At 33.3% G+C, this 57,671-nt stretch carries 55 protein-coding genes (2 of these 55 cut by a window edge); 42 read left to right on the forward strand and 13 right to left on the reverse strand.

The window, feature by feature from the left end; genetic code table 11:
- The 5 genes from RC62_RS18205 to RC62_RS18225 form a co-directional block, all read left to right on the forward strand.
- A protein-coding gene (locus RC62_RS18205; RefSeq protein WP_055097651.1) for an aldose epimerase family protein crosses the window boundary here: on the forward strand, positions 1–385 show its 3' portion. Its footprint begins 671 nt before the window's first position; 385 of the gene's 1,056 nt are visible here — the last part of the coding sequence; its start codon lies beyond the left edge, outside the window; the stop codon is at positions 383–385.
- Positions 386–421: 36 nt separating this feature from the next.
- Entirely contained in the window at positions 422–1,582 is a 1,161-nt protein-coding gene (gene galK / locus RC62_RS18210; RefSeq protein WP_055097652.1) for a galactokinase, read from the forward strand.
- Positions 1,583–1,596: 14 nt separating this feature from the next.
- Positions 1,597–2,652 (forward strand): UDP-glucose--hexose-1-phosphate uridylyltransferase, encoded by a 1,056-nt coding sequence (locus RC62_RS18215; RefSeq protein ID WP_055097654.1) that lies wholly within the window; start codon positions 1,597–1,599, stop codon positions 2,650–2,652.
- A 224-nt stretch (positions 2,653–2,876) separates the two neighbouring features.
- Entirely contained in the window at positions 2,877–4,562 is a 1,686-nt protein-coding gene (locus tag RC62_RS18220) for a sodium/sugar symporter (RefSeq protein WP_055097656.1), read from the forward strand.
- A 194-nt stretch (positions 4,563–4,756) separates the two neighbouring features.
- Entirely contained in the window at positions 4,757–5,137 is a 381-nt protein-coding gene (locus RC62_RS18225; RefSeq protein WP_055097658.1) for a helix-turn-helix domain-containing protein, read from the forward strand.
- 409 nt (positions 5,138–5,546) lie between these two features.
- On the opposite strand, the gene RC62_RS18230 is transcribed toward RC62_RS18225, so the two are convergent.
- On the reverse strand, positions 5,547–6,806 hold the full coding sequence (locus tag RC62_RS18230; protein ID WP_055097660.1) for an NAD(P)/FAD-dependent oxidoreductase: 1,260 nt from the start codon (positions 6,804–6,806) through the stop codon (positions 5,547–5,549).
- Between the two features lie 101 nt (positions 6,807–6,907).
- Here RC62_RS18230 and hutH point away from each other — a divergent pair, with 101 nt between their 5' ends.
- The 36 genes from hutH to dusB all read left to right on the forward strand — a co-directional run bounded on the left by hutH (position 6,908) and on the right by dusB (position 42,331).
- Positions 6,908–8,428 (forward strand): histidine ammonia-lyase, encoded by a 1,521-nt coding sequence (gene hutH, locus RC62_RS18235; RefSeq protein WP_055097661.1) that lies wholly within the window; start codon positions 6,908–6,910, stop codon positions 8,426–8,428.
- Between the two features lie 37 nt (positions 8,429–8,465).
- Positions 8,466–9,713, forward strand: coding sequence for a WG repeat-containing protein (locus RC62_RS18240; protein WP_055097663.1), 1,248 nt, complete (start codon positions 8,466–8,468; stop codon positions 9,711–9,713).
- A gap of 35 nt (positions 9,714–9,748) precedes the next feature.
- Positions 9,749–10,480, forward strand: coding sequence for a 3-oxoacyl-ACP reductase FabG (gene fabG, locus RC62_RS18245; protein WP_055097665.1), 732 nt, complete (start codon positions 9,749–9,751; stop codon positions 10,478–10,480).
- A 36-nt stretch (positions 10,481–10,516) separates the two neighbouring features.
- Complete coding sequence (locus tag RC62_RS18250) at positions 10,517–10,855, forward strand: hypothetical protein (RefSeq protein WP_055097666.1); 339 nt, start codon at positions 10,517–10,519, stop codon at positions 10,853–10,855.
- Positions 10,856–10,955: 100 nt separating this feature from the next.
- Positions 10,956–12,191, forward strand: coding sequence for a beta-ketoacyl-[acyl-carrier-protein] synthase family protein (locus tag RC62_RS18255; protein ID WP_055097780.1), 1,236 nt, complete (start codon positions 10,956–10,958; stop codon positions 12,189–12,191).
- A complete protein-coding gene (locus tag RC62_RS18260) occupies positions 12,184–12,438 on the forward strand; it encodes an acyl carrier protein (protein ID WP_055097667.1) in 255 nt (84 codons plus the stop codon). The genes RC62_RS18255 and RC62_RS18260 overlap by 8 nt, the downstream gene beginning before the upstream one ends.
- A complete protein-coding gene (locus RC62_RS18265) occupies positions 12,438–13,316 on the forward strand; it encodes a lipid A biosynthesis acyltransferase (protein WP_055097669.1) in 879 nt (292 codons plus the stop codon). Before RC62_RS18260 ends, RC62_RS18265 begins: the two co-directional genes overlap by 1 nt.
- A 464-nt stretch (positions 13,317–13,780) precedes the next feature.
- Positions 13,781–15,421, forward strand: a complete 1,641-nt coding sequence (locus RC62_RS18270) for a phytoene desaturase family protein (protein ID WP_055097670.1) — start codon at positions 13,781–13,783, stop codon at positions 15,419–15,421.
- Between the two features lie 44 nt (positions 15,422–15,465).
- Complete coding sequence (locus tag RC62_RS18275) at positions 15,466–16,368, forward strand: dialkylrecorsinol condensing enzyme DarA (RefSeq protein WP_055097672.1); 903 nt, start codon at positions 15,466–15,468, stop codon at positions 16,366–16,368.
- Between the two features lie 16 nt (positions 16,369–16,384).
- Positions 16,385–17,518 carry a beta-ketoacyl-ACP synthase III gene (locus RC62_RS18280; RefSeq protein WP_055097674.1) on the forward strand — a complete coding sequence of 378 codons (1,134 nt, stop codon included), beginning with the start codon at positions 16,385–16,387 and terminating at the stop codon, positions 17,516–17,518.
- Entirely contained in the window at positions 17,518–17,949 is a 432-nt protein-coding gene (locus tag RC62_RS18285; protein ID WP_055097675.1) for a hypothetical protein, read from the forward strand. Before RC62_RS18280 ends, RC62_RS18285 begins: the two co-directional genes overlap by 1 nt.
- An 8-nt stretch (positions 17,950–17,957) precedes the next feature.
- Complete coding sequence (locus tag RC62_RS18290; protein WP_082421322.1) at positions 17,958–18,422, forward strand: ABC transporter permease; 465 nt, start codon at positions 17,958–17,960, stop codon at positions 18,420–18,422.
- A gap of 24 nt (positions 18,423–18,446) precedes the next feature.
- Entirely contained in the window at positions 18,447–18,851 is a 405-nt protein-coding gene (locus RC62_RS18295) for a hypothetical protein (RefSeq protein WP_055097678.1), read from the forward strand.
- Positions 18,851–19,849 (forward strand): BtrH N-terminal domain-containing protein, encoded by a 999-nt coding sequence (locus tag RC62_RS18300; RefSeq protein WP_055097680.1) that lies wholly within the window; start codon positions 18,851–18,853, stop codon positions 19,847–19,849. Before RC62_RS18295 ends, RC62_RS18300 begins: the two co-directional genes overlap by 1 nt.
- A 4-nt stretch (positions 19,850–19,853) precedes the next feature.
- Complete coding sequence (locus RC62_RS18305) at positions 19,854–20,606, forward strand: ABC transporter ATP-binding protein (protein WP_055097682.1); 753 nt, start codon at positions 19,854–19,856, stop codon at positions 20,604–20,606.
- Positions 20,596–21,885, forward strand: a complete 1,290-nt coding sequence (locus RC62_RS18310; RefSeq protein WP_055097683.1) for an ABC transporter permease — start codon at positions 20,596–20,598, stop codon at positions 21,883–21,885. Before RC62_RS18305 ends, RC62_RS18310 begins: the two co-directional genes overlap by 11 nt.
- The gene (locus tag RC62_RS18315) at positions 21,860–22,309 is read left to right on the forward strand and encodes an acyl-CoA thioesterase (protein WP_055097685.1); all 450 of its coding nucleotides are present in this window, start codon (positions 21,860–21,862) and stop codon (positions 22,307–22,309) included. The genes RC62_RS18310 and RC62_RS18315 overlap by 26 nt, the downstream gene beginning before the upstream one ends.
- Positions 22,310–22,409: 100 nt before the next feature.
- Positions 22,410–23,549, forward strand: a complete 1,140-nt coding sequence (locus RC62_RS18320; protein ID WP_055097686.1) for a beta-ketoacyl-[acyl-carrier-protein] synthase family protein — start codon at positions 22,410–22,412, stop codon at positions 23,547–23,549.
- A complete protein-coding gene (locus tag RC62_RS18325; RefSeq protein ID WP_055097688.1) occupies positions 23,546–24,082 on the forward strand; it encodes a hypothetical protein in 537 nt (178 codons plus the stop codon). The genes RC62_RS18320 and RC62_RS18325 overlap by 4 nt, the downstream gene beginning before the upstream one ends.
- A 5-nt stretch (positions 24,083–24,087) precedes the next feature.
- Positions 24,088–24,771 carry a hypothetical protein gene (locus tag RC62_RS18330; protein WP_157472564.1) on the forward strand — a complete coding sequence of 228 codons (684 nt, stop codon included), beginning with the start codon at positions 24,088–24,090 and terminating at the stop codon, positions 24,769–24,771.
- Positions 24,772–24,781: 10 nt separating this feature from the next.
- A complete protein-coding gene (locus RC62_RS18335) occupies positions 24,782–25,399 on the forward strand; it encodes a hypothetical protein (protein ID WP_055097691.1) in 618 nt (205 codons plus the stop codon).
- A 2-nt stretch (positions 25,400–25,401) separates the two neighbouring features.
- On the forward strand, positions 25,402–25,659 hold the full coding sequence (locus RC62_RS18340; protein WP_017496902.1) for a phosphopantetheine-binding protein: 258 nt from the start codon (positions 25,402–25,404) through the stop codon (positions 25,657–25,659).
- Between the two features lie 136 nt (positions 25,660–25,795).
- Complete coding sequence (locus tag RC62_RS18345) at positions 25,796–26,998, forward strand: beta-ketoacyl-[acyl-carrier-protein] synthase family protein (protein ID WP_055097693.1); 1,203 nt, start codon at positions 25,796–25,798, stop codon at positions 26,996–26,998.
- Positions 26,995–28,056 (forward strand): beta-ketoacyl synthase N-terminal-like domain-containing protein, encoded by a 1,062-nt coding sequence (locus RC62_RS18350; protein WP_055097695.1) that lies wholly within the window; start codon positions 26,995–26,997, stop codon positions 28,054–28,056. The genes RC62_RS18345 and RC62_RS18350 overlap by 4 nt, the downstream gene beginning before the upstream one ends.
- Positions 28,057–28,136: 80 nt before the next feature.
- A complete protein-coding gene (locus tag RC62_RS18355; RefSeq protein ID WP_245176845.1) occupies positions 28,137–28,835 on the forward strand; it encodes a polysaccharide deacetylase family protein in 699 nt (232 codons plus the stop codon).
- Positions 28,836–28,953: 118 nt separating this feature from the next.
- Positions 28,954–29,580 (forward strand): outer membrane lipoprotein carrier protein LolA, encoded by a 627-nt coding sequence (locus RC62_RS18360; RefSeq protein WP_055097698.1) that lies wholly within the window; start codon positions 28,954–28,956, stop codon positions 29,578–29,580.
- Complete coding sequence (locus tag RC62_RS18365; RefSeq protein WP_055097700.1) at positions 29,546–30,181, forward strand: hypothetical protein; 636 nt, start codon at positions 29,546–29,548, stop codon at positions 30,179–30,181. Before RC62_RS18360 ends, RC62_RS18365 begins: the two co-directional genes overlap by 35 nt.
- 34 nt (positions 30,182–30,215) lie before the next feature.
- Positions 30,216–30,830, forward strand: a complete 615-nt coding sequence (locus RC62_RS18370; RefSeq protein ID WP_055097701.1) for a porin family protein — start codon at positions 30,216–30,218, stop codon at positions 30,828–30,830.
- A gap of 6 nt (positions 30,831–30,836) precedes the next feature.
- Complete coding sequence (locus RC62_RS18375; RefSeq protein ID WP_055097702.1) at positions 30,837–31,208, forward strand: 3-hydroxyacyl-ACP dehydratase; 372 nt, start codon at positions 30,837–30,839, stop codon at positions 31,206–31,208.
- Between the two features lie 2 nt (positions 31,209–31,210).
- On the forward strand, positions 31,211–31,696 hold the full coding sequence (locus tag RC62_RS18380; RefSeq protein WP_055097703.1) for a hypothetical protein: 486 nt from the start codon (positions 31,211–31,213) through the stop codon (positions 31,694–31,696).
- A 19-nt stretch (positions 31,697–31,715) separates the two neighbouring features.
- Positions 31,716–32,897 (forward strand): DUF2062 domain-containing protein, encoded by a 1,182-nt coding sequence (locus RC62_RS18385; RefSeq protein WP_055097705.1) that lies wholly within the window; start codon positions 31,716–31,718, stop codon positions 32,895–32,897.
- 126 nt (positions 32,898–33,023) lie between these two features.
- Entirely contained in the window at positions 33,024–36,704 is a 3,681-nt protein-coding gene (locus RC62_RS18390; protein WP_055097706.1) for a 1-acyl-sn-glycerol-3-phosphate acyltransferase, read from the forward strand.
- A 1-nt stretch (position 36,705) separates the two neighbouring features.
- Complete coding sequence (locus RC62_RS18395) at positions 36,706–38,223, forward strand: phytoene desaturase family protein (protein ID WP_055097708.1); 1,518 nt, start codon at positions 36,706–36,708, stop codon at positions 38,221–38,223.
- Positions 38,224–38,233: 10 nt separating this feature from the next.
- Complete coding sequence (locus RC62_RS18400) at positions 38,234–39,901, forward strand: C45 family autoproteolytic acyltransferase/hydolase (RefSeq protein ID WP_055097709.1); 1,668 nt, start codon at positions 38,234–38,236, stop codon at positions 39,899–39,901.
- Positions 39,898–41,187, forward strand: a complete 1,290-nt coding sequence (locus RC62_RS18405; protein WP_055097710.1) for a phenylacetate--CoA ligase family protein — start codon at positions 39,898–39,900, stop codon at positions 41,185–41,187. Before RC62_RS18400 ends, RC62_RS18405 begins: the two co-directional genes overlap by 4 nt.
- Before the next feature lie 151 nt (positions 41,188–41,338).
- Entirely contained in the window at positions 41,339–42,331 is a 993-nt protein-coding gene (gene dusB, locus RC62_RS18410; protein WP_055097712.1) for a tRNA dihydrouridine synthase DusB, read from the forward strand.
- Positions 42,332–42,420: 89 nt separating this feature from the next.
- On the opposite strand, the gene RC62_RS18415 is transcribed toward dusB, so the two are convergent.
- The 12 genes from RC62_RS18415 to RC62_RS18470 all read right to left on the reverse strand — a co-directional run bounded on the left by RC62_RS18415 (position 42,421) and on the right by RC62_RS18470 (position 53,652).
- Positions 42,421–42,696 (reverse strand): Txe/YoeB family addiction module toxin, encoded by a 276-nt coding sequence (locus RC62_RS18415; RefSeq protein WP_055097713.1) that lies wholly within the window; start codon positions 42,694–42,696, stop codon positions 42,421–42,423.
- A gap of 5 nt (positions 42,697–42,701) precedes the next feature.
- Complete coding sequence (locus RC62_RS18420) at positions 42,702–42,959, reverse strand: type II toxin-antitoxin system Phd/YefM family antitoxin (protein WP_055097781.1); 258 nt, start codon at positions 42,957–42,959, stop codon at positions 42,702–42,704.
- Between the two features lie 101 nt (positions 42,960–43,060).
- Positions 43,061–44,488, reverse strand: a complete 1,428-nt coding sequence (locus RC62_RS18425) for an MATE family efflux transporter (RefSeq protein ID WP_055097715.1) — start codon at positions 44,486–44,488, stop codon at positions 43,061–43,063.
- 170 nt (positions 44,489–44,658) lie between these two features.
- Positions 44,659–45,858, reverse strand: coding sequence for an ABC transporter permease (locus tag RC62_RS18430; RefSeq protein ID WP_055097717.1), 1,200 nt, complete (start codon positions 45,856–45,858; stop codon positions 44,659–44,661).
- Position 45,859: 1 nt separating this feature from the next.
- A complete protein-coding gene (gene rbfA, locus RC62_RS18435) occupies positions 45,860–46,252 on the reverse strand; it encodes a 30S ribosome-binding factor RbfA (RefSeq protein WP_055097718.1) in 393 nt (130 codons plus the stop codon).
- A gap of 96 nt (positions 46,253–46,348) precedes the next feature.
- Entirely contained in the window at positions 46,349–47,629 is a 1,281-nt protein-coding gene (locus tag RC62_RS18440; RefSeq protein WP_055097719.1) for a murein hydrolase activator EnvC family protein, read from the reverse strand.
- A 23-nt stretch (positions 47,630–47,652) separates the two neighbouring features.
- On the reverse strand, positions 47,653–48,432 hold the full coding sequence (locus RC62_RS18445; RefSeq protein ID WP_055097721.1) for a DUF4292 domain-containing protein: 780 nt from the start codon (positions 48,430–48,432) through the stop codon (positions 47,653–47,655).
- A gap of 13 nt (positions 48,433–48,445) precedes the next feature.
- On the reverse strand, positions 48,446–49,798 hold the full coding sequence (locus RC62_RS18450) for a tetratricopeptide repeat protein (RefSeq protein ID WP_055097723.1): 1,353 nt from the start codon (positions 49,796–49,798) through the stop codon (positions 48,446–48,448).
- Positions 49,799–49,846: 48 nt separating this feature from the next.
- Positions 49,847–50,863, reverse strand: a complete 1,017-nt coding sequence (locus tag RC62_RS18455) for a sugar phosphate nucleotidyltransferase (protein ID WP_055097725.1) — start codon at positions 50,861–50,863, stop codon at positions 49,847–49,849.
- A gap of 304 nt (positions 50,864–51,167) precedes the next feature.
- Complete coding sequence (gene dut / locus RC62_RS18460; protein ID WP_055097727.1) at positions 51,168–51,602, reverse strand: dUTP diphosphatase; 435 nt, start codon at positions 51,600–51,602, stop codon at positions 51,168–51,170.
- 49 nt (positions 51,603–51,651) lie between these two features.
- Complete coding sequence (locus RC62_RS18465) at positions 51,652–53,112, reverse strand: lipopolysaccharide biosynthesis protein (RefSeq protein ID WP_055097729.1); 1,461 nt, start codon at positions 53,110–53,112, stop codon at positions 51,652–51,654.
- A gap of 93 nt (positions 53,113–53,205) precedes the next feature.
- Positions 53,206–53,652 (reverse strand): GNAT family N-acetyltransferase, encoded by a 447-nt coding sequence (locus tag RC62_RS18470; RefSeq protein ID WP_055097730.1) that lies wholly within the window; start codon positions 53,650–53,652, stop codon positions 53,206–53,208.
- An 831-nt stretch (positions 53,653–54,483) separates the two neighbouring features.
- Between RC62_RS18470 and RC62_RS18475 the strand changes: the two genes are divergently transcribed.
- Positions 54,484–57,671, forward strand: the beginning of a protein-coding gene (locus RC62_RS18475) for a T9SS type B sorting domain-containing protein (protein WP_167343866.1). 3,769 nt of this gene lie beyond the right edge of the window; 3,188 of the gene's 6,957 nt are visible here — the first part of the coding sequence; its start codon is at positions 54,484–54,486; its stop codon lies off the right edge, out of view.

The raw sequence follows: 57,671 nt of genomic DNA on the forward strand, positions 1-57,671 counted from the left end.
AGACAATATTCCAACCGGAAATTTTACAGCTCTTAACAATCATGATTTTGATTTTAGAACCGTAAAAAAATGTCCGTCATCAATAGACAACTCCTTTGTTCTCGAACCAACAAATGATGTCATTGCAAAATTATACAGCTCTAAAAACAATTTGCAAATGAGCGTTTATACAGATCAGCCAAGCGTACATATATATGTAGGCGGAAATTGTTTTGATATATTAAAAGGAAAAGAAAATACGAATTATCATTCGTCAAGCGGAATTTGTTTTGAAACTCAGAATTTTCCGGATGCTCCAAATCACGAACATTTTCCAAATTCAGTTTTGAGGAAAGGCGAAGAATACCATCAAAAAACAGTTTATAAATTCGAAAAGATAAACTAATAAGTTAAAAGATAATACCATTTCAATTACAAAATAATGAATGACATTTTAATACAAGATACTACTGCTTTTTTTGAGAAATCTTTTGGATCAAGTCCTCAAAAAGTGGTACTTTCTCCGGGAAGAATCAACATTATTGGAGAACATATCGATTACAATGACGGTTATGTTTTGCCGGCAGCAATTGATAAAGTGATTTGCTTTGCTTTCGAAAAAAGCAACACTAAAAAATCTAAAATAATCGCTATCGATCTAAACGAAGAATTTGAAGCTGATTTTACACAGGAAATTAAATTAAGTGATGTTGTCTGGACGAATTACATTCGTGGCGTTATCAAACAATTGCAAGATAACAGATTTGTATTTGAAGGTTTCAACTGTGTTTTTAGCAGTAACATTCCGGTAGGTTCAGGATTATCATCTTCTGCTGCTTTAGAATGTGGGATGATTTACGGGATCAAGTCACTTTTTGATTTGAAAATTGAAAAAATTGATATCTCATTATTAGGTCAGAAAGCTGAACACTGGGTTGGTATCAATTGCGGTATCATGGACCAGTTTTCAAGTGTTCATGGTCTTGAAAATAAAGTAATAAAACTAGATTGCAATACACTGGATTTTGAATATCACAACGCTGATTTTAAAGATTATTCATTGGTTTTGTTTGACAGCAATGTAAAACATTCCCTTTTTACATCAGAATATAATACGAGAAGAATTGAGTGTGAGCAAGGATTAAAAATAATTACAAATAATTTTCCTGATATAAAAAGTTTCAGGGATTGTACCGAAGAACAGCTTTTAAGCATTCAGGATAAAATGGATGCAACCGTTTTTAAAAGAGTGCATTATGTTGTAAAAGAAATAAGCCGTGTCATAAAAGCGTGTGAGGCTTTAGACAAAGGAAATATAGCGGTTTTGGGGCAATTGCTTTTTGAAACGCATTATGGTTTATCGCAGGAATATGAAGTAAGTTGTGCAGAGCTGGATATGCTTGTTGATACCGCAAAAGATGATGATGCAATCATAGGTTCCAGACTAATGGGAGGTGGTTTTGGAGGCTGTACCATCAATTTGATTAAAAAAGGTCAAGAAAATGAGGTAAAACGTAAGTTTTCAAATCTTTATTTAGATACATTTGGGATTGAATTAAAATTCTATGATGTAAAAATCTCAAACGGAACAACACTACTTTAATACCCAGCAATTACATGAAAAATTTTGACATTAACGAAGATCCTCACAGACGTTTTAATCCCTTACTAAATGAATGGGTTTTAGTATCACCTCATCGTGCAAAACGCCCGTGGCAAGGACAAAATGAAACTATTGCAACCGAAACATTACCAAAATACGACGCAACTTGTTATTTGTGTCCCGGAAATGTTCGTGCAAACGGAGTAAACAATCCTGACTATGAAAGCAGTTTTGTATTTGAAAATGATTTTGCTGCCATGAAGCAGGACGAAATTATTTTTGAAGAAGATATAAAACATACTTTTTTTAAAGCAAAACCGGAACAGGGAATTTCTAGAGTGGTTTGTTTTTCGCCAAGGCACGATCTTACTTTACCGGAAATGGAAATTGACGGAATCGAAAACATCATTAGAACCTGGCAAAAAGAATACACTGATTTAGGAAATATAAAGTATATCAACCACGTTCAGATTTTCGAAAATAAAGGCAGTGTTATGGGATGCAGCAATCCGCATCCGCATGGGCAAATTTGGGCGCAATCGTCATTACCAACCCAGGTCGAAAAAACACAAAACAGCCTGAAATCTTATTTTATTAAAAACAACAGAACCCTTCTTGAAGATTATCTTCAGGCTGAATTAAGAACCGGCGATCGTGTTGTTATCGAAAATGATCATTTTGTGGCATTAGTTCCTTTTTGGGCAACATGGCCTTACGAAACTATGATTATAAGCAAAAGAGCACTTAATAAAATTACTGATTTTACTGCTGAAGAAACAACCGCTTTTGCTAAAATTTTAAAACAGTTAACCATTAAGTATGACAACTTATTTAGTACATCATTCCCGTATTCATCAGGGATTCACCAATCACCAACAGATGGATTAGAACATCCTGAATGGCATTTTCATATGCATTTTTATCCGCCATTATTGCGTTCTGCAACGGTTAAGAAATTCATGGTTGGATATGAAATGTTAGGAGAATCACAACGTGATATTACACCTGAAAAAAGTGCCGAAATTTTAAGACAGCAATCAGATGTGCATTATAAATTAAATATTAAATAAACCAAAAGATAGGCCTTTGTAAAATAACTACTTAAAATTTAACACAATAATCCGCCAATAAATGTGAAAAACACATTTGTTTGTAGTGTGTTTTTAATTATTTATTTTACTTTTGAATTTTACGCTTGTTTCGTAAAAAAATAACAAAATAAAAACACATATCATATTTTTAAACCCAATTAAACAAACAATCACCTATACTAATATTTAAAATACTACTAACAATGAACCAGAACCTCGCTTTCGCAGATTATGCGGTTTTTATTATTTATTTCATCGTAGTTTCTGTCTACGGTTATACTGTTTACCGCAAGCGTAAACAGGACGAACAAGATGCTAAAGCCTACTTTTTGGCCGAAGGAAACTTAACATGGTGGGCTATTGGAGCATCTTTGATTGCCTCAAACATTTCGGCTGAACAATTCATCGGGATGAGCGGTGAGGGTTTCTTTTTAGGAATCGCTGTTGCTGCCTATGAATGGCTTGCTGCCGTTGCTTTGATTATTGTAGCGGTTTGGTTCATACCAGTATATCTTAAAAATAAGATTTATACGATGCCTCAATTCTTAAAAACACGTTATAATGAATCTACTGCGTTGATCATGGCGGTTTTTTGGTTGTTTTTATATGTATTTGTAAATTTAACTTCTATTCTTTATTTAGGAGCTGTAGCTATTAATGGTTTGGCCGGCGGAGAATATCTGCACGTAATCATGATTGGCTTGGCTGTATTTGCTTTATTTATCTCTTTGGGAGGTATGAAAGTTGTCGCTTATACTGATGTTATTCAGGTTGCGGTTTTAATTATTGGAGGTTTGGTAACTTCATATATTGCCCTTACAACTGTTGGACAATATTTTGGAGTAGGAGAAAATGCCATCGCAGGTTTCAAAGTTTTAATGAGAGAAGCGCCGGAGCATTTCAAAATGATTATCCCAAAACCAACTGCAACATCATCTCAGCTTGAGATCGATAAATATTTAACTTTCCCGGGTTTGATGTCTTACCTTGCCGGTATCTGGATTATCAACTTAAATTACTGGGGTTGTAACCAGTATATTACACAAAGAGCTTTGGGTGCTGATTTGCAAACTGCCCGTACAGGTATTTTATTTGCAGGTATGCTAAAATTATTAATGCCATTAATCGTAATGTTACCGGGTATTGCTGCTTTTGTTTTATACGAAAACGGACATTTACCTCAACTGGTTGGAGGAAAAGACGGAGCTTACTCAGCTGTATTAACGTTCTTGCCAACAGGTTTAAAAGGACTTTCGGTAGCGGCATTAACAGCTGCAATTGTAGCATCGTTAGCCGGAAAAGTAAACAGTATTTCTACTATTTATACATTAGATATTCATAAAAAATACATCCAGAAAGAAGCGGGTGAAAAACAACAGGTGAACATTGGTAGAATTGCCGTTTTTGCAGCAATGCTTTTAGCCGTATTATTTACATGGAATGATATCTTAGGAATTGGCGGAGTTGGAGGATTTACTTATATCCAAAAATACACCGGATTTATTAGCCCTGGAGTTTTTGCCATGTTCTTCCTTGGTATGTTCTGGAAAAGAACAACTGGAACTGCAGCTATTGTAGGTGTAATTTTAGGATTTGTATTATCAGTATTATTCAACGAATACGCACCGGCTTTATTCGGAAACGAAACTTTATTATACACAGCTTATCCTAACGGAAAAGGCGCTTTTGAAATTCCGTTCCATATTTGTATGGGATTATCATTCTTCTTTACCATGTTAGCAATGATTGGAATCAGTTTTGCAGGACCAAAAGTAAATCCTAAAGCGTTCGAAATAGACGCTGAAATGTTTAAAGTAAAACCACAAACTACAGTTTTAATCGTAATTACATTATTGATTATCGTAGCATTATATGTAAAATTCTGGTAGTATAATTTTTTACTATATTATTTTTTGAAGAATTAAAGACTATCATTTTTTTGGTAGTCTTTTTTTGTATCCGAAGTTTTGACTTATATTTATTGAAAGAAATTACCAAGATTTAAAAAAAATAGTACTTCACCAAAAAATCTTGTTTTTTACCAATTTCTATTTTGTAAAAGAATTTTAAATATCTTTGAATTATGAGCACAGCAACCAGACCAAAACATATTGGCAGAAATATTAGCCGAATCAGAGAACTTCGCGGTATGAAACAAGATATACTTGCAGAAGCAATTGGAGTAAGCCAACAAATGGTTTCCAATATTGAAGGAAGCGAAACTGTTGATATAGAAAAACTAGCACAAATTGCAAAAGTGCTTGGTGTACCTGTAGAAGCTATTGAAAATTTTTCTGAAGAAAATGTTTTTAATTATTTTGCAAGCTTTTACGATAACAGTTCTAATACTGGTGCCGTATATCAATTCAATCCAATTGAAAAAGTTGTTGAACTTTACGAACGCTTGGTTCAGGCTGAAAAAGAAAAAAATGAATATTTAGAAAGAATGTTAAAAGACAAATAACATTTTATAAAAGATAGTTTTATAAAAAAAGCGCAAAATCTAAAATGATTTTTGCGCTTTTTTTTGTTTTGCTATTGTGTCTCGTCCTCAAAAAAGGAGCCATAAGAATTACAAAATTATTACTCTGAAAGAGTCTTAGCATCAGCATGGTGCGAAGCACTATGAATGAATGATTAATGATTATTGTTTAAGCCCTGTAAGGGATAAAGCCTAATCACAACGCTCATCATCTTACGTCATCTAAGAAGAAATTATTCTTACTACGCCTGTATTTTCTGTTAGCTTTTACCCTTTCAGGGTTATTTTACACTTTAATTTATGTAGTAGTGCGTTGCACTACACTGTTGCTTTTAGGCTTTCAGCCTATTCTTTGTAGGCTTTGCAGCATACTTGCGCAAGCATCTTTATATTAAGAACCTTGACTCTCTTTTTCTTCTTTCTGCATATTCAGCAAATAAGCCATATTTGCGATCACGTGATCGTGTTTCTTTACAAACGGATTTTCCTCATTCCAGACATAACCTGCCAAAACCGAACATATTTTTTCTTTTACATCGGGATTTTCCGGTTGGTGAAAAAATAAAGTCTGAAGGTTTCCGGTGTACCATTCTTTCACGTAAGTGGTAAAAACAGCGATTCCGCGTTTCATATATTCTGTAAATTCTACTTCCCAGTCTACAGCAATTCCTTGCGATTCCTTAAGATATAATTTTGCTGCCAGCATTCCTGATTCGGTAGCAAAAGCAACTCCTGATGAAAAAACAGGATCTAAGAATTCAGAACTATTCCCCGTAAGGGCAAAACCGTCTCCGTACATTCTTTTCACTGCTCTTGAATAATTTTCGAGTTTTACGGGCTCAAATAAAAACTCTGTACCTTTAAATCTCTTTATATAATAATCAGATTTTTGAATCGCATTTCGCAACGCCTCGGCATTGTCTTTATTTTCAGATAATGAATTAATAAAATCTGTTGGTCCCACAACTCCTAAACTTGTGTTTCCGTTCGAGAAAGGAATTACCCATAACCAAACTTCGGTTTCCAGAATATCAAAAGAAATCTGAGTTCCTTCCTCACCTTCTTCTCTGTTAATATCTTTTACGTGTGTAAATATCGACGAATGCGGATCTAGTTTTGATGGGGTATCAAGATATAAAAGACGTGGTAAAACACGACCATATCCACTGGAATCAATAATAAAATTAGCGTGTATTTCTTTTAGGTTACCATCCTTGTCTTTTACGATTGTTTTAGATTTTTTCCCTTCAAAGGAAACTTCTAATACTTCTGATTCAAACTCAAGATCAATACCCTTTCTAATTATTTCCTGCGCCATAGTATTGTCAAAATCAGCACGTGGCACTTGCCAGGTCCAATCCCAGCCTTCACCAAATTTTTTACTGAAATCAAAAACACATATTTCTTCTCCTCTGATAAAACGAGCACCCAGTTTCTTTTCAAAATTCATTGCGTCAAGACTTTCAAAAAGCTCAGCCTCAGCAAAATGATCCATTACTCGCGGTATCAGGCTTTCGCCAACAACAAGTCTGGGGAACTTTGTTTTTTCAACAACTTTTATCTTAACATTGTTTTTATGAAGATAAGATGCTGACACACATCCCGAAGGTCCTGCACCGATCACTAAAACATCAACAAACTCCTTTATCATATTAAAAATATTATCAATTATTAGCCTACATTTGCCATCATCAAAATAACTACATTTATTTTGATAAATAAAATTAAATTAGCACAACCAAAAACAATTTAATGAATACAATTAATGAATATTTAAGTTTAGCAGAATTCGAATCTATTATCTTTAAAAATAATAAAGTTGCCATTAGCGATGCTGTTTTAAACCGAGTAAATGAAAGCTTTAATTTCCTGAAAGAATTCTCAGGAAACAAGGTTATATATGGCGTAAATACTGGCTTTGGGCCAATGGCTCAATATAGAATCAAAGAGTCTGACCAAATTCAGTTACAATACAATTTAATTAGAAGCCACTCTTCAGGAACCGGGAAACCATTAAGCCCTGTTTGTGCAAAAGCAGCAATTTTGGCACGATTAAATACTTTATCATTAGGAAATTCCGGCGTACATCCGTCAGTAATTCATTTGATGGCAGAATTAATCAACAGAGATATTACACCTCTTATCTTTGAACATGGTGGTGTTGGTGCCAGCGGAGATTTAGTACAATTATCACACTTGGCTTTAGTTTTGATTGGCGAAGGCGAAGTTTTTTATAAAGGAGACAGAAGACCAACTCAGGAAGTTTTTGAAATTGAAGGTTTAAAACCTATTCAGGTAGAAATCAGAGAAGGTCTGGCTTTAATAAACGGAACATCTGTAATGACCGGAATTGGGGTTGTAAATGTGCATCACGCTAATAAATTATTAGACTGGTCACTAAAAGCTTCTTGCGCCATAAACGAATTGGTTCAGGCTTATGACGATCATTTCTCTGAAGAATTAAACCAAACCAAACGTCATAAAGGACAACAGGAAGTGGCGGCAAGAATGAGACAAAATCTTTCTGACAGTACTTTGATCCGTAAAAGAGAAGACCATTTATATTCAGGCGAAAATACCGAGGAGATTTTCAAGGAAAAAGTTCAGGAATATTATTCTTTGCGTTGCGTACCTCAAATTTTAGGTCCGGTTTTAGAAACTATCAATAATGTGGCTTCTATTCTGGAAGACGAATTTAACTCGGCAAACGACAACCCAATTATAGATGTAAAAAACAAGCACGTTTATCACGGAGGAAATTTTCACGGTGATTATATTTCGCTTGAAATGGATAAACTGAAGATTGTTATTACCAAATTAACAATGTTGGCAGAACGTCAGTTGAATTATTTATTGAATTCAAAAATCAACGAAATTCTTCCTCCGTTCGTCAACTTAGGAACATTAGGATTTAATTTCGGAATGCAGGGCGTTCAATTTACCGCGACCTCAACAACTGCCGAAAGCCAAATGTTATCCAACCCAATGTACGTACACAGTATCCCGAACAACAACGACAATCAGGATATTGTAAGTATGGGAACAAATGCTGCAGTAATTACCTCAAAAGTTATCGAAAACTCATTTGAAGTTTTAGCGATCGAATTAATCACAATTGTTCAGGCAATTGATTATTTAGAACAAAAAAATCAAATTTCATCGGTTACTAAAAAATGGTATGATGATATTCGAAATATAATTCCTACATTTAAAGAAGATCAGGTTATGTATCCTTTTGTTCAAAAAGTAAAAGATTATCTGATCAACAGTTAAACTTTATTTTACATTATTAATATTGAACCTTAAAATCATGAAAAAACCACTTATTTTTTTATTCGTATTATTTATTCAATTTGTTAATAGTCAAGAGCTGGCTTTGGTTAAAAAGAACGCTAAAATTGGATATATATCTAAAGACGGAAGCTTTAAAATCGAGCCTCAGTACAAATCAGCAAAAAGTTTCTCTGAGGGTTTAGCTGCAGTAGAAGACAATGGAAAATGGGGTTTTATTGATACAAAAGGAACTTGGGTAATTCCGGCTGCTTTTAAGGATGCCAAAGACTTTAACAGCGGAATCGCGGTAGTACAAAAAGATAAGGATTGGGTTTATATTGATACTAAAGGAGAAATTCAAAAATCGCCTGCTACAGATAAAGTTTTTGATTTTAATAACGGAGTTGCTTTTTTCAGACAAGGAAACAAAGTGGGATTAATCAATTCAAAAATGACTGTAGTTCTGGAACCAAAATACGACCAGATCAAACCGTTCGAAAATGGTTTTGCAAGAGTTGAGAACAATAAAAAATGGGGAATTATAAATACTGCCGGTAAAGAAGTAGTAGAACCTGCTTATGACGAAATAGGGAATTATTTTAAAAACACAACATGGGCACGAAAAGATAAAACTTTTGGAATCGTAAGTTCCGGAAATTTTATTGTAGTAGATGGTGCAGAAAAAATCTGGGATTTTGATACTCAGGATTTAACATATGCTAAAAAGAACGGAAAAATTGGATTCATTGACTTAAGAGGAAACTGGACTATTTTACCTATTTATGATAAAGCAAAATCATTCTCTAAAAATCTTGCTCCGGTTTGTGTAGGTTCTAAATGGGGATTTATTAACCCAAAAGCTGAATTTGTTATTCCGCCAACGTATAGTGATGCAGAAGTTTTTAGTTCAAACGGACTGGCTCCTGTAAAAGAAAAAAATTGGGGATTTATAAATGAAGATGGTAAACTGGTAATCCCAACGCAATACAGCATAACTGCAAACGGATTCGTAATTGCTCTTTTTGTACAACAAGACAAAGGATTTATTAATGGTGTTGCAAGAGTGAAAAATGAAGGAAAATGGGGATTTCTTAAACCGGACGGAACTGTGTTAGGAAACCAATGGTTTGAAAATGCGGAACTTTTTTCGCAAACAAAAGAAAAAAATAGTCCAACTGAAATCGCTGCTGAAAAACCAAAATCAGAAGTTAAACCTGCAGCAAAGCCAGAAACCAAACCTGCGGCTAAACCTGGTGCAAAACCAGCAGCAAAAAAGAAGAAATAATATATATTAGCCAATAAAAAATAAATTCCACAGATATGAAATGTGTATTAGTAACAGGCGGTTCAAGAGGAATTGGAAGTGCTGTTTGTAAAAAATTAGCTGTTGAATCCAGTTATCATATTCTGATTAATTATCACTCGAACAAAACTGCTGCCGAAGAAACACTTCAGGAAATACAAAAATTAGGTGCAACCGGAGAAATCTTAGGTTTTGATGTTTCTAATTATGACGAAGTTCAAAAAACATTAACACAATGGCAGGAATCAAATCCTGATGCCATTGTAGAAGCGATTGTAAACAACGCCGGAATTACAAAAGATGGCCTTTTTATGTGGATGACGCCTGAAGACTGGAACGGAGTTGTGAACACAAGCTTAAACGGTTTTTTTAATGTAACGCAATTTTTCATTCAAAAAATGTTACGCAATAAATATGGCCGAATCGTAAATATGGTATCCGTTTCAGGCGTTAAAGGAACGGCTGGACAAACCAATTATTCGGCAGCAAAAGGTGCAATTGTTGCAGCTACAAAAGCGTTAGCGCAAGAAGTTGCCAAACGAAATATTACTGTAAATGCTGTAGCGCCAGGTTTTATAAGAACCGACATGACCAGCCAGTTAGATGAGAAAGAATTACTAAAACTAATTCCTGTAAATCGTTTTGGCGAAGCCGAAGAAGTAGCAGATTTGGTAAGCTTTTTGATTTCAAAAAAAGCAAGCTACATTACAGGCGAGATTATCAATATAAACGGAGGAATTTATTCTTAAAATTTTGTACTAATTCAGGAATTAAGCTTAAAAAAAATGAAAATAGCTAGATATCTAATAATCACTTTTTTATCAATTCTACTTTTATTATTTATTATTACACGATTAACTAAACCTGAAACCGTAATGATTTCTGGCGAAGAAATTTCTCTTGAAAATCCCTGGAGAAAAACAACAGAGAATGAAAATTATAAATTTGATCGTTTAACAGATGAATGCGAAGAATTATATATGAAAGATATTGGTAGTGGAGATTTTATTTTAGCTTGCTTAAAGAAAAATAAAAGTTGGGACTTTTATTGGGCGACACCAAAAAAGAATGAATTAGTACCTTTGGCTGATGAAATAAAAGAGGAAATTACTCCTCCAAAATAAAAAAATATTTACACCAAAATCGTTTAGAGAAGCGGTAGATTGTTATTTCTTTATTAAAAACAATTACACTTAACGGACTATAAAATTACTTTGAAAGATGATGAATAAGAGAGTTGTAATTACTGGAATGGGAATTTATTCTTGTATCGGAACTTCTTTAGAAGAAGTAAAAGATTCTTTATACAACGGAAAATCTGGTATTCAGTTTGATCCTGAAAGAAAAGAATTTGGTTTTCAGTCTGCCCTTACGGGAATGGTCCCAAAAGCAGATTTAAAAAACCTATTGACCCGAAGACAGCGTATGAGCATTGGTGAAGAAACCGAATATGCTTATATGGCGACTATCGAAGCTTTGAAAAATGCCAATATAGATGATGCTTTTTTTGACAATCGCGAAGTAGGAATAATGTACGGCAATGATAGCGTCTCAAAAGCTATTATTGAAGCCACAGATATTGTTCGCGAGAAAAAAGACACGGCATTAATAGGTTCCGGAGCTATTTTTAAATCGATGAATTCTACAGTCACGATGAATTTATCTACGATTTTTAAACTCCGCGGAATCAATCTTACCATTAGTGCAGCTTGTGCAAGTGGTTCACATTCTATAGGTTTAGCTTATTTTTTAATAAAAAGCGGATTTCAGGATATTATTATTACCGGAGGAGCACAGGAAATCAACAAATTTGCCATGAGCAGTTTTGATGGTTTGGGCGTTTTCTCCGCCAGGGAAAATGAACCTGAAAAAGCTTCACGCCCATTTGATGCTGATCGCGACGGATTAATCCCTAGTGGTGGCGGAGCAACTTTAATTCTTGAAAGTTATGAATCTGCCATTGCAAGAGGAGCAAATATTATTGCCGAAGTTGTAGGTTACGGATTCTCATCAAACGGAGGACATATCTCAACTCCCAATGTCGAAGGCCCGTCTATAGCCATGCAACGAGCGCTTGATGATGCTCAACTAAAAGCAACAGATATTGAGTACATAAATGCACATGCTACCTCAACTCCGGTTGGGGACGGAAACGAAGCAAAGGCGATCTTTGAAGTCTTTGGTGAGAAAAATCCTTACGTAAGTTCTACAAAATCAATGACAGGACACGAATGTTGGATGGCCGGAGCAAGCGAAGTAATCTACTCTATCTTAATGATGCAGAACGATTTCATAGCTCCAAACATTAATTTGGACAATCCTGATGAAGATGCAGCCAAATTAAATTTGGTCAAAACTACTTTAAACAAAAAATTTGACATATTTTTGTCCAATTCCTTCGGGTTCGGAGGAACCAACTCTGCGTTGGTGGTTAAAAAGTTTAAATTGAACGATGAATAAAGAAGAGATTATAGCAAGAATTAATGGTTTTTTAGTTGATGAGTTTGAAGTAGATAATGATGATATTGAACCAGATGCTAATTTAAAAGACACACTTGGGTTAGATAGTTTGGACTATGTTGATTTAGTAGTTTCAATTGAGGCTAACTTTGGCGTAAAACTGGTTGAAGTAGATTTTGTTGGAATTGCTTCTTTCCAAAGCTTTTATGATCTTATCGAAAACAAATTAAAAGCCAAAACTGCTTAATGAGCGAATGGGATGGCAAATCAAAAGGAACTGTTTTAGGGTATAGAATATTTGTTTTTTTAATAAAAAAAGCGGGTGTTAAAGCTGCTTATGTTTTACTTTATTTTGTTGCTTCATACTATTTTTTATTTCTAAAGAAAAGCAATAAAGCAATTTCTTATTATTTTAAAGAAAGACTAAAGTACTCCTGGTTCAAATCTAAAACAATGGTTTTCAAAAGTTACTATACTTTTGGACAAACCATCATTGATAAAATTTCCATTTCGGCAGGAATGCGAAATAAATTCACCTATGAATTTGACGGAATAGAAATTCTGAAAAATCTTCTTGCAGAAAAAAAAGGAGGTGTTTTAATCAGTGCACATATTGGAAATTTTGAAATCGCCGAACATTTTTTGGGTGATATCGATATTGATTTTCAAATTAATCTGGTTACTACAGATCTCGAACATTCTGCTATTAAAAATTATCTGGAAAGCGTTACCCAAAAACCTACCGTTAAGTTCATCATTATCAGAGAAGATTTGTCTCATATTTTTGAGATTAATGCCGCTTTGTCTAAAAATGAACTGGTTTGCTTTACCGGCGATCGCTATTTTGAAGGAACCAAATCACTTTCTGAAAAAATTCTTGGACAGGAAGCACACTTTCCTGCTGGCCCGTTTTTAATCGCTTCAAGATTAAAAGTTCCGGTAGTTTTTGTATATGTAATGAAAGAGCCAAACCTGCATTATCATCTTTATGCGCGTGAAGCGATAGTCAAACACCGTGACGAAAAAGGCCTCTTAAAAGCTTATATCGAAAGCGTAGAATCTATGCTGGCAAAATATCCTTTGCAATGGTTCAACTACTTTGATTTTTGGAATCAATTGAAATAAAATCTCGTCTATAAAATCTGCGTGAAAATATTTAACACATAGCCTTAAGACAAAGCTATGCGGTATATTTTAAAATGAACTGTCTTTTAAAAGCTCCAGAGGAGCATAATATTTATAAATAATATATACGTCGTTCAGGCTAAAGCTCCAGCGGAGCGATATCTATTGATGGTCTAAATATTTCACCCCGATGGGACTTATTGAAATATGAATATTAAAATTTCTGTTTCAAAAAAAACCACAGATTAAAAGATTAAAACGATTTTGTTTCACGCAGATTACACAGATTAGAGCAAATTTATTTTTAGATTTTCATTAAATTAATCTGCACTTATCAGCTTAAATCTTTCTAAATCTGCGTGAAACAAAAATAGAAACATAGATTTTTTATAAAATACGACAAAACGTAAAAATCATTTAATTAAAAGTCGTTCTTTTATACTTTACAATTCTTAAAGTACGGTATGCAGGAATTTGACACGATTATAATTGGTTCCGGAGTTGGAGGATTATCAACTGCGATATGTCTTGCAAGAGCCGGACAAAAAGTTTTGGTACTCGAACAACATTATGTTCCCGGAGGCTGGAGTCATAGTTTTACTTTGCAAGGACAGCGTTTTAGTCCTGGCGTTCATTATGTTGGGCAGCTAGAAGAAGGACAATCTACCAACGAATTGTATCGAGGTTTAGGAATTGCCAATGACATGGTTTTTTTCCGAATGAACAAAAATGCCTACGAGCATTGTTTAATTGGAGAAGAAACTTTCGATCTTCCGGCTGGAGTTGAGAATTTGAAACAAAAACTTTCCGATCATTTTCCACACGAAGAAAAAAACATAAACGAATATCTTTCACTTATTGAAAAAGTAAGTTATGAATTGCAATTAATTCCAAAACTAAAAGGATTCTGGCAAAACATTACTGTTCCTTTTCGTACCAAACATTTTGGAAAATTTGCCCTTTTCCCCTTAAAAAAAGTAATTGGCTGGCATGTAAAAGATCCTAAACTAAAAGCGGTTCTAAATATTCAGTGTGGCGATCATGGCCTTCCGCCAAGTCGGGCTTGTTTCCCTGTACATTGTTCTGTAATGAGCCATTATTTTGATGGTGGATTTTACCCCATGGGCGGCGGCGGCGGAATCGTAAAAGCAATGACAAATGGCGTAAAAAGACATAACGGAGAAATACGCGTAAAACAAAACGTGCATAAAATTATTATCGAAAACAAAAAAGCAGTTGGTATCAAACTTGAAAATGGAGAAGAAATAAGGGCTAAAAATATTGTTTCGAATGCTGATCCTTCCATCACGTATCTAAATTTAATTGATAAAGAACATCTCAGCAAATCGCTTCTTAAAAAACTCGACAAGACAAAATATTCTGTTACTTCTTTGATTTTATTCCTGACACTTGACATTGATGTTACCTTATATAATATCGATTCAGGAAATTTCTGGATGATGAAAGATGAAAATGATGATGCTAATTTCGAAGATTTGATGAGTAGTAACATTGATTCCGGAGATTCATTTCCTTCCGTTTTTATCAGTTGTACAACACTCAAAGATCCGGCAAGTTTTAACGGACGTTATCATAATTTTGAAATTGTAACCTATGTGAATTATGATCATCTGAAAGATTTTAATGGTTTAGACGATTATCACAATGAAGAGTATAAAATTTTCAAAGAAAAAATCGTTAACAAACTGATGAACAACGTCGAAAAAATAATTCCTAATGCAAAGCAACACATCATTCAGGCAGAATTAGGAACTCCAAAAACCAATGAATTCTATATTAATTCGACTAAAGGAAATGTTTATGGAACCGAAAAAACATTGAATCAGGTTGGACCTTTCTCGTATAAAAACAAAACCGAAATAGAAAATCTATTTCTTTGCGGTGCTTGTACCCTATCTCATGGCGTTGCCGGAGCGACATATTCAGGTCTTGCAGCAGCGGCGGCAATTTTAAACTGCACATCTGATGATTTATTAATTGAAGATGAAAACCAAAAAATCAGAATTTATGATGCCGAAGATTCCGCTACATGGCCAGATTGGGTACACACGAAACGAACAGATAAAATAAGGAAATTCGTTTAAAAAAAATACTTATTTTTGCGCAACCACCAAAGCCATCAGCCCAAATGAAAAATGTTCTTGTTATTTATTATTCACAATCCGGACAATTAGAAGAGATTGCACGCAATATTGCAAAGCCTTTTTTGAATTCAGAAGAAATAAATGTAACGTTTCACGAAATACAATTAGAGAAACCTTTTCCTTTTCCTTGGGATAAAGATTCTTTCTTTGATGCCTTTCCTGAATCTTTTCTTCAAATTCCAAGAGAATTAAAACCTGTTCCTGGAGAAATTTTAAATACAAAATTCGATTTGGTTTTATTTCATTATCAGGTTTGGTATTTATCGCCTTCTATTCCGATCAATTCATTTTTGAAGAGTAATGACGCAAAAAAAATACTCAACAATACACCTGTTGTTACCATAAGTGGTTCCCGTAATATGTGGATTATGGCACAGGAAAAAATCAAAACGTTACTAAAAGAAGCCAATGCACAATTAGTAGGTAATGTAGCTCTGGTAGACAGGGTTGGAAATTTAATTAGTGTAATCACGATTGTAGAATGGATGTTCTCCGGAGTTAAGAAAAAATATTTAGGAATTTTTCCGTTACCTGGAGTTTCTGCTAAAGACATTCAGGAGTCGGATAAATTTGGAGAAGTCATTGTTTCTGCGCTAAACCAGCATAATTTTGATGATTTACAGCCAAAATTACTTACAATTGGTGCCGTAAAAATTAGTCCATATTTGGTAACTGTCGATAAAACGGCAAATAAAATTTTCAATAAATGGTCAAATTTGATTTATAAACATCAAAAAAACAGAAAACAGCTTCTTAAAGTATTTAATGTTTATTTATTCCTCGCAATATGGTTAATCTCACCAATAGTATATATATTGCACCTTATTACCTACCCATTTAAGTTAAAAACCATAAAAAAAGAAACTCAATATTATCAAGGAGTTTAGAAGACGAAATTAGATTATGTTTGAAGTATATATTACCAAGGCCGCAAAGTATTTGCCAAATGAAGCTGTCTCTAATGAAGAGATGGAAGATTATTTAGGACTCATTAATGACGCCGCTTCTAAAGCAAGACGCATTATTTTGCGCAATAATAAAATTACAAGTCGTTATTACGCCATAGATAAAACAGGAAAAAGTACCCATAACAACGCTGAGTTAACTCGAAATGCAGTTGTGCAATTATTTGATGAAAATTTTACGGCACAAGATCTTGAAGTACTTTCATGCGGAACCTCAACACCTGATGTTTTCCTGCCTTCGCACGCTGCGATGGTTCATGGTTTATTAAAAAATAAATCGGTAGAATTAAATTCATCAACCGGGGTTTGCTGCGCCGGAATGAACTCATTAAAATTTGGTTTCCTTTCTGTAAGATCGGGAAATTCTAAAAATGCGATTTGTACAGGATCAGAAAAAGTTTCGAGCTGGCTAAATGCCCAAATGTACAATCATGAAGCCGCAAATCTAAAAAGCCTTGAAGAGCAACCCATAATTGCTTTCAAAAAAGATTTTTTACGTTGGATGTTGTCTGACGGAGCCGGTGCTTTTTTATTAGAAAATAAACCAAAAGGACCAATTTCTCTAAAAATTGAATGGATGGAAGCTTTTTCGTATGCGTACGAATTAGAAACCTGCATGTATGCCGGAGGTGATAAATTAGAAAATGGCGAAATTAAATCATGGAGCGATTATCCTCCTGAACAATGGTTAAACGAATCGGTTTTTGCCATTAAACAAGATGTAAAATTACTGGATGAATTTATACTTTCTAAAGGAGCTGAAAGTATGAGCGATGCCATGTCTAAAAATAATATTAGTTCAGACCAGGTCGATTATTTTATTCCACACGTTTCTTCGAACTTTTTTGTTGAAGGTTTAAAGAAAGGACTAACAGAAAAAGGAATTGGAATGGCAGATGAAAAATGGTTCATGAATCTATCAAGAGTAGGAAATGTAGGTTCTGCCTCTATTTATCTGGCTTTGGAAGAATTGATGAATTCAGGAAATTTAAAAAAAGGAGATCGTATCCTTTTATCCGTTCCTGAAAGTGGAAGATTCTCGTTTGCATATGCTTATTTAACTGTTTGCTAATGGAGACGACATTACTTTTAGAAAAAGAAGCTGTCGAAAATTTACTGCCGCAAAAATTTCCTTTTGTGATGGTCGATAAAATGTATTCGTACACTGAAACCTCATTAGTTTCAGGATTTAAAATTAAAAACGATAATATATTTTTTGACAATGATACTTTTCTGGAAGCAGGTTTAATCGAACATATGGCACAATCTGTGGCTTTGCATACAGGTTATCAATTTTTTCTGAAAAACGAAATAGCCCCAACAGGATATATTGGTTCGATCAAAGAAATTGAAATTAAAAAGCTGCCAAAAATCAATGATACGATTCAATCTACCATAACTATTTTGCAGGAATTTGCAGGAATTACTTTGGTAGATATTGTAACGTATTTAAATAATGAAGAAATTGCTAACGGACAAATGAAAACTGTTTTAGCGAAATGATAGCAACAATGAAAACCGGAGTTGATATACAAAATTATTTACCCCACCGAGCGCCAATGCTTATGGTGGATTTAATTCTGGACATAGATTCTAATTTTGTAGAGACCACCTTCCTGATAAAAGAAGATAATGTTTTTATTGACAATAACATTTTTATCGAAGCGGGTTTAATCGAAAATACTGCCCAAACCTGTTCGTCTATTGTAGGCAAAAAGTATTTTTTTGACGAAGACGGGACAGAAAACGAAAACGTAAATGTACTTGGTTTTATCAGTGCGATAAAAAACCTTAAAATACATTTGCTCCCAAAAGTGGGCGATACAATTATTACTAAAGCAACTTTGGTTTCAAAATTCGCAGGCGACGATTATACTTTGTGTACAATGCGCTGCGAAAGTTTATGGGGACATAAATTACTTTTAGAATGCGAAATTAATTTGTTCATTCAAAAGACAATTTCGGTTCCTCAATAATTCCAATCGAAAATAAAAACTGTCATGGAAAAAGAAAAAGTACCACAAGACAAAAGCAACTTAACAAAAAACAATGTTAAGGAACTTTTGTATGCTACAGATGAAAATGGAGATTATACTACAACCTTAAGTACTGGCTGGGAACCTAAAACAATAGCACTTTCAAATTCTATTGATGAAATAAACGAACGAATTGCCGAAGCAAAAATGCAAGTCGAGACTGGTGAAGTAAGCCCAATTTGTTATTACATGGAAGTCAACAAAATGGATCTTACAATTCTGGCAAGTTATGTTGGCATGTGGAAATGGCGTGTAAAAAGGCACTTTAAACCAGCCGTTTTTGCCAAATTAAGTGATTCAATACTAAAAAAATATGCCGATGCTTTTGAGATTTCAATAGCTGAATTAAAAAATATTAAACGAGACTAATGCAAATTAATTTTACACATCATCAATCTGCCCATTGCGAGAATGGAGTAGCTTCGAATTTGTTAAAAAACAACGGACTGAATATCAGCGAACCGATGGTTTTTGGTATTGGCTCGGGACTTTTTTTCGTGTATTTGCCTTTTATAAAAGTAAATCATGCGCCTGCAATTAGTTACAGAACTGTGCCTGGACAAATTTTTAATAAACTGGCAAACCGTTTAAATTTAAAAATAAAAAGACAAAAATTTTCTTCTCCAACAAATGCAAATAAAGCATTAGACGAAAATTTAAAAAATAATATTCCAACCGGATTACAAGTTGGAGTGTATCATTTAAGCTACTTTCCTGATGAATATCGCTTTCATTTCAATGCGCATAATTTAGTCGTTTACGGAAAAACCGAAACCGATTATTTGGTCAGCGATCCTGTGATGGAAACCGTGACAACTTTGACACATGATGAATTAGACAAAGTACGTTTTGCCAAAGGCGCTTTTGCTCCAAGAGGACAAATGTATTACCCAATTCAAATCCCAAAAGACGTTGATTTGAAAAGTGCCATCATAAAAGGAATCAAAAATACATGTCGGGATATGTTAGCGCCAATGCCTATTATTGGTGTACGCGGAATTAAATTCGTTTCAAAACAAATACGCAAATGGCCTGTAAAACACGGAACCAAAAAAGCCAATCATTACCTGGCACAAATGGTACGTATGCAGGAAGAAATAGGAACTGGAGGCGGAGGTTTCCGTTTTATATATGCTGCTTTTTTACAAGAAGCATCAGTCATTTTGAATAATGAAGAATTAAAAACATTGTCGAAAGAAATGACCTTAATTGGAGATTCATGGCGTGATTTTGCTGTTGAAGCATCCCGAATTTACAAAAACCGAAGCGCCAAAGAAGATGCCTATAACGCCATTGCCGATGAACTTTTGAGCATTGCCAATAGAGAAGAAATCTTTTTCAAAAAATTAAAAAAAGCCATTAGCTAATATATTGAAACCCATTATAAAAATAGAATCCTTATCGAAAAAGTACAAAGATGCAGATCAGTATTCTTTGAACAATGTTTCGCTGGATATAAATGAAGGTCAGATTTTTGGATTATTAGGTCCAAATGGTGCCGGAAAAACCACTTTAATCTCCATGCTTTGCGGATTGATAAAACCAACTTCAGGACATTTTACGATTGATGATCTGAACTACACACATCATTCCTCAAAAATCAAAAAAATCATAGGTGTTGTTCCTCAGGAATATGCCTTGTATCCAACGCTTACAGCGAGAGAAAATCTACATTATTTTGGAAGTATGTACGGATTGAAAGGTTCATACCTAAAAGATAAAGTAGTAGAAACTTTAGATCTTTTGGGATTATTGAAATTCGCAGATAAACGTATCGAAACTTTTTCGGGCGGAATGAAACGAAGAGTGAATTTAATTGCCGGAATTCTGCACAACCCTAAAGTATTGTTTTTAGATGAACCAACCGTAGGTGTTGACGTTCAGTCTAAAAATGCGATTATAGATTATTTAAAAGTTTTAAACCAAAACGGAACTACGATTATTTATACATCACATCATTTGGCTGAAGCCGAAGATTTCTGTACCAATATCGCCATTCTCGACCGAGGCAGAATTTATGCACAAGGAACACCATCAAGTTTAATTGCCGGAACAGAAAAAGCACAAAATCTTGAAGAAGTTTTTATTTCATTAACCGGTAAAGATTTTAGAGATGAGTTATAAAATTTGGATGTCGGTTGTAAAAGAATTTCTCCTGCTTAAACGAGATTTAGGCGGATTAATTATTTTGTTTATCATGCCGCTGGTTTTAGTAATCACGGTAACTTTAATACAGGACAGTACTTTTAAAACGATTAGCGACAATAAAATTCCAATTTTATTAGTCGATAAAGACAAAGGTTCTGTGTCTAAAACAGTTTTTGATAATCTTGAAAAAAGCAATTTGTTTACTGTTGTCACTCAAATCGACAATAAACCTATTACCGAACAAGTTGCTAAAGAAGCTGTTTATAAAGGAAAATTTCAATTGGCAATTGTTATTCCGGAAAAACTAAGCGTTGATTTGCAAACCAAAATCGATCAGAATGTTGAGAACATCATCAGCAAAATGGGTTTAATAGAAACGGATAGTACTGCACAAACAGAAAAACCTAAGGTAATTAAAGAAAAAGAAGTAAAATTATATTTTGATCCTGCAGTTCAAATGAGTTTCAAAAATGCCGTGATGAGTTCGATTGATAAGATGATTTCTCAAATTGAAACTAAATCAATTTACACCACTTTTCAAAATCAATTAGGAGAAGGAACTGCTGAATTTGAGCAAAAAAGTTTTATTACTTTCAAAGAAATAATTCCTAAAATCAACAATAAAGAAGTTCGACCAAACTCGGTACAACACAACGTTCCGGCCTGGACACTTTTTGCGATATTTTTTATCGTTATTCCGTTGTCTATTAATATTGTAAAAGAAAAATCGCAAGGAACATTCGTTCGCTTATTGACCAATCCGGTTTCTAATCTGGTGGTAATTATTGGTAAAACGATTACCTATTCTGCCATTTGTATGATTCAGTTTTATATGATGGTTGCTGTGGCAGTATTTTTATTTCCACATATTGGTTTACCGTCTTTAAATATCGAAGGACATTTATTTTTAATGAGTGTCGTGGCTTTATTTTCAGGTTTTGCTGCGATTGGTTTCGGTATTTTATTAGGAACAGTAGCGAACACACAAGAACAATCTGCTCCTTTTGGCGCAACAAGCGTACTTATTCTTGCCGCTGTTGGCGGTGTTTGGGTTCCGGTTTTTGCAATGCCAACTATTATGCAGTATATCGCTAAATCGTCACCCATGAATTGGGGATTAGAAGCTTTCTATGATGTATTATTACGTAACGTTTCTTTCCTTGAAATCATCCCAAAAATAAGTTTGTTATTTTTGTTCTTTATTATCACAACATCCATTGCCTTATTTTATGACAAAAAGAAAAGAACAGTATAACGAAGCCACTGCCCTAACCGTTTCTCACGAAATCAGAATTCGTTTTAACGAAACTGATCCGCTTGGGATTGTTTGGCACGGCAATTATATTACCTATTTTGAAGATGGACGAGAAGCGTTTGGGCGCCAACACGGACTTACTTATTTAGATATTGGCAATACAGGTTATACAACGCCAATCGTAAAATCAAAATGCGAACATAAATTGTCTTTACGTTATGGTGATGTCGTAACTATAGAAACAACAGTTGTCGATACACCCGCTGCAAAAATGATTTACCGTTTTAAAATTATAGATGCAAAAGGCGAAGTTGCATGCACCGGAGAAACGGTTCAGGTATTTTTAGACAGCAATGGAAACCTAATGCTGACGAATCCTCCTTTCTATGAAGAATGGAAACGAAAAGTGGGGCTTATAAAGTAGAACACTAATTTCACGAATTTTCACGAATTAAAAATTAATAAAATCCGTGTAAATCTGCTTAATCTGCGAGCCATTTAAGCTTTTTACTAAATTGCAAATTATGTTAAGAGAAGTATATATCAACGAAACCAACTGTATTACGCCTTTAGGATTTGATGTTCAATCGAATATTGAAGCGATTATGCGTGGAGATTCGGGTATTCAATTGCATCAGGATATTTCTTTAATGCCAATGGCATTTTATGCTTCTATTATTAATGATGAAAAAATAAACATTGCTTTTGAAAAAATAAACCCTGAAACAAAATATTCTCGTTTAGAAAAAATGATGATTTTGGCTTTAGAGCCCATTATCAAAAAATCAGGAATTGAATTAAATTCGAAAACGGCTTTTATACTTTCGACTACAAAAGGAAATGTTACGGCATTAAAAGAGAATTCTGAAGAGAGTTTTAATAACGCACATTTAGATGTTTTAGCCCAAAATGTTTCAGATTTCTTCAGGTTTCAAACACAACCTATCGTGGTTTCGAATGCTTGTGTTTCCGGAATTTTAGCTATTTCAGTGGCGAAGAGAATGATTCAGTCTGAGTTGTACGACAATGTTTTTGTTGTAGCTGGAGATGAAGTTTCAGAATTTGTTTTATCCGGATTTAATTCTTTTCAGGCAATGAGCGATTTGCCTTGTAAACCGTATTCTAAAAACAGAACCGGAGTAAGTTTAGGCGAAGCTACGGCTGCTGTTTTAATTTCGGCGAATCCGGCAACTGCCAAAATAAAAGTGATTGGAGACAGTTCTATAAACGATGCCAATCATATTTCGGGACCTTCAAGAACAGGCGAAGGTTTGTATAGAAGTATTCAGAATGCTTTGAAAGAAGCCCAAATAGAAGTTGACAAAATCGATTATATCTCCGCACACGGAACCGCAACTCCATTCAACGACGAAATGGAAGCCATTGCATTAAATCGTTTAGGTCTGCAAAATGTTCCTATAAATAGTTTAAAAGGATTTTACGGTCATACCTTAGGCGCTTCGGGATTATTAGAAACGGTAATTGGGATTGAATCCGTAAATCAAAACATACTTTTTGAATCCAAAGGTTTTGATGAAATTGGAGTAAGTGAAGCTATTAATATTATTGAGAAAAATAAAGAGGCAAGTATTGATTATTTTTTAAAAACAGCTTCTGGTTTTGGAGGTTGTAATACGGCGGTGGTTTTTGAGAAAGTGAAATGAGAAGTCTTAAAAACTTAAATATTAAAAAAAGTATAGAACAAAATAAATTGATCTATTCAGAAGATTGGCTTGATAAATTTGGGACAATAGTTCTTTATTTGTTTTTTAGTTGGGGATTTATTCTACCTTTTTTAATTTTCTTTGATTCTTATCGGAATTATTCAAAAACTGGATTTGAATATTATCTGCTTTTTATTTTTAGTTTATTTTGTGCATTTACAATTTATAGAAAAGCGACTGAAAAACAATTAACCAAAATTATCGGTAAATACAATGCTGAAGAAAATAAATTACTTATTAATCAATATTGCGAAAAAAAAGGTTTTGAAAAACATAGAAACTCTGGAAATGTAATAATTTACAATAAACTTAATTATCTTGCTCTTAATCAACGATTTCAAACAAGTAGAATATTTCTTTTACACAAGAATGACATTTATTTTACAATGATAAAAGAAAATCAAAAAATGAATATCCCTGTCCTTTTTTCACAAATAAGTTTAAAGAGAGATATTAGGAATTTATGTCAATAAGCTTTATGAAACTATCAAAATTCATATTTATAACACTAATTCTTCTTTCATCTTTTGGATGTAAAAAGAAAGAAATGCCTGAATCTAATTTTGAAAAGGATGTTTTGAATAGTGTCTTTGTCGAAATTGTAGATTCTATTTATATGGATAGAAGAGTTATACTTCCTCCACCAACACCAAGAATTGATTTTAAAACTAATAAAGAAGATACTATCGGATTTCATAAAGAACTGAAGGAATATTGGCGTAATCGAGATAGTATCAAAAAAGATACAACAAGAATATTACTTGGTGTTTATGATAAAGTAACGAAAATAAGTTCTCTGGAAACAGAAATGATTCAAAAGGAAATTGATCTTTCAGGCTATAAATATGATACCATAAAAGAAGCCGAAGAATATACATTTAATCTAACACCTTTTAAGAATAACAAAAAGTTTCATTTTGAAAAATCTTCCAAATATCTTCACGAAAAAGATTGGGACTTAAACGACGTAAGTAATTCTGTTATACCTGTTGGAGCAGTATTTATGTCCAGAATTCAATTTGATAAAACAAAAACAAAAGGAATTTTAACGGCTGGAGCTTCATGTGGCGGCGGAAAATGCGGAAGAGGTTTTCTAGTTATAATCGAAAACAAAGCAGGAAAATGGAAAGTCAATAAAATTATTCATACATGGGTTTCATAAATTAGCAAAAATGACTCAAAACAAAACTCACATACAATCCTACATCACCATTCAAAACAACGAAATTGTTTTGAACGGAACTTCTATATTCAAAATTGAACCAACTGATTTTGGGGATTTCTCGAAACAGGCGTATCGTAATTTTGATATTCAATACCCGAAGTTTTTCAAAATGGATGCTTTGAGCAAACTTGCTTTTTTAGGATCTGAATTGCTTTTGAGTCCGATAACTTCCGAAGAAAAAGAACATAATATCGCTTTGGTTTTGGCCAATAAATCGTCGAGTTTAGATACTGATGTTAAATATCAGGAATCGATTTCAGACAAAGAAAACTATTTTCCAAGTCCGGCTGTTTTTGTTTACACGCTGCCAAATATTTGTCTGGGCGAAATAAGTATTCGCCATCAGCTAAAAAGTGAAAATTCTTTCTTTATATTTGATGCTTTCAATACTGAATTTCTGTCTAACTATTCGAGTATTCTGTTAAACACAAATAAAGCTGATGCAGTTCTTTGTGGTTGGGTAGAATTTTTTAATGACAGTTATAAAGCTTTTCTTTGCATTATTAGTAAAGAAGAAAACGCAGCATATAAAAACGAAAATATCAATACATTATATAATAAATAATCATGGAAGCATTAAAAGAAGAATTAAAAAACAAAATCATTACTACTTTAAATCTTGAAGATATCGCAATCGAAGACATTGCTGATAACGATCCTTTGTTTGGAGATGGTTTAGGTTTAGACTCAATTGATGCACTTGAATTAATTGTGATTTTAGATAAAGATTACGGAATTAAATTAGTTGACCCGAAAGAAGGAAAAACAATTTTCCAGTCGATCGAAACTATGGCAGCTTATATTAGCGCTAACAGAACTAAATAGATTGTAGATTTTAGAGTTCAGATTTTAGATTTCCTTGAAATTTAAAATCTAAATATTTAAAAATCCGTCAACTTTGTCAAAGTTTAAAACTTTGACAAAGTTCTAAGAATCTAAAATCTAAAATCATAAATCTAAAATGACAAAGGGTGTTTCAATAACGGGAATGGGAATTATCTCTTCGATTGGAAATTCAGTCGAAGAAAATTATATTTCGTTAATCGAAAATAGAATTGGGATTTCCCGTATCACAAATATTTCGACAGTTCACGCGGATGTTATTAAAGTAGGTGAAATCAAAAAAACCAATGAAGAATTGGTTGCTGAATTAAATCTTACTGAAGATAATAACTTTTCCAGAACTGCAATGATCGCGACTTTGGCAGCAAAACAAGCTGTTGAAAATGCAGGAATTACATCGATAAATCAATTTAGAACCGGACTTATTTCGGCTACAAGTGTAGGCGGAATGGACATGACCGAAAGACATTATTACGATTATTTCAAACATCCTGAACTGGTAAAATATATTGCCTGTCATGATGGTGGTGATGTTGCGGAGAAAATTGCCGAAGAACTGGGTTTAAAAGGAATGGTTACGACTATTAGTACGGCTTGTTCCTCTGCAGCCAACTCGATTATGTTGGGTGCCAGATTAATTAAAACCGGAAAATTAGATCGCGTGATTGTGGGCGGAGCCGATGGTTTGGCAAAATTCACGATAAACGGATTCAAGACTTTGATGATTTTATCAGATGATTTCAACAAACCTTTTGACAATGAACGCAAAGGATTAAACCTGGGCGAAGCAGCTGCATATTTGGTTTTAGAATCGGATGAGATTGTGGCTAAAGAAAACAAAAAAGTGCTGGCTCGTGTTTCTGGTTACGGAAATGCAAACGATGCTTTTCACCAAACTGCTTCATCGGAAAATGGAGATGGTGCTTATTTAGCGATGAAAAAAGCCTTTGAAGTTTCGGGCTTAAAACCTTCTCAAATTGACTATATCAACGTACACGGAACGGCAACTCCTAACAACGATTTGTCTGAAGGAAGAGCTTTATTGAGAATTTATCAGGATGAGAAAGTGCCTGATTTTAGTTCTACAAAACCTTTTACCGGACATACATTAGCAGCAGCAGCAGCAATTGAAGCTGTTTATAGTGTTTTGGCGATTCAAAACAATGTGGTTTATCCAAATTTGAATTTCGAAAACCCGATGGAAGAATTTGATCTGCAACCTCAAATTACCGCAAAAAATAAAAATATCGAACACGTTTTATCCAATTCTTTTGGTTTTGGAGGAAATTGTTCAACCCTTATATTTTCAAAAAACGCATGAAAAAAACATATATAAATGGAGTAGGCTGTATTTCGACTCAAAAAACATTTGATACTGTTTTTTTAGAAGAAGCGATTGTCAATCATGATCAAAATGTATTGGCGATAGTTCCGCCGGCTTACAAAGAATACATTTCTCCTGCCGCAAGCCGCAGAATGGCAAAAGGTGTAAAAAACGGAATTGTTGCTTCGGCTTTGGCCATGAAAGATGCAAATGTCGAAAAAGTGGATGCAATCATTACCGGAACGGGTTTAGGATGTATCGAAGATTCTGAAAAATTCCTGAAAAGCATTCTCGATAATAACGAAGAATTTTTAACACCAACCTCTTTTATTCAATCTACACATAATACTGTTGGTGCACAAATTGCTTTGTTACAACAATGCAAAGGCTATAATTTTACGTATGTAAATGGCGCTGTTTCTTTTGAATCGGCTTTGTTAGATGCTAAAATGCAAATCGAAGAAGACGAAGCACAATCGGTTTTAATAGGCGGAGTTGATGAAAATGGAGATTATACTACCGCCCTTTTTAAACTTTCTGGACGTATAAAAGAAGATAATAAAGCGCCTTATGATGTTTTGACTTCTACAACAAGTGGAGCTGTTTATGGTGAAGGTGCAAGCTTTTTTGTTTTAGAAAATGAAAAGAAAGACACTACATATGCAGAAGTTCTGGATATTGCAATTGTAAATACGCTTGAAGAAAACGAAATTGAATCTGAAGTTAAATCGTTTTTGAAATCGAATAATTTAGAAATTTCTGATATTGATGCTTTAGTTTTAGGTTTTGACGGAAACGTAAATTTCGAAAATTATTACAGAAATCTTACTGAAAATGCTTTCGCAAATACAACTGTTTTGTATTACAAACATTTAAGCGGTGAATATGATACAGCATCTGCTTTTGCTTTTTGGATGGCAGCTAAAATTTTAAAAACTCAGGAAATTCCGGAAATCATAAAAGTAAATTCGGTTCTAAAACCAGTTTATAAAACCATTTTATTGTACAATCAACTAAACGGAAAAAATCATAGTTTTACGTTACTTTCAAAATGATAACGCATAAAAACATTTCGTTATTCTTTCTCATTTTATTGCTTTTACTCGTTCTTCTGAACTTTTATACAGCAATTAACTTGATATGGTTTATCGCAATTGTTTTGATCTGGTTAGGAATTAATGCTATTGGTTCTTCGAAAATTTCTTCTAATTATCATGTAAAAGCTTTCTGCAATAATCCGTTAGAAACGGAGAAAAAAATTGCCTTAACTTTTGATGATGGCCCAAGCGAATTTACTGTAGAGGTTTTAGAACTTCTGAAAAAATATAATGCAAAAGCCACTTTTTTCTGCATTGGAAAAAATATCGAAGCATATCCTGAAATCTTAAAACAAATTATTGCCGACGGTCATTTGGTTGGTAATCATTCGTATTCTCATTCTAAATTTTTTGATTTTTATAATGCTCTACAAATAAAGGAAGAAATCGAAAAGACAGATGAACTTCTGGAAAAATTCACTTCAAAAAAAATAAACTTTTTCCGTCCGCCTTACGGAGTTACCACGCCATCGATCAGAAGAGCTTTGAAACGAACCGGACATAAAGTGATTGGCTGGAATATTCGATCGCTTGATGGCGGAACAAAAAATCAGAAATTAATTTTCAATCGCATTATAAAACGTATTTCTCCCGGCGGAATCGTACTTTTGCACGACACGGCATCGCACTCGGTTTTAGTATTGGAACAGTTTTTGCAATTTTTACAGCAAAACAATTATAAAGTGATTTCGATAGAAGAACTTTTGAATCTTAAAGCTTATGAAATGGAACGCTGATTAAACGGATTCGCTTACGCGAAGACGCGGATAAAAACAGATTTTATAAAAGAAATAATCTGTGGTAATCATTTTAATCTGTGGCAAAAAAATTTTAAAGCATAATTTCTAACAAAATATGAAAACTAAAATAGCTCTACTAATTCTATTTATATCAGGCAGTTTGTTCGCTCAGGAACAAAAAATGACAGATGCTGAAATTGCAGCTTTCAAGCAAGATGTAAATGTAGTGTCGAAAAAAATCAAAACCTTAAGTACTGATTTTGTTCAGTATAAACACCTGGATTTTTTATCGAAAGACATTGAAACTTCCGGAAAAATGATTTTCAAAGAACCAGCTCTTTTGCAATGGCAATACAAAAAACCATACAATTACAGCATTGTTTTTAAAAACGGAAAAATCCTGATTAATGACGAAGGGAAGAAAAGTGCGGTTGATATTGGCAACAGCAAAATCTTTGGCAGAATTAATAAATTAATCGTTGGCAGCGTAAGCGGAAATATGTTTGACGACAAAGAATTTACGATTTCGTACTTTAAATCAAAAGGTCAAAACCTGGCGAAATTTGTTCCCAAAGATGCTACGCTTAAGAAATACATCAAACAAATCGAACTTACTTTTGATAAAGAAGAAGCAACCGTGATTCAGGTAAAGCTATTAGAATCATCTGAAGATTATACCAGAATTGTACTTAAAAATAAAGTGATCAATGCAAAAATCGACGATTCAGTTTTTAATAATTAATTGCTTTCTGGCGCTGGTTTTAATTTCTTGTGGCTCGGTCACAAAAAATTATACTCCAAAAAAACTAGAAAAGACATCTTATGAAGTTCCCTATTTTTCAGATTCAAAAACAGATTATGTTTATAAAACGAATATCACAGTTTACGGAAATGAAATCAGCGGAATTTTCATTGCCAAGAAAATAAACGACACCACACACCGAATTGTTTTTACAACGGAATTTGGAAACAAATTAATGGATTTTGAACTATCAGATACCGATTTCAAAGTCAATTCGATTGTATCAGAATTAGATCGAAAAATCCTGATTAATACACTGAAAGAAGATTTTAGATTACTGCTAAAAAAAGAATATCTGATTCAGGAACAATTTGAAAATGATTTAGATAACATCTATAAATCGAAAGATGGAAAACGCGATAATTATCTTTTCATTTCAAAAAAGAATCAGAAATTAGAGAAAGTTGTTCATTCGTCTCAAACAAAAGAAAAATTTACACTGACATTTAGTTCAGAAAACAATATTTTTGCCGAAAAGATTGAGATTGTCCATCAGAATATTAAGCTGAAAATTGAGTTGAATTATTTTAAATCTGAATAAATTAAACTAATCATAAACTTTAAATCAAACCAAAATGAAAAAATTAACTGTAATTGCTTTTGTTTTATTTATAGGTCTTATAACCTCAAATGCACAAGTAACTGTTAGTCCGGGACTTCGTGGAGGTTTAACGCTTTCGAGCTTGTCCAACATTGATGATAATGGTTTAAAATCTGATTTTTATGTTGGTGGATTAGTGGAGATTAAATTCAATAAATATTTTACACTTCAGCCTGAATTAACATATTCAAGACAAGGTTCTGAAGGAAGATATTTTGATGATCAAAACCCAAATTTCGGCACGCCTGCAAAATATGAATTAGATTATCTTTCGCTGGGTGCTGTTGCTAAATTTAACTTTGGCGGAAAAGGTTTTCATATTTTAGCGGGACCTTCAGCAGATTTTAAAACAAGTGATAATTTTGGTCGTTATGGTTTTGATCCAATCGATTTTGATTTTTCTATCGTTGCCGGATTAGGATATACATTACCAAACGGATTGACTTTTGAAGCACGATTTAAACAAGGTTTGATTGATATTTATGGTTACGACGGGATTGATTATGATGATGAAGGATATTATTATAATGATCTGATTTTGAATCAGGTTTTCCAGATTGGTATTAGTTATACTTTTAAAGTAAAATAGAAAAATATGGTATTAAAAGACTTTTATAAAGTTCTTTCAGAAGAAAAAACAGGAGATGCTAAATATAATATTCGTATATTAGTTAATGCCAATCATGAGGTTTTTAAAGGTCATTTTCCTGGAAACCCAATTATGCCGGGCGTTTGCATGATTCAGATTATTAAAGAACTTACAGAGTCGATTACTAAAAGTACTTTAATGATTCAAACGCTTACGAATGTAAAATTCATGGCATTAATCAACCCGGAAACGAATCCGGAATTGCGCCTGGAACTTGACATAACAACCACAGATGATGATTTGGTAAAGGTGAAAAACACCACATATTTTAATGATACCGTTGCTTTAAAATTAAGCAATGCGTATAAAAAACTATAATTATGAAATTACTATTGTCATTACTTCTATGGATAAATTTTGCAGGAAATCCGGATTTGGCTTCTATCCGAAAGATCTATCCTGATGTTGCAAAATCAGAAACAAACGCTAAAGAATTTACAGAAAAACTTTCTGGAATTTCAAACAACGATGAGAAAATTTTAGTGGCTTACAAAGCAGCTTCAATTTTAGTAGATTCTAAATTTGAGAATTTAATAGGCAGCAAAATTTCCCGTTTTAAAGAAGGCGCAAAACTTCTTGAAGCTACTTTAAAAAGCGATCCAAACAATATCGAAATCAGAATGATTCGATTGAGTATTCAGGAAGATGTTCCTGGAATTACGGGCTACAAAAAAAATATCAAAGAAGATAAAAAATTCATCACTACACATTACACAGAACAAAGTGGTGCTTTGAAAGACTATCTAAAAGACTTTGTTTTGCAATCAAAGAGTTTCTCTGAAAAAGAGAAGCAATTTGTGAAGTAGGTAAAGAAAAAAATCCCCAATGCAACCAACTTTATCTCAGCAGGAATTACTTAATTCGACCAATTTTTGTGTTATTGTTCCAACATATAACAATCACAAAACGTTGAAAAAAGTGCTGGATTCTATTTTAGCTTTTACTACAAATATTATCATCGTCAATGATGGTTCTACAGATACAACCGGCGAAATTTTAAAACAATATTCAGAACTTACCCAAATTCACCATCCTAAGAATTTAGGAAAAGGAAGGGCGCTTCGAAATGGTTTTAGAAAAGCAATCGAAATGCATTTTGAATATGCTATCACGATCGATTCTGATGGTCAGCATTTTGCATCTGATATTCCCAATTTTATTGCTGAAATTCAAAAGGAACCCAATTCTCTTTTGATCGGAAGCCGGAATATGACACAGGAAAATGTACCAAAGAAAAGTAGTTTTGGAAATAAATTTTCGAATTTCTGGTTTAAGTTCGAAACCGGAATTGTCTTGGAAGATACTCAATCCGGATTTCGATTATATCCTTTGCGTTTGATTCCAAAGCAATTTTATACCAATAAATTTGAGTTCGAGATTGAAGTAATTGTTCGTTCTGCCTGGAAGGGAATTTTGGTTAAAAACATTCCGATTCAGATTTTGTATGATCCTGCAGAACGTGTTTCTCATTTTAGGCCATTTAAGGATTTTACCCGAATCAGTATTTTAAATACCGTTTTGGTCATCAACGCATTGTTGTACATCAAACCACGGGACTTCTTTAGAAGAGCAAAAAAAAAAGGCTTTAAAAAATTCTTCCTTGAAGATATTTTAGAAAGTTCCGACTCTAATTTCAAAAAATCTGCGGCAATTTCTTTGGGTATTTTCATAGGGATTTCTCCATTTTGGGGATTTCAAACTGTTTTGCTTTTTACATTCGCTGCTTTATTCAGGCTCAATAAAGTCATTGCTTATCTGGCTTCGAATGTGAGTTTTCCGCCTTTTATCCCTTTTGTAATATACGGTTCCTTAAAAATGGGAAGTTATTTTGTATCGAATGATGTGCCATTAATTTTAGATAGCTCAGTTACACTTGATGATATTCAAAAAAATGCTACACAATATATCGTGGGAAGTCTTATTTTAGCATCCGTTTTGGCGCTGTCAGTTGGTTTTATAAGTTATTTACTTTTAACGGTTTTTAGTTCTAAGAAAAACAGTGATTAAATGGTTTGTCACAGATTAAAAGGATTAAAATGATTTAAACATTTTTAAATTAGACACGAAGCAATTAGTAAAAATTTATGAAATTCGTGGCGAAAAAAACACAGGCAAAAACAATAATAAATAATTATGCATCAATACTTCTACGCCATTCACTTATTTGTAAACCGACGAAAAACTTTATCGGTTGTATTGGCTTTTTTGATGCTATTTGCTTTTGGCTTTTTTGCTTCCCGAATTAAATTTGAAGAAGATATTACAAAACTTATCCCAACAAACGATAAGTCTGATGTTACAGCAAAGGTTTTGAAACAACTCAACTTTGCTGATAAAATCACTGTTATCTTCAAACTCGAAAAAAACGGTTCTGAAGAAGATTTAAAAGAAATGGCAACCGCATTTTCTGATAGTGTTGCTAAATCCTGCAAACCATATGTAACCGGAATTCAGGGAAAAATTGACGAAGAAAATATTCAGGAAACCATAGATTTTGTTTACAGCAATTTACCTCTTTTTCTGGAAAACAAAGATTATGCTGCCATTCAAAACAAACTTCAAAAAGACAGTATTGCAGCAACAGTTCAGGGAAATTACAAGTCGATTATTTCTCCATCAGGATTTGTAACCAAAGATTTTATTCTGCAAGACCCGCTTGGGATTTCTTTTATTGCCTTAAAAAAATTACAGCAATTAAATATTGGTGATGATTTTACACTCAACAATGGTTTTGTAATGACGAAGGACAAAAAGAAATTACTGCTTTTTATTACGTCAAATCTTCCATCAAGCGAAACGGAAAAGAATACCATTTTTGCCAATAAACTAAAATCGATTCAGGAAAATCTAAATCAGAAATTCAAAAACAAAACTTCGATAAGTTATTTTGGTTCGGCTTTGATTGCGGTTGCGAATGCCAATCAAATTAAAAGCGATATTATCTTAACGACAACTATCGCCATGATTACGCTGATGCTGATCTTGATTTTGTTTTATAGAAAAGTATTAATTCCGTTGATCATTTTTCTTCCAACAGTTTTTGGAGCTTTGTTTGCTGTGGCCTTTTTATATTTTGTCAAAGAACAAATCTCTGCTATTTCTCTAGGAATTGGATCTATTTTATTAGGAATCACAATCGATTATTCGATACATATTCTCACGCATTACAAACATAACAGTGATGTAAAAACCTTGTACAAAGATATTACAATGCCCGTAATTATGAGCAGCTCCACAACGGCGGTTGCTTTTTTATGTTTGCTTTTTGTAAAATCTGACGCCTTAAATGACTTAGGGATTTTTGCTGCCGTAATCGTGATGGCTTCAGCATTTTTCTCGCTTTTGATTGTTCCGCACTTATATAAACCAAAAGAAAATAATTTTGATCACAAGAAAAATGTGATTGATAAACTGGCTCATTTCTCTTTTCATAACAATAAATTCCTGATTGGATTTTGTGTTTTAATTACCATTATTTGTTGCTTCACTTATAATAATGTTGGCTTTAATAATGATTTATCACAATTGAATTTTGTTCCCAAAGAAATAAAAGCAGCCGAAAAAGATCTGGAAGAAAGCACGAGTTTAACATCAAAAACAATTTATGTGGCTTCATACGGAAAAAGTATGGAGGAAGTTTTGCAAAATAACAGCCAGCTTTTTGCCGATTTATCAAAGGAAAAACAAACCAACAAAATATTAAATTTTAGTTCCGTTGGCGGGATTATGCTTTCGCAGGCTGCACAACAGGAAAAAATTAATAAATGGAATTCATTTTGGGATGTCAATAAAAAAGAAGTTTTAGAATCTGAATTAATTGCCGAAGGTTCAAAACTCGGTTTTAAGCCAACGACTTATTCTAGTTTTTACGACCATTTAGATTATAATTTCAAACCTGTTTCTGCTGAAGATTATTTAAAAATTCAGGCTTTACAATTGAAGGAATTTGTGACCGAAAAAAATGGGTTTTTCACTATTTCTACTTTGGTAAAAGTTACTCCGGAACAACGAGATGCTTTTGTAAAATCGGCTTCAGCTAAAAAAAATCTGATTGCGATTGATCGTCAGCAAATGAATGAAACATTTTTCAGCACTTTGAAAACCGATTTTAATTCGCTGGTCAATTATTCATTTGTTGCTGTAATCCTGATTTTGTTTTTCTTTTTCAGAAGATTGGAATTGGTCCTTGTAAGTTGTATCCCAATTGCTTTAACCGGAATTGTAACGGCAGGAATTATGGGAATCTTTGGTATTCAAATGAACATTTTCAGCATGATTGTCTGTACGTTGATTTTTGGTCATGGCGTCGATTTTAGTATTTTCATGACAAGCGCACTTCAAAAAGAATATACCACCGGCAAAAACGAAATTGCAATTTACAGAACTTCTATAATCCTGGCAGTAATTACCACTATTTTAGGAATTGGAGCGATGATTTTTGCGCGTCATCCTGCATTGAGATCTATCTCTTCTGTTTCTTTAATTGGGGTTTTTGCGGCACTAATCATAACGTTTATCTTCTACCCGATTCTCTTTAAATTATTCATATCCAATCGTGCGAAAAAAGGAAATCCACCTTTTGTATTGCGCACGTTTATACACGGTATTATTTCGTTTACCTATTACGGACTTGGCGGTATTTTGATGTCGCTTTTCAGCATAACGATAATGCCGATTCTTCCGATAAATGAAAAATCAAAAATGAAAGGTTTCCGCTATGTGATTTCAAAATTTATGAATTCCGTATTGTATTCAAATCCGTTTTTGCATAAAAAAGTCATTAATAAGTTTAATGAAAATTTCGAAAAACCAGCCATCATAATTGCCAATCATTCTTCGTTTATCGATATTCTGGCAATGGGAATGCTGAGTCCTAAAATTATCTTTCTGGTAAACGACTGGGTTTACAACTCTCCTATTTTTGGCGGCACCGTTAGAAAAGCAGGATTTTATCCGGTTTCAGAAGGAATTGAAGGCGGCGTTGAACATTTGAGACAAAAAGTAAACGAAGGATATTCATTAATGATTTTCCCGGAAGGAACGCGCTCAGAAAGCAATCAGATTAATCGTTTTCACAAAGGTGCTTTTTATCTTGCCGAGGAATTTAATCTGGATATTGTTCCTGTTTTAATTCACGGTGCTTCAGAAGCAATCCCAAAAGGCGATTTTGTCATTCATCATAGTTATCTGACCCTTTCAATTTTAGAAAGGATTTCGCCGGATAATCTTTCTTTTGGTAAAAATTATGCCGAAAGAACAAAACTATTAAGTGCTTATTTTAAAGAAGAATTTCATAAAATCCGTCAGGAATTAGAAGGTCCGGAATATTTCAAAAAAATGCTTATTCATAGTTATGATTATAAAGAAATTGAAATTATCGATGGCGTAAAAAAAGATTTGCAACATAACTTAGAAACTTATTATAATCTCAACAAATATCTTTCGGCGAAAGCCAAAATATTACATTTAGCCAATGATTATGGGCAATTAAATGTTTTACTGACTTTGCAGGAACCACAGCGAAAAGTATTTTCTTTTATTGCCGATGAAGAAAAATCACTGGTTGCCAAAACAAATTATTTCCTTAAAAAGAGAAAAATCTCTTATCCGGACGATATTGAATTGGCTTTAGAAAACAAATATGATGCTGTTTTAATTTCTGATGAAAATTATAAAGAGGATCTTGAAAAGATAATTTCGACAACTTCTTGTGTTATTTTAATTAATAATCCAGGTTTAAAAAACACTTTAATTAACTTAGGTTTTGAATCTGTTTCAGAAGAAAATTCTATAATCGTATTTAAGAAAAATTAGCATGAAAGAGCATTACGATGTCATCATTACAGGCAGCGGTTTAGGCGGACTAGTTTCAGCAATTATTCTGGCTAAAGAAGGCTATAGCGTTTGTGTGCTTGAAAAAAACAATCAATACGGTGGAAACCTGCAAACTTTTGTACGCGATAAAACTATTTTTGATACCGGAATTCATTATATAGGAGGCTTGGGAGAAGATCAAAATCTATATAAATATTTCAAATATTTAGGAATCATGGACCATCTTAATTTGAAAAGATTAGATGAAAATGGTTTTGACATTATCTCTTTTGAAGATGATAAAAACGAATATCCTCATGCGCAGGGTTATGATAATTTTGCCAATCAGCTGGTAAAATTTTTCCCTGATGAAAAAGCAAACATCGAGGATTATTGCAAAAAAATAAAATCAATTTGCGAATGTTTTCCGCTTTATAATTTAGAATGGGAAGGAAAATATGATAACGAAATTCTGGCACTTAATGCCAAAGAAACAATTGAGGAATGTACACAAAATGAAAAATTAAAAGCCGTTTTGGCCGGTTCTAATTTTTTGTATGCCGGTATTCCGGATAAATCACCATTTTATGTTCATGCCCTTTCTGTAAACTCATACATTCAAAGTTCATGGCGTTGTATTAATGGCGGAAGTCAGATTACGAAACAACTTTTAAAACAGCTTAAAAAATACGGTGGCGAATTTTATAAATACAAAGAAGTTACCCGATTTAATGTTGAAAATAAAAAAGTAACTTCGGTAGATATGAAAGACGGAACTCAGGTTTCGGGTTCTTATTTTATCTCGAACATAGAACCAAAAACTACGCTAAAACTGGCGGGTGAAGAAAACTTTAGAAAATCATTTTATAGCAGAGTGCAGAGCCTGGAAGGCGTTATTTCGGCGTTTAGTTTATACATTGTTTTTAAACCGGAAACTTTCAGATACATCAACCACAATCATTACCATTTCAAGAAAAGCAGCGAAGTCTGGACGGCGCATGATTATGATGAGAATTCCTGGCCAAAAGCGTTTATGGCTTCTATGAATGCTTCAAAAAAACAAGAAGAATGGGCCGAAGGAATGACTTTTATAACTTACATGAAATACGATGATGTTGCCCCGTGGATCGAAACTTTTAATACAACGGTTGATGAAAATGATCGTGGAGAAAGTTATGAAGAATTTAAAACGAGAAAAGCAGCTAAATTTTTAAATGAAATTGAAATAAAATTTCCCGGAATTAAAGACTGCATTCAATCAGTTCATACCTCAACTCCACTCTCTTACCGAGATTATATTGGGGGCGACAATGGCAATATGTATGGATATGTTAAAGATTCTAATAATCCTATGAAAACATTGATTCCGTCAAAAACCAAACTGGATAATTTATATCTTACAGGTCAAAGTATTAACATGCACGGAGTTTTAGGTGTAACAATTGGTGCTGTTGTAACTTGTTCAGAAATTCTTGGAAAGGAATATTTAGTAACTAAAATAAATAAAGCATCTGAGTAAAAGTGTGGATATGAAAAGCCGAATTAATTTACTTTTTTTCGTTGTTTTTTTATTGATGTTAGCCTCCTGCGGAACGTCAAGATCTATGCGTCATCAGCCTGAAATTTCCCAATATAATGCTACAAAACCAGTTGTAATAAAACAATCTGACAGCGTTTTTATCTCTGGAAAAAATTCACTTTTAAAAAACAAACAAGGTCTTTGGGAGTTATATGTTGAAGGCGATCCTCTGGAAATTGGTCTCAATACCGGTGCTTTATCTGATTCTCTTTTAAAAAATCAGGAGCATATTTTTTTCTCTAAAATAAAGGATATTGTACCATCTAAATTTCAACAGCGGCTTCTTCGAAATTTTCTAAAATGGTACAACAGGAAATTATATTCGAATGTTCCTGATGAATATCAAGTCGAAATTTTTGGGGTTTCAAAATATACTTCGAATGATTTTGAAAATATTGCACCACAATATCAGCGAAGTTTGTATTTGCACGCTGCACACGATATTGGTCATGCTTTGCAAGATTTAGCCTTGGTTGGCTGTTCTTCTTTTGCTGCCTGGGGAGAAAAATCTGAAGACGGGAATTTAATTCTGGGACGTAATTTTGATTTTTATGTCAGTGACGCTTTCGCGGAAAATAAAATCGTAGCGTTTATAAATCCAAAAGAAGGTCATCGATTTATGATGGTAACCTGGCCCGGAATGATTGGCGCTGTTTCAGGAATGAATGAACAAGGTTTGACGGTTACGATAAATGCTTCGAAATCTAAAATTCCGTTGATTGCCAAAACCCCAATTTCAATCCTGACACGTGAAATCCTGCAACATGCAAAAAATATTGAAGAAGCAATTGCTATCGCTAAAAAAACAGAAGTTTTTGTTTCTGAATCAATTATGGTTGGAAGTGCAAACGATAATAAAGCTGTTTTAATTGAGGTTTCTCCTAAAAAAATGGATGTATACGAAGTACCAAATAGTAATCAATTAATTTGTTCGAATCATTTTCAGGGAGAAGGTTTAAAGGATGAAAAAAGAAATCAACTGCAAATTGCCAATAGTCATTCTGAATATCGCTTTGAAAGAATGCAGGAACTTTTTGCAGAAAATCCAAAAATAAATCCCAAAATTGCTTCTGATATTTTAAGAAATAAAAACGGTCTTAAAAATATTGCTCTGGGTTATGGAAACGAAAAAGCATTGAATCAATTGATGGCACATCATGGTGTAATTTTCAAACCTAAAGAGAAACTGGTTTGGGTATCTGCAAATCCGTATCAGTTAGGAGAGTTTGTTTGTTATAATTTAGATTCCATTTTTAAAGAGAGAAAAATGAATGCTCTTACTTCTTTTCAAGAGAAAAATTTAGACATTCCCAAAGATCCTTTTCTGGAAACTGCGTCATATAAAAACTATCAGAAATTTAGAATCGAAGATGACAAAATAGATTTATATCTAAAAAATAAAGAAATTATAAGTCCTGAATTTATCGCAAATTATCAATCCTTAAACCCTGATTATTGGGTTGTGTATTACAAAGCAGGGTTGTACTTTTATCAAAAAAAAGAATACCGTCTTTCTCAGATCAATTTTGAAAAAGCATTAACCAAAGAAATTACAACAGTTCCTGACAAAACAGCAATTGAAAAATATTTAAAAAAAATCAAAAGAAAATTACAATGATTCCATTAATAGAAAAAGATTCTTTAGAAGAAATTAAAAATTTTCAAGAGCAAAAATTAGTAGAACTTTTACAATACATCAGTCAGAATTCCCCTTTTTATAAACGCCTTTTTGCAGGGCAAAATATTGATATTTCGAAAATTAAAACACTCGAGGATTTACAATATTTGCCTATAACAACAAAAGAAGATTTACAAGAATATAACGATGATTTTTTGTGTGTTCCGCAACATAAAATTATTGATTATGCTTCGACTTCTGGTACTTTAGGCGATCCTGTAACTTTTGGTTTAACAGATTCTGACTTAGACAGATTAGCATATAATGAAGCTATTTCATTTGCCTGTGCCGGAATTGCTGAAGGCGATGTGGTACAATTAATGACCACAATCGACAGAAAATTTATGGCTGGATTGGCTTATTTTCTTGGTTTGCGAAAACTAAAAGTGGGTGTAATTCGTGTTGGAGCCGGAATTCCGGAACTGCAATGGGATTCGATTTTAAAATACAAGCCTTCTTATTTAATTACGGTTCCTTCGTTTTTATTAAAGCTAATTGAATACGCCGAAGCACACGGAATCGATTATAACAATTCAAGTATAAAAGGTGCCATTTGCATTGGAGAATCTTTGCGAAACCAGGATTTTTCGATGAATATCCTATCCAATAAAATCACCGAAAAGTGGAACATCAAGTTGTTTTCGACTTATGCTTCTACAGAAATGAGCACTGCTTTTACAGAATGCGAACACGGAGTTGGTGGTCACCATCATCCGGAATTGATTATTGTTGAAGTTCTCGACGAAAATAATATTCCGGTAAAAGAGGGCGAAATTGGCGAACTGACTTTTACGACTTTAGGCATTGAAGCTATGCCATTATTGCGTTTTAAAACCGGAGATATTGTTCAGTTACACAATAGTCCTTGCGCTTGCGGCAGAAATACGTTGCGTGTTGGCCCAGTTGTAGGTCGTAAAAAACAAATGATTAAATATAAAGGTACAACATTGTATCCGCCAGCGATGAATGATGTTTTGAGTGGTTTTGATAATATCGAAAATCATATTATCGAAATCTCAACCAACGATTTAGGAACAGATGAAATCCTGATAAAAATCGCCGTAAAAAATCAATCTGCTGAATTTTTACAAGAAATAAAAGATCACTTTAGAGCCAAATTAAGGGTTACACCAAAGATAGAATTCGCCTCAAAAGAAACTCTGAATCCGTTAGTTTTTAACCCAATGAGCCGAAAACCTATTCGGTTTTTTGATTATAGAGTTTAGAAAAAAGGTACAAAGTAACAAAGGTCCAGAGGTACAAAGGCTCTTAATCAATGTTATAAAAAAAACCTTTGTCCCTTTGTTACTTTGAGCCTTTGTACCTCGAATTGTGCAATTCGACTAAAAAGTTGTAATTTTGCACAAAATATTGAAGATGGTCAAGATTGGCAACATAGAATTACCCGAATTTCCTTTATTACTCGCACCGATGGAAGATGTTAGTGATCCGCCGTTTCGCAGATTATGCAAAACGCATGGCGCTGACATGATGTATTCTGAATTTATTTCGTCAGAAGGATTGATTCGTGATGCTATTAAAAGTAGAATGAAGCTGGATATTTTTGATTACGAACGTCCGGTTGGAATTCAGATTTTTGGTGGTGATGAAGAAGCAATGGCGCTTTCGTCTAAAATTGTTTCTACGGTAAAGCCTGATTTAGTGGACATTAATTTTGGATGTCCGGTAAAAAAGGTAGTTTGTAAAGGTGCAGGTGCAGGAGTTCTAAAAGATGTCGATTTGATGGTACGTTTGACAAAAGCGGTCATCAGAAGTACTGATTTGCCCGTTACTGTAAAAACCCGTTTAGGCTGGGATGAAAATTCTATCAATATTGATGAAGTTGCCGAAAGACTTCAGGATATTGGTGTTCAGGCTCTAACGATTCACGCAAGAACCCGTGCACAAATGTATAAGGGACATTCTGACTGGTCACATATTGCCCGAGTAAAAAACAATCCGAGAATTACAATGCCTATTTTTGGAAATGGCGATATCGATAATCCTGAAAAAGCATTAAAATATAAAAACGAATACGGTATTGACGGAATCATGATTGGTCGTGCTGCAATTGGTTATCCGTGGATTTTTAACGAAATCAAGCACTATTTTAAAACAGGTGAACACTTGGCTGCTCCAACAGTTGCTGATCGTGTAGAAGCCGCGAGAAACCACCTTATGTGGTCAATGGAATGGAAAGGTGAACGTTTAGGAATCGTTGAAATGCGACGTCATTATACCAACTATTTCAAAGGAATTCATTCGTTTAAAGAATACAAACAAAAGTTGGTGACCACTGATGAACCTGAAGCTTTGTTTACCATTATGAAAGAAATTGAACAGGTTTATGCCGGATATGAGTTTGTTTAGACTATAATAATCTTTGTCAAGTTTAAAACTATGGTAAAGATGCTGATACAAAAAAGACCTTCAAAATTGAAGGTCTTTTTTGTTTTTTATTAATCATCATAATGAAATCTACATTGTATTATAATACATTTTTGATCGATTCCTTTAGTTCCAGAAACTTTATAAACTAATCGATGTTCTCCATTAATTCTTCGGGACCAAAAGCTTTTTAAGTCATGACGTAACGGTTCTGGTTTCCCAATTCCTTTAAACGGATTTTGTCTAATTGATTTAATTAATTCTTTTATTTTTATTGCGGTGTCAGTATCATTTTCAATCCAGTATTCAAACTCTTCCCAACCATTTTTAGTAAAACAAATATCCATAGAATCTAAAGTTCATCTAAATTATAAGTACTGAGTTTTCCATTTTCCATTTGTTCTATAGATTCTGAAAGTCTTTTTCTATTCGCTTTAGTTGATAGCAAATGCTGTGTTTCTAATATTGAATTGTATTCTTTCATAGAAATTATTACAACCGCATCTTCCTCAGTATTTCTTGGAACGACAATAATCTCTGATGATTCAGATACTTCATCAAAATAGTTTTTGATATTTTTTCTTAATGTAGATATTGTTATTGCTTTCATTTTTACTTGATTTAAAGCGTGCTTTATTTTGTACATTCAAAGGTACAAAAAATATTCTACAAAAAAGACCTTCAAAATTTGAAGGTCTTTTTTTGTATAAACTATACTTGAATACGTTTCCATTTTCCTCTTTTGTAGAAAAATATTCCCGCTAATGTTATGGCAGTTTCGGCAACCGGAATTGCAATAAAAACTCCTGTTGGTCCCATATTAAAATGTTTAGCCAATATGTATGCTAACGGGATTTGGAACAACCAAAAACCAAAAAAATTAATTCCGGTTGGTGTCCAGGTATCTCCTGCTCCATTGAATGTGTTGATTAAAACCATTCCAATTCCGTAAAAGATAAAACCGATACTCATAATCTGTAAAGCTTCAACGGCTATTGTTCTTACCAATTCATCATTCGTAAAAAACGAAATGATATATTTTCCAAAACATAGTGTAATTATCATGATTGTTGCCATAAAAATGACATTATATCTGGCTGTGGTATAAACGGATTTCTCAGCACGATCAATTTGTTTTGCTCCTAAATTTTGCCCAACCAACGTGGCTGCGGCATTACTCAATCCCCAAGCCGGAAGAATAAAAAACATCATAATTCTAAGTGCTGTCTGGTATCCTGCTGATCCATGATCACCGCCTGTTGTTGCTACCAATTGCGCCAGGAATATCCAGCTACAAGAGGCAATAACAAATTGTAAAACACCGGGAGCTGCAATTTTGACCAATGCTTTTATCTGATGAAAATCCGGAATGAAATATGAAATTTTAATTTTCAAAACACCATTGCCTAAAAACAAATGATATAATTGGTACAATACCCCAATGGTTCTCCCTAATGTTGTTGCTATAGCCGCACCAGTTAATCCAAAAGCTGGAATTGGCCCAAGACCATTAATTAATATAGGGCATAATATGATATTGCAAATATTGGCTAACCAAAGACTTTTCATGGCAATAGCTGCATTTCCTGCTCCACGAAATATTCCGTTGATCAGGAATAAAAGCATAATACATAAACTTCCGCCAATCATAATTTGGGTAAAGATATATCCGTGTTCTGCGGCTTGTTCTGATGCACCCATCAAAATCAAAATTTCTTTGGCATACAGAACTCCCAGAATGCTAATTATGGTATTAATTACCAAGGCAACTATAATAGCCTGCATTCCTGCTTTTGCTGCAGCAACAGGATCTTTTTCGCCAATACGCCTTGCTACAACTGCTGTTGCGGCCATACTCATACCTATTGCGACTGAATATATAATAGTAAGTACAGATTCAGTAAGACCAACGGTTTGAATAGCAAAACTGCTATGCTCTAAATGTCCTACGAAATATAAATCGACCAAAGCAAAAACAGATTCCATCATCATTTCTAAAACCATTGGAATGGCCAATAGAATAACGGCTTTTTTTATGCTTCCTGCTGTATAATCAAAAGATTCATCTCCTTTGATTGCTTGTTTTAAAGTGGTGAAAATTTTAGAAAGTAAACTTTTCTTTATTGTTGTTTCTGTCATGATGTGTTAGGATAAAAAATGGTATTAGCTCAGATACAATAATCTGAACTCGAAAAAATAAACGTAAGTATCCTAATTATTAAAAAAATAAAATAGGATTAGGCAGAAACAATCATAAACTGTAGTTTTTTAAGAGGATAAATATAAGTAATATTTTTTAGGAAGAAATATTAATCCAATAACTTTTTACTTACTCTGCTACTGGCAATTAAAGAAGCTACAAAACCTAGTGATACAATCGTTCCCATAACTATAAGTACGTTTTCGAGATTGAAAACTACGGGATATGCCAAGGTTGGCGTAATCATGATTAGTTCATATTGTTGCTGTAAAAGCACTAAAATAATACCCAGAACAAGACCAATTATACCTCCAAAAACGCTGAGTAAAGTTCCCTGAAGCAGGAATATTTTTCGCAGGCTATTGATTTCTGTTCCCAGATTAAAAAGGGTTTTTAAGTTTCCTTTCTTCTCTAAAATCATCATTATCAAAGCTCCAACTAAGTTAAAAAGTGCTACAATAATTACTAAGGTAAAAATCAGGTAAACAACAATATTCTCTGTATTCAGCATTTTGTACAAAGACTCGTTAAGTTGCGCTCTGTTTTTTGAGGTGATTTTATTATTGAAAATTGTTTTTAGTTGATCACTAATAGCATTTTCGTTGGCATTATCTTTCAGATTAAATTCGATTCCCGAAATTTGATTGGGTTTGTACATCAATAATTCCTGTGCTAAACCCAAATCTGCAAAAACATATTTTGAATCTAAATCTTCACTGATCGAATAAATTCCAACTGGCAGAACATCTGTTTTATTAAATGCTTCGTCAGGATTTTCAATTGCGCCTTTTCCTGGTTTTGGTGCAAAAATTTGTAATGGGTTTTCGAAATCAAGAATTCCCATCGAAAAATCCTGAGCAATTCCGTAGCCAATAACCACCTGATAAGTATCAGGTTTAAACCATTCGCCATTAAAGAGCTTTTTTTTGATATCGTTTACAACCGGATAGTTTTTGTCGACTCCTTTTAGATAAGTTACCTGCTGTTTGTCTTTAAATAAAAACAGAACCCTTTCTTCAATAATTTTGGTGTATGAAACAACGCCATCAATCTTTTTAATTTGATTTTCCTGATCTGGTGTAATCAAAAATGATTTTCCGTATGTGCTTGTAATTTTTAAATCAGGATCTATTTCGTTTGTAAACGAAAGGCTAAAAATTTTTAATCCGCTAAAAACGGACAATACCACAAACAAAGCCATTGTACCAACAATAATTCCCATGCTGGCAATACGATTAATAATATTGATAGCATTGTTTTTACTCTTGCTAAAAATATAACGTTTGGCTATGTAAAGGGGGAAATTCAATTTATGATTTTCTTCTTTTTTCTAAAAGATCACGATTTTCAATTGGGTTTTCTCTGTTTGATAACGCATTATCAATTTTTTCGATATAGTCTAAAGAGTCATCGATAAAGAATACAAGATTTGGTACACGACGCAATTGCAAACGTACACGTTGCGATAAATCGTGTTTGATTAAAGTACTGTTTGATTTTATACCTTCTAAAGTTTCTTTGGCTTTGTCCTGAGGAAAAATGCTTAAATACACGGTTGCTACAGATAAATCTGAAGTAACACTAACTTTGGATACCGAAATTACCAAATTACTAATTCCGTTTTTTCTCACTTCACCTTGCAAAATATCAACCAAATCTTTCTGGATGACACCGCCTATTTTTTTCTGTCTATTTGTTTCCATAGTGCAAAAATACTATTTTTAAATTTCAATCTTAACAATTTAAGCTGAACAATTGCAATTGTAACATAAAAAAGGGAGCTAATTAGCTCCCTTTTATTATCTGTTTTGCAACCATCCTTCGGGATTGTTGTTTGTTGTATTTTGAAGAATCAAAAATTTAATGATTGTTTTTCCGGTATCTCCACTGGTTCTTACTTTTCCAATGACTTGTTTCACTTTTACTTTGTCTCCTTGATCAACGGATACCTGACTTAGGTTTTGATATACCGTAAAGTAATCTCCATGCTGAATAAAAACTGCTCTGTTTACTGGTGACAAGGCTATAACTTTTGATACGACTCCTTCAAATACGGCACGTGCACTTGCTCCTTGTTCTGTAGTAATCTCTACTCCTGAATTATGAACCGTAAGTGTTGGATATAATGGATGTGGCTGATCTCCGTAACCAAGCGATATAAATCCTTTCTCTACCGGCCAAGGCAATTTTCCTCTGTTTGCTTTAAAATCGGCAGCTAAAATTTTACCTTCCGGGGTTAAAGTAATCCTGTCTGATGAATAACTTTTAGGTGCTGCTGCTTCTGCTTTCTCTGCTTCGCTGGCTTTACCTTCTGCAATTCTTTTACGTCTTTCTTCTTCTGCTCTTTGATTCGCTAATCTAATTTGTTCACGGATAAGATCCTTAATTTTGGCGTCGATCCTTCTCGATTCCTGTTGCTTAGATCTTGTATCTGCAATAATTTTATTTTTATCTTTTTTAATCGAATTAACTAATTTTTGCTGCTCTTGTTTTTCAATCTCCAGACTTTGTTTTTCTTTTTGATTTTCAGCAATAATCTTTTTCTTAACTTGTCTTTGACCGTCTAACTTAGCATTATAGTCGACTAATTCTGCTGTTTTTGATTGAATTTCTAAACCTTGATTTTTTCTAAAATTGGTATATTGTTTTAGATACTGAGCTCTTTTATAAGCTTGCAAAAAGCTCTCTGAAGATAAAATAAACATAGCCCTGCTTTGTTCTGATCTGCTTTTATAGGATTTCAGAATCATCTTTGCATAATCTGCTTTTAATACTTCAAGTTCTTTTTTTAGTTTATTAACCTTCACTTGGTTAATGTACATATCATTGCTTAAAAGCTTTTCTTGTTTTGCGGTAGTATTAATCAGTTTCTCTTTTAGTTTGATTTTATTGGCCTGAATCAAAAAAACATTCACTGCTGATTTTTCTTTTTTCTTTACAGACTGTAACATTTTTTCGTTATCTCTAATTTCCTGCTGAATCTGAGCTTTACGCTGTTCAAGTTTTTCTTGCTGCGAATCTTGCGCCCACATAAATGTAGTGGCACATATAAAAATTAGGCTTAGGAGAAATTTTGGCATGTTTGTGTTTTCTTTTTGCAAATTTACTTAATTATAACTTTTTTATAACCACTTGGTACGCTATAAGGAAAAGAAAGTTCTTCATTAAATGAAATATTATTATAATTCAGATTAATATTGGTTTTTCCTTTTGGCTGAATTGCATTAATTTCAATACTTGTTGGAAGCGTTCCCTGATTAAAAACTTTACTATCTGAATATAAAATTTCTAACATTCTGTTTTCTGAAGGTTGCGAAATCTCTTCTTTTTGCAATAGATATTTATCCGCATCCAAAAAGAAAGATTTCTTTATGTTTGCCTCTTTTTGATCTTCTAACTTAAAAAGGTTCTCTACAATTGTTTGTGTATATTTTCCTTTTCTTAAATCGTCAAGTGCTTCTCCAACTAACAAATTTTGAACCTTGCTATAATCTAATTCAGTGCCTAACCATTTGCTTAAACTGGTAAAATCACCTTCATAATAGGTACTGTTTATTTTTTCGTAGTAACTTACTGCTGTTGGTGTTATCAAAGCTTTTGCCATTGTAATCCCTAAAAAACGAACACTTACCAAAATTTGTTTGTCTTTCTCTATTTTAATTTCAGCAGTAACATTCTGACTTTGTTTTTCATCAGCATATTTTGCACTGGCTTTTATGTATAAAGTCGAAAAATCTAACTTATTATCATAGTGTTTGTCAATTGCTTTCTTGTCTTCTTTAACAACAACTTCTTTAGTGTCATTATTTTGTACTGCAACTGCTTTTGATTTACAAGAAATCATAGAAACCGTTACTAATACTATGGCTATATATTTTTTCATATGAGTTTACTCTTTACTTTTTTTTCTTTAATAATTCACTTGCCTTCAAAAAGTATTCCTCTTTTTTCTTAGCATCTCCCAAACCATTATATGCCTCTCCTAACTGAATATTAAAATTTGCTTCAAGCGTTTTATCATCGACCACATAATCGAGTCCCATTTCCAGAACGGTTTTTGCATTTTTAAATTGTTGCAACTGATTGTTTCCTAAGCCGGCATAATAATAAAACTGAGGCTGACTAGGATAAACTTCAATCATATTCATCGCTCTTTTTGTCATTGGTTCAAATTGTTTTGCTTGCGTATAAGCTTCCAGCAACAACAAATTGGTTTCACGATCTGTATCTGAATTTGATTTTAAATCTTTTTCATAATACTTAATCGCATTGGCAAACTGACCTTTACTGTGATAAAATTTTCCTATTTCTTTTGCAACATCAATCTCTTTATCGTTGTCAAAATAGGCAATTGCTTTTTCCAGATCAGGAGCATATTGTGGATTTTTATTCACATAAATCAAAAACTCATTTAAAGTACGATGTTTAATTTTAGAATCAATTTTAGAACTTGACAAAATTACATTCATCGCCTTAATGGCTTTATCTGCCTGGTTTGCGTCTATATTAACTTTAAACAAACTAACTTGTGCCCACTCTGATGTTGGAACCTCTTTTGCTAATTGTTTTGCAACTTCTAAAGCTTTATCTGTTTCTTCAGATTTTGAATATAAAAAAATCAGATTGATATAATTCGATTCTTCTTTTGGATTCTTTTTTATCAGATCGATCAGGTTTGCTGCTTCGGCATTTTGATATTTTCCCTGAGATAAAATCTGTAATTTGTATCGGTCACGATCTTCTGATTTTCCAAATTTATCATTCATTTCGTTGATAGTCACAAGTGCTTTGTCAAATTGATTTGTGATCATATACAATGAAATCAGATCATCTTTGTACTCTTCATCAAATGCAATTATTTTCTGAATCGTTTCAATTGCCAAAGGGTAATTCTTGGTTTCGTAACTTACATCGTAAATCCCTAACCAGTACCATTTGTTTTTTTGATCTAATTGAGTTGCTTTTTCAAATGAATCCTGTGCATTTCGATAATCTTTTAAAGACAGGTAATTTTTTCCTAACTCAAAATAAGCTACGGCGTCATTAGGTTTTAGCCTTACACATTTTTCTAATGATGTAATGGCTTTATCATAATTTTCAATTCCTTTTTGTTTTAAAGATTCATAAAAAGCATCCTGATATTCATCCGTTGCCATAGCAATATCTTCGGGTTCTGTTTGAGCCATAACCGAAATTGGATTGCAAAGCAAAACGAAAAACAAAATCACTATAACTCCTTTTTGTATCATCTCTAAAATTTAATCTTTAAACAAAAACGGATTTATTAAACTTATAATTTATTCTAAAACCGAATAATCTCCAATGCTAATACTGGTAAATTTACCATCATAAACAACATGATTTCCTATCATGGCATTGTCTAAGTTAGCATTTTTTATTTGAGAATAGGTTTGAACGAGACTATTTTTGATTGAACTATCAATAACGTGACATCCTTTTCCTATTGAAACATTAGGTCCAACTGTAGCATTTTTCAACACTACATTTTCTCCAATATAACAAGGAGGAATAATGGTTGAATTTTCTAGTTTTACATCATAATCAACTAAATGTTCTCCGTCATTATGTAAAAATCCCAGCATTCTTGAATTGGTTTCAACAGTAACATCTTTGTTTCCGCAATCCATCCATTCGTCAACGCTTCCGGTTTTAAAAACTTTACCATTAGCCATCATTGCTTTGATTCCGTCGTTGATTTGATATTCTCCTCCATTTTGGATATTATTATCTAAAACTCCCTGAAGTTCTTTTTTCAAATCGCCAACTTCTTTAAAATAATAGATTCCGATAACGGCTAAATCGCTTACGAATTCTTTTGGTTTTTCAACCAATTCTATAATTTCATTATTTGCGTTTAATTTTACTACACCAAATGCTTCTGGCTGTTCTACTTGTTTTACCCAAATTACAGCATCAGCAGCAGGATCTAATTCAAAATCTGCTCTGATTAATGTATCTGCGTAAGCGATAACCGCGGGTCCGGATAAAGATTCTTTGGCACACATAATTGCATGACCAGTACCTAGTGGTAAATCCTGACGATATATTGAAGCTTTTGCTCCTAAACTTCCGGCCAATTCTTCTAAACTTGCTACAAGATCATCTCCAAAAAAAGCAGGATCTCCTAAAATAAAAGCAACTTCTTCGATAGGTTCTTTTAATATTTTAGCAATATCTTCGACCAAACGATGAACAATAGATTTTCCTGCAACAGGAATTAATGGTTTAGGAACAGTTAAAGTATGTGGCCTTAGTCTTGATCCGCGACCCGCCATTGGAACGATTATTTTCATTTTATCTTTTATTTTATTCGAAGATTTAAAAAATCCTCTGAGTTTGGTTCTTAATTTTTAACCTTAAAGGTTATTTATTTTCTCTTTGTGTTGAAATTTTAACCGCAAAGTTCGCAATCCCGATAGTTATCGGGATTCGAAAAGATCGCCAGGTTTTTTATTTCATTTTAAGGTCGCAAAGTACAGAAGCTGATTACTGTGACTGCGACTGAAAACTTTTTAACCGCAAAGATTACAAAGTTTTTCATTTTATTTATAAGGCCGTAAAGTACAGAAACTGATTACTGTGACTGCGACTAAAAAACTATTTTACACCTGTACTCCCAAAACCACCTTCACCTCTTGATGTTTCAGAAAGTTCTGCAACTTCTATCCATTCTGCTCTTTCGTGTTTGGCAATAATTAATTGTGCAATTCTTTCTCCGTTTTCAATTATAAATTCTTCATTTGATAAATTTACTAAAATTACCCCTATCTCACCTCTATAATCGGCATCAACAGTTCCTGGAGAATTTAAAACCGTAACTCCTTTTTTAGCAGCTAAACCGCTTCTTGGTCGAACTTGTGCTTCGTACCCTATTGGTAATTCAATAAAAAGTCCCGTTTTTACAATGGTTCTTTCTAATGGTTTTAATGTTATGGATTCTGTTAAATTCGCACGTAAGTCCATTCCTGCCGAAGCAATTGTTTCGTAGTTTGGTAATGCGTGCTGTGATTTGTTGATAATTTGTATTTTCATTTTTATTTTAAAAGATTAAAAATCAAATCGAATTTGTTCAAATTCAATTTTACTTTCTATTCATAATTCCCTTGATAGTGTCTTTTTCGTTGTGATACACAAAATACATGAATGCTAATAATAACGGAATCCCAACAAAATAATTCTCTCTAAATCCGTAAAAAGAAATAGCCGAAAAACCAATTGAAATCCCTAAATAAGCGCCAATTTTATTCATGTCATATGGTATTGGATAGTATTTATTTCCTAAAACATAAGAAATTAACATCATACTTCCGTAAGCAGAAATAGTTGCAATTGCTGAACCGTAGTAACTGTATTTTGGAATTAAGAAATAATTTAAAACCAATGTCACAATTGCACCCACAATTGAAATGTATGCTCCAATTTTTGTTTTATCTGTCAGTTTATACCAAACCGATAAATTGTTATAAATTCCTAAAAAGAAGTTTGCCAATATAATTAGAGGAACTACTTTCATTGCTTCCCAGTATTCTTTATTGTCAAGCAAAAGATATTTTAAAACATCTGCAAAAACAATAACTCCCAATAAAATCAATGAACCAAAAATTACAAAGTATTTTGTGATTACAGCATAGGTTTGTGGCGCATTTGCATTTTTAGCATGACTAAAAAAGAAGGGTTCAATTCCTAATCTAAAAGCTGTTGCAAACAAAACCATAAAAAGTCCTAATTTATAACAAGCCGAATAGGCTCCAACTTCAGATTTTGCAAGATTTTCAGGTAATAAATATCCCAGAAGGATTTTATCGAAATGTTCGTTAACGGCAAAGGCTAATCCTGCTACCAAAATTGGTAAACCGTATTTCATCATTTTCTTCCAAAGTACGGGATCAAATTTTCTTCCAAGCGAAAGATAATTTGGAGAAAGCACTATAAAAGTAGCCAGACTCGCTAATAGATTTGCAATGAAAATATAAGCAATCTGGAAATTCTCAACATATAAATTATCCCAAACCGAATTAGGATTTGAAGCGGCAAGTTTTGGTAAGTATATTAAAAAGAAAAAGTTTAGCAACATATTGATTACTACATTTCCAATTTTAATTGCAGCATAAACCATTGGTCTCTGATTGGCTCTTAGCTTAGAAAACGGCACTAAAACCAAAGCATCTAAAACTAATATCCAAACTGAATAGGTAATATATTGTACATCGACTTCGGCAAGGCTTGCCAATGTATTTCTAAAAATTAAAGCAGCGAACAAGAAAATAATTGAGGACCAGAATATGGATATTGTCGAAGTTGCTATTACATTTTTCTTGTCATCCTCTGCACTGTAGAATCTAAAAAATGCCGTTTCCATTCCGTACGAAAGAACCACATTAAAGAAAACCATCCATGACAAAACGATCGAAACCTCGCCATATTCTGCAGTTGGTAAAATACCGGTATACAATCTTACCAATAAAAAACTTAGCATTCTTGGCAATACCGTTGCTAGTCCGTAAATAGCAGTTTGTTTGAACAGATTTTTATATAATCCCAAAATAATTTTATAATAAAGTTTGTAAAACAAAAATAACCAATTCTTTGGTTTATTATTGATTTTGTTGGTTCAATAAAAAAACTTGCGTGAATTTTATTGTGTCAGTTTTTTTTCGTCAAGAATTTTAACAAAATGAAAACCTTTTGGTCCGTAACCTTGATTGTAGTAAAAGCGGTGTGCGGCAAAATTTCCGGTAAAAGCGTCTAAAACTATAGAACTGCAATTCAGGTCTAAAGCTTTTTTTTCGACATAATCTGTCAATAATTTTCCTATTCCTTTAGAACGATGATCGGGATTTACTACAAAATTATCAATTTCGAGATATTTTCCCGTCCATAATTTGGTTGCTGACCAACAACCTGTAATTCCCAGACAAACATCTTCTTCAAAAACGCCAATCTGGATATAGTTATGAGGCACCATTTCAGCAAGATATGCCTCATATTTCTCTACCGATAAATTAGGGTAAAGAAATCGCATAGTTGCTATTTGAGCCAACATTGCTTCTATAGTGATAAGCTCTTTTACTTGTAGTTTCATTGCAATAAAAAAATAGACTTCAAAAATACTTATTTTTTTTAATTGTCTGTTATATAATTCAACCTTAAGTCTGTGTGTGAAATTTATAATAAAGTCTAAAAATTATATAAATTTTCACAAGTACTTCTGTACTAACTTTGTATCAAAGGGAATGAGCAAAGCTAAAATACAACCCTTTAAAAAAAAGCAAAGCCTTGGGACTAATAAAGCTAGTTTGTTCCCACAAAAGACAAAGCACACAGGGATTGATTCTGCTGAAATGTAACCCTTAAAAAAACAGAGCCTTGGGACTAATAAAGCTAGTTTGTTCCCATAAAAGACAAAGCACAAAGGGATTGATTCTGCTGATATGTAACCCTCAAAAAAACAGAGCATTGGGACTAATAAAGCTAGTTTGTTCCCATAAAAGACAAAGCACAACAGAGGTGATAAATCTGTAAATAATTTTATAAAATGGTACTGATTCTCGGTTTTTTGGATAAATTGAGAATCACCATTTTATAAGTCAACATCAAAAAAACTAAAACTGCTATATAAAGAAAAAGGGCCAACATTTACTTGTTGGCTCTTTTTTGTTGTAAATCGTAGTTTAATGGCCATACTCCATTTCATAAAAAACCCTATTCTGTTAGTCATAAAACCTATAATGGCTATTGTGTTCAAAAATCTTATTTAATTTCCTTCTTTTTAGAGCTTCCAAATAATAAGAACTAAAATGTTTTAAACCTTTCCGTACAAATTATTTAAGGAAAACTATTTTGCAATTTCGACGCATAAAATATAGTGAATGGTACTCTAAAAGAAATGGTGCTAATTAATTCATGGACTATTATGAAATTACTAAATATCAAGTTACTCTTTCTTTTTCTCTTACTATTGTCTTCAAAGAAAATTTTTTCGCAACATGTTACTATTCCTTCTGTAGAGATTAATGACCATAAAGAAAATACCGGTATAATACCTATTGATTGTGATTACGACTTTCTTTCGAATAAACGAATTAAGTTAAGAGCAAAATTTCCAGAAATAAGAGAAAGTAACCGTTATTCAGTATCTTCTATTGATTATGTTCCGGCTGGAGATTTTAGTGAGGGAGAAAAAATAATTATATTAAATAAAAGTGGCAAGCAAGATGATACATACAGCGCGGTTATAAATTTGCCTTTCAGCTTTTGTTTTTATGGTAATATGTTTTCACAAATCATCATTAGCGATAACGGAGTAGTTAGTTTTAATACCATTTTGGCGGAAGAAGATTGTGCCCGCGCTCCTTCAGGACCAATTCCGAATGGGCTTCCCAAAAATTCTATTTTCGGGGTTTTTCATGATATGATAAATATAAATCAGGTATTATATCGGGTAGAAGGTAGTTTTCCTAACAGAAAATTTATTATTAATTACAACAATATCCAACAATGGGGATATGAAATGCTCAATAAAAAAAACTCCACCTCACAAATTGTATTATATGAAACTTCTAATATAATAGATGTATATGTAAAAGACCGTTTTAGAAATGAAGGTAGTAATTCTGTTTTTGACGAGAATCCATTTCAAAAAAATGCTGCTTTAGGTCTTACTAACTATGACTCAAGTTCAGGAATTGCAGCTCCAAACAGAGATAGCGGGAACTGGGAGGCGCATAATGAAGCCTGGAGATTTGCTCCTAACGGCAATACCAACATTGCAATTCAATGGTTTAATGCCGGAAGTGAAATTTCAGGAACAAGAAATTTAGAAGAAATATTGGTTTATCCAACCCAAAATACCAAATACGAGGTTAAGGTAACTTATAATTTGTGTACTCCGGTTTTGGTTGCAGATACTATAGAGGTTAAATTTTCGCAGGATTTTCCAACAGCGAAAGAAAGTACTGCATCAGCTTTTTGTATAAATAATGGAGAAAGTTATACCGTGGATTTAACTGTATACGAATCCGAAATAAATCCCGATTCATCACTTTCTTTCTCTTATTTTGAAGATCAAAATCTTACTATTCCGATATTAAATCCTAAATATGCCTATGTTTTTTCTAATAATAAAACTGTGTATGTCAAAGTATTAAAAAGCGGGGTTTGTTATAGTGTCACAAAATTAAACCTGAAATTAAATAAAAAACCTGTAATTCCTCTTAATCAGATTTTTGAAAAATGTGATGAAAATAATGATGGAAAAGAAACAGTCAATTTAAATAGTTTAGGTATTACAGGCCTAAACGGTACCACTTATAAATACTTTGAATCTCAGACAGAAGCAAATGCCGGTACTCCTGAAATTACCAATTATACTGCTTATCCATTAAATGCAAATGGAGAACCTGATAATACCAAGATCCTTTATTTACGAGTATGGAATACTTCTTATAATGATCCTGATTGTTATACTATTGTTCCGTTTAAAATAAAATTAAAACAATATATAAAAGTTAAAAAGCCGGAAAAAGCATTCTTAATTTGTCATGTAACAGAGGGACAAATCATAAAAAATTATAATTTAACCCAACACGAAGCACAACTTCTTGATTCTCCAACTACAGGAATAAACTTCGAATATTATACTAATTCCAGTTATTCTGCTTTTTATAAAATATCTAATCCTGTTTCTGCAACCCTGACTATGAATGCTACTTTTTATATAAAGGCAACTGCTATTGGCTATTGTGATGCATATACACAACTCACTCTTGCTGCAGATGATGATTGTGATGGTTTCCCTGGAGGAGGAAGCGGAGACGGAGGAAGCGCAACCGGCCCAGGCGGCCCAGGTGGAGGTGGCGGCGCTATTTGTGATACAAACGAAACATCATTTACTGTAAATCTTGATATGGATTATCTCAAATTCTATTTACAGGGAGGACTTACTTTATCAGATATTATGCTGATTGGATTTTATGATACTGCCAATAATTCCTTACTTACTGATACTAGCCCTTATAGTTATATTTTTGCACCACCTTTTTTTAAAGTAATACAGGCGCGATTTAAAATAAATTCAAGCGGATTAGAATCTTATGTCAATTTTCCGATAAGTGCGTCACAAAAAGCAACATTAAATCCAGAAACTTTTGAAATATGTGACAGTTATAATGATGGAAAAGAAACCATCACTCTAAAGTCAGATTATAATCCTAAACCAAAATGGCAAATTGCTTTGGAATCAGAATATCCGGGAGCAACAATTCATTTTTTTGCTGCCCTGGAAGATCTGAATAATTATGAATCTGATCCGGGTAACAGCAGCAAAATTATAACTAATATAAATTTAATTCATTCCCTCACTACAGTATACGTTTATGCAAAATATTATGGATGTATTTATACTCATGAAATAAATTTTAATCTGGTTCCGATAGTCGAAAAATTCATAAATGCTTATATAGTTTGTGATTTTGATGATGATAAAAAAGAACTGGTCGATATAATTAAGATAAGTAATAATGAAACTGATATAAAAAATGAGCTGTCTGCCACACAATTAAATGGATTACAAACTCCAATAAGATATTATCGAACTTTAAGTCAGGCTCATGCGGGAGCAACGAATTACATTAGCAATCTCAATAATTTTGAGATCAATGCTTTGCAAATGTCCGTATTTGCAAGACTTAACATAAAGGAGGAATGTCCCGTAATAGTCGAAATTAAATTCCGGTTTACTACTGCTGTAGCTTTACCAATCCTAAAAAATTTACTTATATGTGATGTAAATAATGATAATCAGGAATTTGTGAATTTAACCGAAGCAATTGTAAACAGTGATCCAAATGCGGAAATTACTTTTTACGGAACTCTTTCTGCTGCAGAATCAGGAAATCAAAATTCACCATTCTTTATCTCAAATGCATTGGCAATAAATTATTTGGTAACGGTTTCTCCTACGACTATTTATCTTCGAATATATGATAAAGTTACTACTTGCTGGAAAGTAGTAACTTTTTCTGTTACCCTGATTAAAACTCCGGTACTTACCAATACTATAATAAAAAGTTGTGACTTTGAAAATGATGGAAAAGAAGTCTT

Source organism: Flavobacterium aquidurense, from assembly GCF_001404985.1.
GTDB lineage: Bacteria > Bacteroidota > Bacteroidia > Flavobacteriales > Flavobacteriaceae > Flavobacterium > Flavobacterium aquidurense_B.

Bases quoted from the DNA above. Each gene is read 5' to 3' on its own strand.
- RC62_RS18330 (WP_157472564.1), top strand. From the start codon at position 24,088: ATGAAACTATCAAAATTCATATTTATAACACTAATTCTTCTTTCATCT.
- fabG (WP_055097665.1), top strand. From the start codon at position 9,749: ATGAAATGTGTATTAGTAACAGGCGGTTCAAGAGGAATTGGAAGTGCT.
- RC62_RS18275 (WP_055097672.1), top strand. From the start codon at position 15,466: ATGAAAAATGTTCTTGTTATTTATTATTCACAATCCGGACAATTAGAA.
- hutH (WP_055097661.1), top strand. From the start codon at position 6,908: ATGAATACAATTAATGAATATTTAAGTTTAGCAGAATTCGAATCTATT.
- RC62_RS18375 (WP_055097702.1), top strand. From the start codon at position 30,837: ATGGTATTAAAAGACTTTTATAAAGTTCTTTCAGAAGAAAAAACAGGA.
- RC62_RS18265 (WP_055097669.1), top strand. From the start codon at position 12,438: ATGAGCGAATGGGATGGCAAATCAAAAGGAACTGTTTTAGGGTATAGA.
- RC62_RS18365 (WP_055097700.1), top strand. From the start codon at position 29,546: ATGCAAAAATCGACGATTCAGTTTTTAATAATTAATTGCTTTCTGGCG.
- RC62_RS18230 (WP_055097660.1), bottom strand. From the start codon at position 6,806: ATGATAAAGGAGTTTGTTGATGTTTTAGTGATCGGTGCAGGACCTTCG.
- RC62_RS18400 (WP_055097709.1), top strand. From the start codon at position 38,234: ATGAAAAGCCGAATTAATTTACTTTTTTTCGTTGTTTTTTTATTGATG.
- RC62_RS18250 (WP_055097666.1), top strand. From the start codon at position 10,517: ATGAAAATAGCTAGATATCTAATAATCACTTTTTTATCAATTCTACTT.
- RC62_RS18450 (WP_055097723.1), bottom strand. From the start codon at position 49,798: ATGATACAAAAAGGAGTTATAGTGATTTTGTTTTTCGTTTTGCTTTGC.
- RC62_RS18385 (WP_055097705.1), top strand. From the start codon at position 31,716: ATGCAACCAACTTTATCTCAGCAGGAATTACTTAATTCGACCAATTTT.
- RC62_RS18320 (WP_055097686.1), top strand. From the start codon at position 22,410: ATGTTAAGAGAAGTATATATCAACGAAACCAACTGTATTACGCCTTTA.
- RC62_RS18470 (WP_055097730.1), bottom strand. From the start codon at position 53,652: ATGAAACTACAAGTAAAAGAGCTTATCACTATAGAAGCAATGTTGGCT.
- RC62_RS18395 (WP_055097708.1), top strand. From the start codon at position 36,706: ATGAAAGAGCATTACGATGTCATCATTACAGGCAGCGGTTTAGGCGGA.
- RC62_RS18370 (WP_055097701.1), top strand. From the start codon at position 30,216: ATGAAAAAATTAACTGTAATTGCTTTTGTTTTATTTATAGGTCTTATA.
- RC62_RS18240 (WP_055097663.1), top strand. From the start codon at position 8,466: ATGAAAAAACCACTTATTTTTTTATTCGTATTATTTATTCAATTTGTT.
- dusB (WP_055097712.1), top strand. From the start codon at position 41,339: ATGGTCAAGATTGGCAACATAGAATTACCCGAATTTCCTTTATTACTC.
- galK (WP_055097652.1), top strand. From the start codon at position 422: ATGAATGACATTTTAATACAAGATACTACTGCTTTTTTTGAGAAATCT.
- RC62_RS18285 (WP_055097675.1), top strand. From the start codon at position 17,518: ATGGAGACGACATTACTTTTAGAAAAAGAAGCTGTCGAAAATTTACTG.
- RC62_RS18255 (WP_055097780.1), top strand. From the start codon at position 10,956: ATGAATAAGAGAGTTGTAATTACTGGAATGGGAATTTATTCTTGTATC.
- RC62_RS18310 (WP_055097683.1), top strand. From the start codon at position 20,596: ATGAGTTATAAAATTTGGATGTCGGTTGTAAAAGAATTTCTCCTGCTT.
- RC62_RS18440 (WP_055097719.1), bottom strand. From the start codon at position 47,629: ATGCCAAAATTTCTCCTAAGCCTAATTTTTATATGTGCCACTACATTT.
- RC62_RS18225 (WP_055097658.1), top strand. From the start codon at position 4,757: ATGAGCACAGCAACCAGACCAAAACATATTGGCAGAAATATTAGCCGA.
- RC62_RS18455 (WP_055097725.1), bottom strand. From the start codon at position 50,863: ATGAAAATAATCGTTCCAATGGCGGGTCGCGGATCAAGACTAAGGCCA.
- RC62_RS18215 (WP_055097654.1), top strand. From the start codon at position 1,597: ATGAAAAATTTTGACATTAACGAAGATCCTCACAGACGTTTTAATCCC.
- RC62_RS18300 (WP_055097680.1), top strand. From the start codon at position 18,851: ATGCAAATTAATTTTACACATCATCAATCTGCCCATTGCGAGAATGGA.
- RC62_RS18270 (WP_055097670.1), top strand. From the start codon at position 13,781: ATGCAGGAATTTGACACGATTATAATTGGTTCCGGAGTTGGAGGATTA.
- RC62_RS18290 (WP_082421322.1), top strand. From the start codon at position 17,958: ATGAAAACCGGAGTTGATATACAAAATTATTTACCCCACCGAGCGCCA.
- RC62_RS18280 (WP_055097674.1), top strand. From the start codon at position 16,385: ATGTTTGAAGTATATATTACCAAGGCCGCAAAGTATTTGCCAAATGAA.
- RC62_RS18220 (WP_055097656.1), top strand. From the start codon at position 2,877: ATGAACCAGAACCTCGCTTTCGCAGATTATGCGGTTTTTATTATTTAT.
- RC62_RS18325 (WP_055097688.1), top strand. From the start codon at position 23,546: ATGAGAAGTCTTAAAAACTTAAATATTAAAAAAAGTATAGAACAAAAT.
- RC62_RS18345 (WP_055097693.1), top strand. From the start codon at position 25,796: ATGACAAAGGGTGTTTCAATAACGGGAATGGGAATTATCTCTTCGATT.
- RC62_RS18350 (WP_055097695.1), top strand. From the start codon at position 26,995: ATGAAAAAAACATATATAAATGGAGTAGGCTGTATTTCGACTCAAAAA.
- RC62_RS18380 (WP_055097703.1), top strand. From the start codon at position 31,211: ATGAAATTACTATTGTCATTACTTCTATGGATAAATTTTGCAGGAAAT.
- dut (WP_055097727.1), bottom strand. From the start codon at position 51,602: ATGAAAATACAAATTATCAACAAATCACAGCACGCATTACCAAACTAC.
- RC62_RS18295 (WP_055097678.1), top strand. From the start codon at position 18,447: ATGGAAAAAGAAAAAGTACCACAAGACAAAAGCAACTTAACAAAAAAC.
- RC62_RS18415 (WP_055097713.1), bottom strand. From the start codon at position 42,696: ATGGATATTTGTTTTACTAAAAATGGTTGGGAAGAGTTTGAATACTGG.
- RC62_RS18360 (WP_055097698.1), top strand. From the start codon at position 28,954: ATGAAAACTAAAATAGCTCTACTAATTCTATTTATATCAGGCAGTTTG.
- RC62_RS18335 (WP_055097691.1), top strand. From the start codon at position 24,782: ATGACTCAAAACAAAACTCACATACAATCCTACATCACCATTCAAAAC.
- RC62_RS18390 (WP_055097706.1), top strand. From the start codon at position 33,024: ATGCATCAATACTTCTACGCCATTCACTTATTTGTAAACCGACGAAAA.
- RC62_RS18340 (WP_017496902.1), top strand. From the start codon at position 25,402: ATGGAAGCATTAAAAGAAGAATTAAAAAACAAAATCATTACTACTTTA.
- RC62_RS18425 (WP_055097715.1), bottom strand. From the start codon at position 44,488: ATGACAGAAACAACAATAAAGAAAAGTTTACTTTCTAAAATTTTCACC.
- RC62_RS18315 (WP_055097685.1), top strand. From the start codon at position 21,860: ATGACAAAAAGAAAAGAACAGTATAACGAAGCCACTGCCCTAACCGTT.
- RC62_RS18420 (WP_055097781.1), bottom strand. From the start codon at position 42,959: ATGAAAGCAATAACAATATCTACATTAAGAAAAAATATCAAAAACTAT.
- rbfA (WP_055097718.1), bottom strand. From the start codon at position 46,252: ATGGAAACAAATAGACAGAAAAAAATAGGCGGTGTCATCCAGAAAGAT.
- RC62_RS18260 (WP_055097667.1), top strand. From the start codon at position 12,184: ATGAATAAAGAAGAGATTATAGCAAGAATTAATGGTTTTTTAGTTGAT.
- RC62_RS18445 (WP_055097721.1), bottom strand. From the start codon at position 48,432: ATGAAAAAATATATAGCCATAGTATTAGTAACGGTTTCTATGATTTCT.
- RC62_RS18405 (WP_055097710.1), top strand. From the start codon at position 39,898: ATGATTCCATTAATAGAAAAAGATTCTTTAGAAGAAATTAAAAATTTT.